This window comes from Streptococcus sp. 27098_8_12 (genome assembly GCF_041432115.1).
Taxonomy (GTDB): Bacteria; Bacillota; Bacilli; order Lactobacillales; family Streptococcaceae; genus Streptococcus; species Streptococcus parasanguinis_V.
Map to the genome: position 1 here is coordinate 1 of NZ_JAPVZA010000012.1, position 57,671 is coordinate 57,671.

Annotated in this window: 48 protein-coding genes (1 of these 48 running past the window's edge); 39 read left to right on the top strand and 9 right to left on the bottom strand. The window is 43.7% G+C overall.

The annotated features are described in order from the left end of the window. The first annotated feature begins 63 nt into the window (after window positions 1-63). Together O3629_RS06100 and O3629_RS06105 are read left to right on the top strand one after the other, a co-directional pair. Window positions 64-1,455, top strand: a complete 1,392-nt coding sequence (locus tag O3629_RS06100; RefSeq protein ID WP_371608888.1) for a hypothetical protein — start codon at window positions 64-66, stop codon at window positions 1,453-1,455. Between the two features lie 112 nt (window positions 1,456-1,567). Beyond that, a complete protein-coding gene (locus tag O3629_RS06105; protein ID WP_371608889.1) occupies window positions 1,568-2,254 on the top strand; it encodes a hypothetical protein in 687 nt (228 codons plus the stop codon). 55 nt (window positions 2,255-2,309) lie between these two features. On the opposite strand, the gene O3629_RS06110 is transcribed toward O3629_RS06105, so the two are convergent. Continuing rightward, entirely contained in the window at window positions 2,310-6,119 is a 3,810-nt protein-coding gene (locus O3629_RS06110) for a Spy0128 family protein (protein ID WP_371608890.1), read from the bottom strand. Window positions 6,120-6,632: 513 nt separating this feature from the next. Between O3629_RS06110 and recJ the strand changes: the two genes are divergently transcribed. From recJ to O3629_RS06135, 5 genes are all read left to right on the top strand, one after another. Continuing rightward, window positions 6,633-8,858 carry a single-stranded-DNA-specific exonuclease RecJ gene (recJ, locus tag O3629_RS06115; RefSeq protein ID WP_371608891.1) on the top strand — a complete coding sequence of 742 codons (2,226 nt, stop codon included), beginning with the start codon at window positions 6,633-6,635 and terminating at the stop codon, window positions 8,856-8,858. Next, a complete protein-coding gene (locus tag O3629_RS06120) occupies window positions 8,855-9,448 on the top strand; it encodes a TipC family immunity protein (protein ID WP_371608892.1) in 594 nt (197 codons plus the stop codon). Before recJ ends, O3629_RS06120 begins: the two co-directional genes overlap by 4 nt. Before the next feature lie 152 nt (window positions 9,449-9,600). After that, on the top strand, window positions 9,601-10,113 hold the full coding sequence (locus O3629_RS06125) for an adenine phosphoribosyltransferase (RefSeq protein WP_254726918.1): 513 nt from the start codon (window positions 9,601-9,603) through the stop codon (window positions 10,111-10,113). Window positions 10,114-10,214: 101 nt separating this feature from the next. After that, entirely contained in the window at window positions 10,215-11,159 is a 945-nt protein-coding gene (gene metA / locus O3629_RS06130; protein ID WP_021153511.1) for a homoserine O-succinyltransferase, read from the top strand. A gap of 9 nt (window positions 11,160-11,168) precedes the next feature. Then, on the top strand, window positions 11,169-11,852 hold the full coding sequence (locus tag O3629_RS06135) for a DnaD domain-containing protein (RefSeq protein ID WP_257739071.1): 684 nt from the start codon (window positions 11,169-11,171) through the stop codon (window positions 11,850-11,852). A gap of 320 nt (window positions 11,853-12,172) precedes the next feature. Here the strand turns inward: O3629_RS06135 and add are convergent, their stop codons facing one another. Further along, on the bottom strand, window positions 12,173-13,192 hold the full coding sequence (gene add, locus O3629_RS06140; protein WP_257739072.1) for an adenosine deaminase: 1,020 nt from the start codon (window positions 13,190-13,192) through the stop codon (window positions 12,173-12,175). A gap of 136 nt (window positions 13,193-13,328) precedes the next feature. Between add and yghU the strand changes: the two genes are divergently transcribed. The 14 genes from yghU to O3629_RS06210 all read left to right on the top strand — a co-directional run bounded on the left by yghU (window position 13,329) and on the right by O3629_RS06210 (window position 26,073). After that, window positions 13,329-14,117, top strand: a complete 789-nt coding sequence (gene yghU / locus O3629_RS06145) for a glutathione-dependent disulfide-bond oxidoreductase (protein ID WP_371608893.1) — start codon at window positions 13,329-13,331, stop codon at window positions 14,115-14,117. A gap of 322 nt (window positions 14,118-14,439) precedes the next feature. Continuing rightward, window positions 14,440-15,129, top strand: coding sequence for a tRNA (adenine(22)-N(1))-methyltransferase TrmK (locus tag O3629_RS06150; RefSeq protein WP_371608894.1), 690 nt, complete (start codon window positions 14,440-14,442; stop codon window positions 15,127-15,129). Then, a complete protein-coding gene (locus O3629_RS06155; protein WP_371608895.1) occupies window positions 15,116-15,913 on the top strand; it encodes a Nif3-like dinuclear metal center hexameric protein in 798 nt (265 codons plus the stop codon). Before O3629_RS06150 ends, O3629_RS06155 begins: the two co-directional genes overlap by 14 nt. A 9-nt stretch (window positions 15,914-15,922) precedes the next feature. Next, window positions 15,923-17,011 (top strand): NAD(P)/FAD-dependent oxidoreductase, encoded by a 1,089-nt coding sequence (locus tag O3629_RS06160; protein ID WP_371608896.1) that lies wholly within the window; start codon window positions 15,923-15,925, stop codon window positions 17,009-17,011. Between the two features lie 255 nt (window positions 17,012-17,266). Beyond that, window positions 17,267-17,698 (top strand): hypothetical protein, encoded by a 432-nt coding sequence (locus O3629_RS06165; RefSeq protein ID WP_371608897.1) that lies wholly within the window; start codon window positions 17,267-17,269, stop codon window positions 17,696-17,698. 134 nt (window positions 17,699-17,832) lie between these two features. Then, entirely contained in the window at window positions 17,833-18,702 is an 870-nt protein-coding gene (rfbA, locus tag O3629_RS06170; protein ID WP_371608898.1) for a glucose-1-phosphate thymidylyltransferase RfbA, read from the top strand. Then, complete coding sequence (locus O3629_RS06175) at window positions 18,702-19,295, top strand: dTDP-4-dehydrorhamnose 3,5-epimerase family protein (RefSeq protein ID WP_003007862.1); 594 nt, start codon at window positions 18,702-18,704, stop codon at window positions 19,293-19,295. The genes rfbA and O3629_RS06175 overlap by 1 nt, the downstream gene beginning before the upstream one ends. A gap of 69 nt (window positions 19,296-19,364) precedes the next feature. Continuing rightward, window positions 19,365-20,411 carry a dTDP-glucose 4,6-dehydratase gene (rfbB, locus tag O3629_RS06180; RefSeq protein WP_049515463.1) on the top strand — a complete coding sequence of 349 codons (1,047 nt, stop codon included), beginning with the start codon at window positions 19,365-19,367 and terminating at the stop codon, window positions 20,409-20,411. Between the two features lie 124 nt (window positions 20,412-20,535). After that, the gene (locus O3629_RS06185; protein WP_371608899.1) at window positions 20,536-21,639 is read left to right on the top strand and encodes a hypothetical protein; all 1,104 of its coding nucleotides are present in this window, start codon (window positions 20,536-20,538) and stop codon (window positions 21,637-21,639) included. A 141-nt stretch (window positions 21,640-21,780) separates the two neighbouring features. Continuing rightward, window positions 21,781-22,419, top strand: coding sequence for a uridine kinase (udk, locus tag O3629_RS06190; protein WP_003002524.1), 639 nt, complete (start codon window positions 21,781-21,783; stop codon window positions 22,417-22,419). A gap of 193 nt (window positions 22,420-22,612) precedes the next feature. After that, window positions 22,613-23,293, top strand: a complete 681-nt coding sequence (locus O3629_RS06195; RefSeq protein WP_371608900.1) for a YoaK family protein — start codon at window positions 22,613-22,615, stop codon at window positions 23,291-23,293. A gap of 370 nt (window positions 23,294-23,663) precedes the next feature. Beyond that, window positions 23,664-24,161: a GAF domain-containing protein gene (locus O3629_RS06200; RefSeq protein WP_371608901.1), complete on the top strand. Its 498-nt coding sequence runs from the start codon at window positions 23,664-23,666 to the stop codon at window positions 24,159-24,161. Continuing rightward, the gene (gene dnaX / locus O3629_RS06205) at window positions 24,161-25,837 is read left to right on the top strand and encodes a DNA polymerase III subunit gamma/tau (RefSeq protein WP_371608902.1); all 1,677 of its coding nucleotides are present in this window, start codon (window positions 24,161-24,163) and stop codon (window positions 25,835-25,837) included. The genes O3629_RS06200 and dnaX overlap by 1 nt, the downstream gene beginning before the upstream one ends. Before the next feature lie 38 nt (window positions 25,838-25,875). Then, a complete protein-coding gene (locus tag O3629_RS06210; protein ID WP_024055805.1) occupies window positions 25,876-26,073 on the top strand; it encodes a DUF3272 family protein in 198 nt (65 codons plus the stop codon). Between the two features lie 42 nt (window positions 26,074-26,115). On the opposite strand, the gene O3629_RS06215 is transcribed toward O3629_RS06210, so the two are convergent. After that, window positions 26,116-27,660: a helix-turn-helix domain-containing protein gene (locus O3629_RS06215; protein WP_371608903.1), complete on the bottom strand. Its 1,545-nt coding sequence runs from the start codon at window positions 27,658-27,660 to the stop codon at window positions 26,116-26,118. Beyond that, complete coding sequence (locus tag O3629_RS06220) at window positions 27,641-29,308, bottom strand: sensor histidine kinase (RefSeq protein ID WP_371608904.1); 1,668 nt, start codon at window positions 29,306-29,308, stop codon at window positions 27,641-27,643. The genes O3629_RS06215 and O3629_RS06220 overlap by 20 nt, the downstream gene beginning before the upstream one ends. Before the next feature lie 195 nt (window positions 29,309-29,503). Between O3629_RS06220 and O3629_RS06225 the strand changes: the two genes are divergently transcribed. The 9 genes from O3629_RS06225 to O3629_RS06265 all read left to right on the top strand — a co-directional run bounded on the left by O3629_RS06225 (window position 29,504) and on the right by O3629_RS06265 (window position 39,454). Further along, window positions 29,504-30,421: a sugar ABC transporter permease gene (locus tag O3629_RS06225; protein WP_021153492.1), complete on the top strand. Its 918-nt coding sequence runs from the start codon at window positions 29,504-29,506 to the stop codon at window positions 30,419-30,421. Between the two features lie 15 nt (window positions 30,422-30,436). Then, entirely contained in the window at window positions 30,437-31,333 is an 897-nt protein-coding gene (locus O3629_RS06230) for a carbohydrate ABC transporter permease (protein ID WP_195189524.1), read from the top strand. 9 nt (window positions 31,334-31,342) lie between these two features. Next, window positions 31,343-32,905: an extracellular solute-binding protein gene (locus O3629_RS06235; protein WP_024055800.1), complete on the top strand. Its 1,563-nt coding sequence runs from the start codon at window positions 31,343-31,345 to the stop codon at window positions 32,903-32,905. 105 nt (window positions 32,906-33,010) lie between these two features. Then, complete coding sequence (locus O3629_RS06240; protein WP_371608905.1) at window positions 33,011-33,649, top strand: YesL family protein; 639 nt, start codon at window positions 33,011-33,013, stop codon at window positions 33,647-33,649. Between the two features lie 459 nt (window positions 33,650-34,108). After that, entirely contained in the window at window positions 34,109-35,371 is a 1,263-nt protein-coding gene (locus O3629_RS06245) for an ABC transporter permease (protein ID WP_371608906.1), read from the top strand. 6 nt (window positions 35,372-35,377) lie between these two features. Then, window positions 35,378-36,019, top strand: coding sequence for an ABC transporter ATP-binding protein (locus O3629_RS06250; RefSeq protein ID WP_080674687.1), 642 nt, complete (start codon window positions 35,378-35,380; stop codon window positions 36,017-36,019). 12 nt (window positions 36,020-36,031) lie between these two features. Next, window positions 36,032-37,408 (top strand): ABC transporter permease, encoded by a 1,377-nt coding sequence (locus O3629_RS06255; protein WP_371608907.1) that lies wholly within the window; start codon window positions 36,032-36,034, stop codon window positions 37,406-37,408. A gap of 70 nt (window positions 37,409-37,478) precedes the next feature. Next, complete coding sequence (locus O3629_RS06260) at window positions 37,479-38,132, top strand: response regulator transcription factor (RefSeq protein ID WP_048790036.1); 654 nt, start codon at window positions 37,479-37,481, stop codon at window positions 38,130-38,132. Further along, the gene (locus O3629_RS06265) at window positions 38,129-39,454 is read left to right on the top strand and encodes an ATP-binding protein (RefSeq protein ID WP_371608908.1); all 1,326 of its coding nucleotides are present in this window, start codon (window positions 38,129-38,131) and stop codon (window positions 39,452-39,454) included. Before O3629_RS06260 ends, O3629_RS06265 begins: the two co-directional genes overlap by 4 nt. Before the next feature lie 184 nt (window positions 39,455-39,638). Here O3629_RS06265 and O3629_RS06270 read toward each other — a convergent pair whose 3' ends face one another. From O3629_RS06270 to O3629_RS06290, 5 genes are all read right to left on the bottom strand, one after another. After that, the gene (locus tag O3629_RS06270) at window positions 39,639-40,328 is read right to left on the bottom strand and encodes an ABC transporter ATP-binding protein (protein ID WP_037607957.1); all 690 of its coding nucleotides are present in this window, start codon (window positions 40,326-40,328) and stop codon (window positions 39,639-39,641) included. A gap of 1 nt (window position 40,329) precedes the next feature. After that, window positions 40,330-41,433 carry an ABC transporter permease gene (locus O3629_RS06275; protein WP_371608909.1) on the bottom strand — a complete coding sequence of 368 codons (1,104 nt, stop codon included), beginning with the start codon at window positions 41,431-41,433 and terminating at the stop codon, window positions 40,330-40,332. Between the two features lie 962 nt (window positions 41,434-42,395). Further along, entirely contained in the window at window positions 42,396-43,337 is a 942-nt protein-coding gene (gene birA / locus O3629_RS06280) for a bifunctional biotin--[acetyl-CoA-carboxylase] ligase/biotin operon repressor BirA (protein ID WP_371608910.1), read from the bottom strand. A gap of 8 nt (window positions 43,338-43,345) precedes the next feature. After that, on the bottom strand, window positions 43,346-44,353 hold the full coding sequence (locus O3629_RS06285) for a LacI family DNA-binding transcriptional regulator (RefSeq protein ID WP_371608911.1): 1,008 nt from the start codon (window positions 44,351-44,353) through the stop codon (window positions 43,346-43,348). Between the two features lie 67 nt (window positions 44,354-44,420). Then, complete coding sequence (locus O3629_RS06290) at window positions 44,421-45,254, bottom strand: AraC family ligand binding domain-containing protein (RefSeq protein WP_257738429.1); 834 nt, start codon at window positions 45,252-45,254, stop codon at window positions 44,421-44,423. Window positions 45,255-45,414: 160 nt separating this feature from the next. Between O3629_RS06290 and O3629_RS06295 the strand changes: the two genes are divergently transcribed. From O3629_RS06295 to galE, 9 genes are all read left to right on the top strand, one after another. Beyond that, the gene (locus O3629_RS06295) at window positions 45,415-47,577 is read left to right on the top strand and encodes an alpha-galactosidase (protein ID WP_371608912.1); all 2,163 of its coding nucleotides are present in this window, start codon (window positions 45,415-45,417) and stop codon (window positions 47,575-47,577) included. A gap of 14 nt (window positions 47,578-47,591) precedes the next feature. Next, a complete protein-coding gene (locus tag O3629_RS06300) occupies window positions 47,592-48,851 on the top strand; it encodes an extracellular solute-binding protein (protein WP_125826425.1) in 1,260 nt (419 codons plus the stop codon). A 13-nt stretch (window positions 48,852-48,864) separates the two neighbouring features. Continuing rightward, entirely contained in the window at window positions 48,865-49,731 is an 867-nt protein-coding gene (locus O3629_RS06305) for a carbohydrate ABC transporter permease (RefSeq protein WP_024055928.1), read from the top strand. A gap of 13 nt (window positions 49,732-49,744) precedes the next feature. Continuing rightward, window positions 49,745-50,578 carry a carbohydrate ABC transporter permease gene (locus O3629_RS06310; RefSeq protein WP_023918448.1) on the top strand — a complete coding sequence of 278 codons (834 nt, stop codon included), beginning with the start codon at window positions 49,745-49,747 and terminating at the stop codon, window positions 50,576-50,578. 126 nt (window positions 50,579-50,704) lie between these two features. Continuing rightward, window positions 50,705-52,147: a sucrose phosphorylase gene (gene gtfA, locus O3629_RS06315; RefSeq protein WP_371608913.1), complete on the top strand. Its 1,443-nt coding sequence runs from the start codon at window positions 50,705-50,707 to the stop codon at window positions 52,145-52,147. A gap of 124 nt (window positions 52,148-52,271) precedes the next feature. Beyond that, a complete protein-coding gene (locus O3629_RS06320) occupies window positions 52,272-54,683 on the top strand; it encodes a glycoside hydrolase family 3 N-terminal domain-containing protein (RefSeq protein ID WP_371608914.1) in 2,412 nt (803 codons plus the stop codon). Between the two features lie 239 nt (window positions 54,684-54,922). Then, window positions 54,923-56,101, top strand: a complete 1,179-nt coding sequence (locus O3629_RS06325; RefSeq protein ID WP_371608915.1) for a galactokinase — start codon at window positions 54,923-54,925, stop codon at window positions 56,099-56,101. A gap of 12 nt (window positions 56,102-56,113) precedes the next feature. Beyond that, a complete protein-coding gene (gene galT, locus O3629_RS06330) occupies window positions 56,114-57,586 on the top strand; it encodes a UDP-glucose--hexose-1-phosphate uridylyltransferase (protein WP_287311791.1) in 1,473 nt (490 codons plus the stop codon). Between the two features lie 63 nt (window positions 57,587-57,649). Beyond that, window positions 57,650-57,671, top strand: partial view of a UDP-glucose 4-epimerase GalE gene (galE, locus tag O3629_RS06335; protein WP_371608916.1) — the 5' portion only. It continues 977 nt past the right edge of the window; only the first 22 of its 999 coding nucleotides appear in the window; the start codon lies at window positions 57,650-57,652; the stop codon falls past the right edge of the window.

Sequence of the window (57,671 nt, forward strand, 5' to 3'; positions counted from 1 at the left end):
TCTATTTGACTGACAAAAGGGGGGATTGATGGTAAAATGAGGATGAGATTAGGAGGAGATGGAATGAAGAAGGTTTTTAAATCAATTAAGTTTTGGATATTTGTATTACTTGTTACTTTAGCAGGTGGATGGTTTATCCAATATGAAATTCATAAGCGTGATATCTCACAATTTGTAACTTGGAAACCTCGTCCACACATAGTTGATTCCCAATTTATTGCAGGTGGGAAAGCAGTAGCTATTCAATGGGATAATAAAAAAGAAGTGGATGAGGCGCTGGAAGCAAATTCGTACAATCCAAAAGTTAAAGTAGAATGGTTTATAAATGGTGGAAATAGTGAACGGTACATTGCACAAGAAAGTTACAAATTAAAATCTGACCCACGTCTCTATTTTCAATATTATATTCGTGGTAATCAAGTTCCTTACCTAACTACAAATAAAGCACAAAAGGGAGAGTACTGGCTCATTGATGTCTATGATACCAAGGACAAGCGCTTAGTGAAGAAAACATATGATGTTTTTAAGATAGTACGAGATATGGATAAGAATTATATCCCCTTATCTGTTAAAGTTTCTTCTATGTTGTTGGATACATATGATGGAGAAACATACATTCCGATTGATATTCTTGTCGATAAGAAAGACAAATATATTGTAGAACCTGGAAATATCTATGTACAAACAGAGTATCAATCTCGTATAGGGTTAATGAATGTTAAGGATGGAAAGTTCGCTTGGAAAACCTCATCAGGCAAAGGTTATGAACAAGTTCAAAAAGAAAATCGAGAAAGCGACAAAGACTTGCATCCATTTGAATACAATTTTGAAAGAGGACAATTGCAGCTCCAACATTCACGTTTGTTATTTACAGATCGTAGTGATGAGACTAAGGACATCCCATTGAAAACACTCTATCCGAAAGTATATTCGATTTTAAGCAAAGGGAATAATCCAACTACTTTAAAATGGGATGAAAAACCGACAAAAGGGGAGAATGCCTACCTATACTTTCTCGGACCAGAAGATCTCAACTTTGATATTTCATTTTTGGAACTGCTTTATAAAGTTCCAGAGCAGCGTTCAGGTGGATGGGATGATGTCTTACGGTATCATAAGATACCAGCAGAGCTTTCAAAAGATGGGCAAGAACATCTTGCAAATAACAAAAAGGAGTTTTTCCAATATTTTAAAAAGGAATTAAATCAAAGTAACGATGCTACAGAGTTCTCATTATTGCGACGCTTATATGAAGTACAGAACTACGTGGTCTCTAGAGATTTTGGCCAGTCCTTCGGTAACCTTACCATACCAGCTGAGTATACTAAAGATGGGAAGGTTCATGTCGTTCAAAATGATGAAGAATTCTTCAAATATATGGATTTAGAGAAAATTCCTAATAAAAAGATGAAAGAAGATATTAAAAAAATGTTCTCATACGATATAAAAAATTAATGGATTAGATTAAATTTCGCAAGGAGGTTAGTCTATGAAGCCCAACTATTTCAAACTATTCGCAGGAATCATACTTATTCTATGTTGCCTGTTTCTTTCCAGTTGTAAGATCATGAAACCGAGTGATTATAAAAAGGCGAAGGAAGTAGTCAGCAGTGAGCTTGCTCAAGTTGGTCTGCATGGAACTGTTACCATAAACAAACTGGATTGGACTGCTTTGGAATTCCCAACTTATCATGTAAGCTACACCTACTCTGAAAAAACCTACGATGATCAAACGGTTTCATTAGAACAGAAAACAACTTTTGCGGGTGACTGGTCAGATTCATATAATGACCATCTTCCAGAATATAAGAAAGCTTTTTTGGAGCAGAAATCGATTAAAAAACTGGAAGATAAAATTGAGAAACAATTAAAGAAGCAAAAGATCGGTCTCCCTATTAATTTCATTAGTTTCTTTGGGGACTTTTTTAAAGAAGAGAAAGAGGCAAGGTTGGATGCCATTGCTACCCAAAATCTCAAAGAAGGGAAAAAGGACTTTGCTGGTTACTATCAAATCCCTTTTCAGACCTTAATCGATCAAGAGTTAATCCGTATGACTATTTATATAGAGGATGGTGTATCCGTTAAGGAACAAGACTTAAAAGCAGCAGCTAAAAAATTAGACGCTAGCAAACTACCGGATGGTGCCTATGATTTTTACTATTCCAAAGGTAGTTACGCCGATTCCATCAGTTACTCCTTCAAAGTGAAAGATGGGAAAGTTGTTTTTTATGAAGATCAAAACAAACCAGAATAAGAGAAGCAGATACAAAAAAAGATCTAGTCGTGTTTGACTAGATCTTTCATGTTTCTTAGAAGTCTTCCTTCTTCTTAAGTTTCAGAGAAGCAATAGCTGTAGCGATTAATGTCATACCAGTTACAAGAAGTCCTAAATGATCTTCCGTTCCTGTTGAAGGAAGAGATCGTTTACCTTCTTTAGGCTTGTCACTAGATTTAGGAGTTTCACTAGATTTTGGCTTGTCACCAGGCTTCGGCTTATCTCCGTTGGATGATGGAGTTTTTGGTTTGCTTGTGCTTGTTGTTGGAATATATGGTTTATCTGTTGATGGTGGAGGTGGAAGAAGTTTATTCACCACGTTTCCTTTATCAACTTCAAGATTGCTAGCTGAAGCAAAGTCACTTGCAGAAACCTTGATGGCTGTATCTGAAAGTTGGTAACCACTAGGAGCAGAGAGCTCTTTGATCACGTAATCTTTTGCTTCAAATCCAACAAAGCTTGCAAGTCCATCTTGACCAGAAATTGCTTGCGCTTGGCCTTGTCCATAAGGATTTGCAACAGGTGTCACACCATCTGCTTCAAAGAGTCCAAATACTGCACCAGCTAGGTAATCACCCTTTTCATCCACTTTACGAACCCTAAGGGTATAAAGTTTCAATTCAGGAATATCAATTGTTGGTGGAGTTGGTGGGATCACCTTATTGATAAAGGTTTTCTTTTCACCGTATGAAACAACTGCTTGGATAGCGTTTGATGCTTCATCTTTTGTGACAGTAACTGTGACATCCACTTGACCTTCATCATATTGGATGTTTGCCTTATCAGCTGGAACGACTTCTTTAATGGTATATTTATGGGTACCAATCATCGCTTCCGTGTAGGCGATCGCATCAAATGTCACTGAACCATCTGCAGTATTTTGTTTTGTTTGAAGAACAGTTCCATTTTCGTCCAGGAGGTTAAAGCTAAATTCACCACCTTGAAGGTCACGACCTTCTAAAATCTTGCTTGTGGTAATTTGTTTTTCACTTGGAGTTGGAGGTGTCGGAGGTGTATACGTGTTGGTAAAAGTAAGAGTATCCATCTTACCATCGTATTGCACTTCCGCATTCAATTGTCCAGTTGCATCTTTTGTGACAGTCACTGTTACAGTATGAACAGTTTCATCATAAGTAATAGCGGATTCCAGTGTAGCTGGTTTTTGTTCAGCAATTGTGTAGGTGAAAGTACCAGCTTCATTAAAGCTTACTGGATTAAAGAGAATATCCCCATTCTCACCATTTGTCTTGGTATCAAGGACTGTACCAGCTTGATCCTTGAGAAGGAAAGTAAATTCATTTGCTTTCAATGTACGATCGCTCGTACCATTGATCGCCAATACTTTTTTAGCCTTGAATTGAGCGGTCGTTGGTTTCACTGTTGGAGGAACAGGCGTTGGAGGTGTCGGAGGTGTTTTCGTATTTGTGAAGGCATTACCTTTTTCAGTATCTCCACCTGAGTAAGTCACAGTAGCGACGAGTTTGTCGTTTACTTTCTTCACAGCAACAGTAGCCGTGATGGTTTGTGTGCTATAGTTGATAGAAGGATCCGTACCTTTGTTTTCGGTAATGGTGTAAGTGTGTGTTCCTTCTGCAGTATAAGAAAGTTCCTTAAAGGTGACAGTACCATTTGCCTTGTTCTTGGCAGTTTCAAGGGTAGTGTTTCCTTCTTTCAAGACAAATTCAAATTGATTGTCTGTCATCGGTAAGGTTGTTTCACCTTCTTTAAAGAGCTTTTTCACTTTAAGAGTAGCTTTTGTACTTTCTGTTTTAGGAGCTTCTTTTTTGTTGATGAACGTATCTGTGTTAGTTTGACCATCAGAGTAGTTGATTTGTTCGACAACCAAGGCATTGTCTTTTTCAACCACTACAACTGCAGCCGTGATGGTTTTATCACTGTAGGTAATGGTCTTGTCACTACCTTTTGTTTCAGTGATGGTATAGTTGAATGTCCCTGCGTGGTCTACAGCGATGGTATCGAAAGTAATCGAACCATCTTCTTTGTTCTTAGCTGTACCAACAACTTTATCGTTTGCATCTTTTGCAACAAACTCAAAGTCATCGCCCTTCAGTTCCCCACCTTCAAATGCTTTTTTAAGTTTTAAGGTTACCTTAGCATTTGAAACTTTTGGTTTATTTTGAGTATTGGTGATCGTATTTTTTTGTTCACCATCTCCACCGGAGTATGTGACAGTAGCAACGAGTTTGTCGTTATCTTTCTTCACATCGACAGTAGCCTTGATACTTTGTGTGCTATAGTTGACACTAGCATCCGTACCTTTGTTTTCAGTGATGGTATAAGTATGAGTACCTTCTTTATTGAAAGTCAGAGACTTAAAGTTAACAGAGCCATCTGCTTTGTTCTTGGCAGTTTCGACTACTTTGTTGTTTTCGTCTTTCAAGGCAAATTCGAATTGACCTTCTGTGATCGGAAGTTGTGTATGTTTCTGATCGCCGGCTACTTCGAAAGCTTTTTTAATAACAAGATTTGCAGTGGTTTCAGTAACTTTTGGTTTATTTGAAGTGTTTACAACTTTGATAACATTCGACTCATTGATAGGTTCAACTTTTGAAGTATAACCATCAGGTGTATTCGTTTCTACTACAGAATAAACAATTGGGTTTCCGTCTTTAATACCTGGCAATTTAGAAAATTCTGTAGACCAACCAGAAGCCTTTGTCAAGGTCTTAGTCATACCTTCCAATTTTTGACCATTGGCCATCAATTGAACAGTAATGTCTTTACGATCTGCTTCGCTATCGCCAACCCATTCTTTTTGAACTGTAACAGTCTTGTCACCAGTTACCCAGAAGTTCAATTCTGTGTTATTCCAGAATGCAGGATCTGTTTGTGGTGTTTTGATTTCATCAGCTGTTAACGTAGCGTTGTTATCTACGCGAATAGTTGTCTTAGGAATTAATGTTTGGTATTCAACGATCAATTCATCGCTAGACGCTGTTTTAAATACATCACTGACGTCTGATAAATTCACAGTAAATCCATTGCCGTCTGCATCGAATTTCACATGCTTCCAGAAGTCCCAACCTGAAGCAACTACTTGTCCACCTTTTCTTAATGTGAATGATGGTTTCAAGTAAGTTCCCACGAAGAATTCACTTGCAGCGTGATTTGCAGCAGGAGCAAAAGTGATTTTTGAGTAATCTACAGCTGGAGCTTGGATTTTATCTGATACAACAGGGTTTGTGATGGCTTGTTTCTTACCATCTCCGTTGATACGGATGAACCAAGTTGTTAGATAGTAGTCATCTCCAACATTCATCCAAGCATAGTTTTCAGATGCGTCTAATTTGAATTGTTTAGAAACAAAATCACCAGTCTTATTATACTTATTTAAGACAGATTCAAATACGCCAGGACCGTCAGGACGTGTGATGACAACTGATTCAGAACCTACTTTTGAAGTAGCTGTTTTGTTACCAGGATTTCCTGGTGTGTTATCCCATTCTGCTTTGTATGAGAATCCACCTTTTACGTTTTGGTTCATGGATTCGATGGCTTTTTTAAAGGTAAAAGTAATCTTTTTGTTTGTCATCGAAATGGTCGCGACTTCAGCTCCATTTGCTTGGAGGGATTGAGTTGCGACTTCAGTGATATTGACACCTTCAGGAGCATCGATGGTGAACGTGTCCCCTTCTTTAACAGATTTACCAGTCAAATCCCAGTCAAATGAAAAGACAATTTTTTGTCCAGTTGCCTGAGCTTTTAGATTGGATACTGTTGGCGTTACAGTGGCTGCACTGACAGGTTTGATCACAGACAATCCTAAGGCTACCACAGCGATGATAGCTACAAATGCAACTACCTTTTTATATAGAAATTTCAATTGGCCTCATTTCCTTTCTTTTGCATAAATTTCGTACAGTTTTTCTATATAGTGATATATCCTAAAACCGAAAAACTTCTGATCTTTGCTCCATACAATCAGTCGCTTTATTTTAACATGTAGTTAGAGAAGAAGGACCTTACCTCTATTGAGAAAGTATGGGGACATACCTCAATATCCTATCTTTATTCTGTCCATAATAGAGGATTAGTTGGACCTGAAACAAACTTTCTAAAAACAATGATTAAATAGAAAAACGGAAGAAATTAATGCTTCATAATATAAAATGATAATAAACAGTGCAAATTTAACAGAATAATCATCCCATTACATATTTAAAAGATTATTATCATCATTATTATATTCTTTTAGTGTAATAAGTCAAGCTAAATGCAACAAATATGGTGGAAATTGTTCATTTTGTTCCAACTACTACCTGACCCTTTATTTCCCGCCATTTTCGGCTTTCATGATATAATATTCAGATAAGAAAAAGAGGAGACCAAAAGCTAGATGATCACTTCAAAATACGATTGGCAGTTAGCTTCGCCAAGTGCAGATGAGGCCTTTTTAGCCCTTGCTAAAAAAGCAGGCCTGGAAGCATCCGTAGCAACCTTGTTGTATGAGCGTGGCATTCAGACCAAAGAGGATTTAGAAGACTTTTTAGAACCCAAGCTGGGGAAGCTACACGATCCTTATTTGCTCCATGATATGGACAAGGCAGTGGAGCGCATCCGACGGGCCATCGAAGATTATGAGCAGATCCTGATCTACGGAGACTATGATGCGGATGGGATGACCTCGGCCTCTATTATGAAGGAAACCTTGGAGCAGATGGGTGCAGAGGTGCAAGTCTACCTACCTAACCGCTTCACAGACGGCTATGGTCCCAATGAGAGTGTCTACAAATACTTTATTGAGCAGCAGGGCATTTCCCTGATTGTCACGGTGGACAATGGGGTAGCGGGCAATCAAGCCATTGCCATGGCCCAAGCGATGGGAGTCGATGTCATCGTGACGGACCACCACTCTATGCCAGAGGTTTTACCGGATGCATATGTGATCATTCATCCGGAGCATCCTGATGCGGATTATCCCTTCCATTATCTAGCAGGATGTGGTGTGGCCTTTAAGTTGGCCTGTGCCCTCCTAGAGGAAGTACCAGTCGATCTCTTAGACCTGGTAGCAATTGGGACCATTGCTGACATGGTCAGCCTAACAGATGAGAATCGGATCCTGGTCAAATACGGTCTGGGTGTTCTCCAACATACCCAGCGCATGGGCTTGCAGGAACTCTTGGAGATAGCAGGGATTCGTCCGGAGGATGTCAATGAAGAAACGGTTGGTTTTCAGATTGCTCCTCGTCTCAATGCTCTTGGCCGCCTCGATGATCCCAATCCAGCCATTGAACTCCTGACTGGATTTGACGATGAAGAGGCGCATGAGATTGCCCTCATGATTCATCAGAAGAATGAAGAACGTAAAGAAATTGTCCAAAGCATCTATGACGAAGCTAAAACCATGGTCGATCCGAGCTTGTCCGCCCAGGTCTTGGCCAAAGAAGGCTGGAATCCAGGGGTCCTTGGTATTGTCGCTGGTCGTTTGTTGGAAGAGCTTCATCAGCCGGTCGTTGTTTTAAGTATCGAAGATGGACGGGCTAAAGGAAGCGCTCGGAGTCCTGAGTCGGTCAATATCTTTGACGCCCTCGATCCCCACCGGTCGCTCTTTGTCGCCTTTGGAGGGCATGCCGGTGCAGCAGGGATGACCTTAGATGTGGACCAACTTCCTGCCTTGTCACAGGCTCTTACGGATTACATTGCAGAACAAGATATTGATCTCAGCAGCAAGTCTAGCTTAGCCATCGACGAGGAACTGCATCTAACAGAACTAACGCTTGAAACCTTGAAAAGCTTTGATCGCTTGAGTCCTTTTGGCATGGACAATAAAAAACCAGTCTTTCTGATCCGTAATTTCAAGGTAGAAGGGGCACGCTCGATGGGAGCTGGCAATACCCACTTGAAACTCAAAATTTCTCAAGAAGATGCGACCTTTGAGGTGGTGGCCTTTGGCTTGGGAAGCTTAGAGGCAGAGTTTGCGCAGGCGCAAGACCTGGAGTTAGCTGTGCAGTTGTCGGTCAACCAATGGAATGGTCAAACGACTCTCCAGCTCATGCTGGTTGATGCGCGTGTGGACGGTGTGCAGCTCTTCAATATCCGCTCTAAAAATGCCAGCCTCCCTGCAGGTGTTCCCGTTCTGGATTTTACCCAAGAACTGCCAGATCTGACAGGCGCACCCGCGGTTGTAGTTGGAAATATCCCTGAGGATATAGAGCAACTACGGCAAATCTTCCAAGAGCATGATTTCCAGGCTGTCTATTTCAAAAATGAGATCGCCAAAGCCTACTATCTAACAGGATACGGTAGCAGGGACCAGTATGCCAAACTCTATAAAACCATCTACCAGTACCCAGAGTTCGATGTCCGCTACAAACTCAAAGACCTAGCAGCCTATCTCAAGATCCAGCAAATCCTCTTGGTCAAAATGATTCAGATCTTCCAAGAGCTGGGCTTTGTGACCATTGAAAATGGCATCATGAAGGTCAATAAAGAAGCAGAAAAACGCGAAATCGCAGAAAGCAGCATCTACCAAAACCTCAAACAAACGGTGAAAGAGCAGGAGTTGATGGCCCTTGGAACGGTTCGTGAAATCTACGACTATCTGACAGGTCAGGCCTCATGAAAAGACAGCTAAAATATTTTCTATGGCTCAGCCCCTTCCTGCTTTTAGCTCTTTATTGGTTGGGAATCTACCTGAGCCTAAAAAACCCCATGGAGGAGATCAACTACTCCGAAAATGGTGGGTGGATGCGCTATGTGATGTTTAAGCCTTATACGCAGATCATTGGAAGTGATGATACTTTTAAAGAGGGTGAAGGACATAAAACTTTCTCTTTTTCCAAAAATATTGTCGATGATAAGCAACATCTTTCTGTAACAGTATTTAAGGGAACTTCTGATTGGTTATATTTGTATGATCATGAGTTGAATAGTAAAACCATTATTGGATTTGGATTTGTTTATGACTCTCATAAAAAAGCTATAGTGCAAGAAAAAGTATATCTAGAAACAGATAACAAAATCTATAAAGGCCAACAACTCCTTGATCAACTTGCTGCCTATGGCAAAGATCGTACTTGGTTGAAAAAGCAAAGTAAGAAAGTTGCCGAGCAGTATATTCTTGGTACCTGGTTCAAAAATGGAAGTTCCCGTTATTCCCTGAAAAACTTGGGGGATATGAAAATCGAGTACAATAAATTGATAGAAGAATAGTAAGCATGTTTCCAATCCCACATCATTTTTCGGATGTGGGATTTTTGCATTTGACGCGGAGACTTGGGAAAATGATTTGGCAAAAATGATGCAAGTTAGTAGAATTCATGGTATAATGGAATGTAAAAATTTTTTATGAAAGAAAGTTAACCATGAATTTAAAAGATTACATTGCAAGCATTGAAAACTATCCACAAGAAGGGATTACCTTCCGTGATATCAGCCCTTTGATGGCAGATGGCAATGCTTATAGTTATGCGGTTCGTGAGATCGTTCAATACGCAACCGATAAGAAGATCGATATGATCGTCGGTCCTGAAGCGCGTGGTTTCATCGTTGGATGTCCAGTCGCTTTTGAATTGGGAATTGGTTTTGCACCTGTTCGTAAGCCTGGTAAGTTGCCACGTGAAGTCATCTCTGCTGACTACGAAAAAGAATACGGTGTCGATACCCTCTGCATGCACGCGGATGCCATTAAACCTGGCCAACGTGTTCTCATTGTTGATGACCTTTTGGCGACTGGTGGTACGGTGAAAGCAACCATCGAAATGATCGAAAAACTCGGTGGGGTCGTTGCAGGGTGTGCCTTCTTGATCGAGTTGGACGACTTGAAAGGCCGCGAAGCGATCGGCGATTACGACTACAAAGTCTTGATGCATTACTAATATAGTCTAATACTATAACTGGCTACAGAAAAACCATAATTGAAAACTATAAGCTCCTATCATATAATGTTAGTTAAGAACTTGTAAGATGGGAGCTTTTTATGCCAATTACTCTAGATAAAAAATTACCAGCAGTCGATATCCTTCGTTCAGAAAATATTTTTGTCATGGATGATGTTCGGGCGACTCACCAGGATATTCGGCCGATGAATGTTCTCATTCTTAATCTGATGCCGACCAAGGTTGCAACAGAAACCCAACTCTTACGGCTCCTTGCCAACACGCCCTTGCAGATCAATGTAGATTTCCTCTATATGGCGAGCCATGAATCCAAGAATACAGCGGCAGAGCATTTGGAGAGCTTTTACAAGACCTTTGAGGATATCAAGGATAATTACTATGACGGCTTGATTGTGACAGGGGCGCCTGTCGAAAAGATGGACTTTGAGGAAGTAGACTACTGGGAAGAATTGACCCAGGTCTTTGAATGGTCTAAACGGCATGTCTTTTCTACCTTGCACCTTTGTTGGGGAGCGCAGGCTGGACTGTACCACCGTTACGGGATTCAAAAAGTAGAGCTCTGTGACAAGCTATCTGGTATCTATGATCAAGCAGTGGTGCGTCCCGAAAGTCTGCTCATGAGAGGCTTTGACGATCGCTTCCTTGCCCCTCATTCTCGCTATACAGATATTCCTTTGAAGGAAGTCCTTGAAAAGAGCAATCTTCAAGTGATCGCTCAAGGGAATGAAGTTGGCCTTTCCATCATTGCCAGTCCAGACATGCGTGAGGTCTATAGCTTTGGCCATCTGGAGTATGATCGCGATACGCTGGCAAAAGAATACCACCGAGATGTCAAGGCAGGCTTGGATCCAGACGTCCCTAAGAATTATTTTGATGGGGATGACGCTAATACAGAGCCTCGCATTCGTTGGAATCTAGCTGCGACGACCTTCTTTAGTAATTGGATCAACTATGCGGTTTATCAAGAAACACCTTACCGCTTGGAAGAATTAGAAAAAGATATTTCATTTTATGGTTACCTATAAAGGGGAATTATGACATATTCACAAGCATTTAAGTATGGCAACTTGGTTCTTCCAAGTGCCTTGCTTTTTCATTATCATGAATTGTTTGACCAAGCAGATGACTACTTGGTTTGGCAGTTTTTCTTCCTTCAAAATACGACTGGCCAAGAGGCTTTGACACCTAATCAGATTGCTAGTCATCTAGGAAAAACAGTGACAGAGGTCAATCGGATTATGTCCAATTTGACCACCAAGGGACTTCTTCAATACCGGACTATTGAGCTCAATGGCGAGATTGAAGCCATCTTTGATGCGACCATTGCCCTGGAGCGCTTGGATGAGATTTTAGAAGCACAATCACAAGGGAAGGCACAAAGCGCGCCTGCTAAGGGAAATGTCATCAAGGACTTGGTGGAAACCTTCCAACAAGAACTGGGACGACTCTTGACGCCTTTTGAGATTGAAGACCTGACCAAGACCGTGCGCGAAGATCAGACAGATCCAGATGTGATCAAGGCAGCCTTACGAGAAGCTGTCTTTAACGGCAAGCCTCACTGGAAATATATCCAAGCCATTTTACGCAACTGGCGCAGTGAAGGCATCAACAGCCTGGCCCAAGTAGAGGCGAAACTACAAGAACGTGAGCAAACCAACCCACGCAATGTAACGGTTTCAGACGATTTCTTGAAGGCCATGGATTTGTGGAAGGATTAAAAAAAGCTAGCACTTTATAAAAGTGCTAGCTGCAGATGGAAGGTAAAGTCTTCCTAGAAACTTTCCTTATGTGAGTACGGACGTCAGCGAACTTCGAAGAAGTTCCATGACTTAGTTTTGAACCTAAGGTTTCAAAACTCCCGAGTGCCTGAAACAATAGTGTTTCAGGCACTTTTCTCACGGCGGAAAGTTTTTAGTTTATACTTGAATAGTTTTAAAAATAAGACATTATTTTTACTGAAACAAATAGGTTCTTAATTGAAAAAATAATTTTTAACCATACAAAAAGCTAGCAGTCATATATTGCTAGCATTTTTCGTTTATAGATAGTCTGCATAGGCTTTTTCTAGTTTGCTAAGGAGTTCTTGTTTTTCCTCCTCACTAGCAAAGGAAGCCTGGATGGCATCGACATTGTGTTGGTAAAAGTCAGCTTCCTTAGTTTGGAAATGCTGATGATAGAGAGCGTATTCCTTGGTGAGGTCGGTATCAGATACAGTCCGGTTATCGGTATTGATACTGATCCGAGCACCGGCTGATTTCATCTTCAGATAAGGGAAATCTTCTATAGTCGGCGCTGCTTTTGTTTGGAGGTTGCTGGTCAAGCAGAGTTCACCAGTGACCCCATTTTCAATAAAGGATTGAAGTAAGGCTGGTTCATGAGATAGAGCCGTTACGTGGCCATTGCGTTTGATGCCAAATGCAATCGATTGGGCAACAAAGTGTGGGCAATGACACTCACCTGCATGAAGCGTCATAGGACGATGGTAACTCTTGACTTGCTCGATTAAAGGTCGAATATCTTCTGGAGAGTAGTTGTGCTCATCTCCGGCAAAGTCAAAACCAACAAAATCCTGATCACTAACTTGGTTGGCTTCTGCAAGAATGCGAGAGGTGACTTCTTGCTCTGACTGGCGCATACCACAGACCAAGGCTTTTGCAACAATGCCAAATTCCTCCTGGGCTTGACGCAGTCCTTCACAGACTGCATCGATAGTTTCTGGGACGGTGAGCCCTTGGTCCATGGACAATTCTGGTGCAAAACGAACTTCGATGTAGACGACGTTTTCGAGAGCAGCTTGCTTGGCCACATCGTAAGCAGCAAGCGTCAAGGCTTCCTTAGTTTGAAGGAGGGGCCGAATGTAGTCAAATGCCTCCAAATAGTCCAAAAGATTCTCACAGTGGGCAGGCGCAGTGACATGGTGCTTGAGCTCCTCATCGCTAGCAGGTAGGTCAATATTGGCCATAGCTGCCAACTGGCGAATGATTGGAAGCGATAAGGAACCGTCTAAGTGACAGTGAAGTTCTGTCTTTGCCAAACTATGAAAATCGATCGTGGACATGGTTTTCTCCTTAAAATTGTATTTTTTCTATACTATCATTTTGGCAAAAAAAGTCAAGTAGCCTTCGCGTAGCAGATCTTTGAAAGGGAGGCCGATATTTGATATGCTAGGAGTAGCGAAATAAAGGAGAAAAAAGATGTCAGACTATCAATTACCAGAAGTATGGAAAGCACCGAGCCAAATGGGAGGAGCTTGGGGTGGCTTGAACCAACCCACAGCAGGTGCCCGCTTTGAACAAACCCTTCCAAAAGGGGATCAACCTTTCCAACTCTATACCCTTCCAACACCCAATGGGATCAAGGCTACCATTATGCTGGAAGAACTCAAAGAGCTGGGAGTGGATGCAGGCTATGACGCTTATCGTATCAAGATTGGTGAGGGAGATCAGTTTGGTAGTGACTTTGTAGCCATCAATCCAAACTCGAAAATTCCAGCCATGTTGGATCAATCAGGCGATCAAGCCATTCGTGTCTTTGAATCGGCCAATATCCTCCTGTATCTAGCGGAGAAATTTGGCAAATTAATCCCGACTGATCTGGCTAAACGGACAGAAGTGCTCAACTGGCTCTTCTGGCAGACAGGAGCTGCACCTTTCCTAGGAGGAGGCTTTGGTCATTTCTTCCACTATGCACCAGAGAAAATCGAGTATGCCATCAACCGCTTTGCCATGGAAGCCAAACGTCAATTGGACCTACTGGACAAGGAATTGGCGACCAAACCTTATATTGCAGGAGATGACTACACCATAGCGGATATTGCCATCTGGTCTTGGTATGGCCGTCTAGCCCAAGACAAGGTCTGGGATCGTGCTGGAATTTTCCTAGATGTGAAGGAATACAAACATTTGCAAGCTTGGACAGAGAAAATTGCTAATCGCCCAGCAGTGCAACGTGGCTTGGAAGTGGACTATAAGGAAATTGACTAAAGTCTAAGCATAGATAATTCTATTGTATTGAGATTTTCCTTAGGTGAGTCCGGACGTCAGCGAACTTCGTAGAAGTTCCATGACTTAGTTTTGAACCTAAGGTTTCAAAACTCCCGGGTGCATGAAACAAAATAGTTCCATGCACTTTTCTCACTGCGGAAACTCAATACGTATTTTATTGGCTCCAAAAATAAGAGATTTCTCAACTTATCTATCTAGCTAGAACAATATAGAAGCAATTTGACAAGGCGCCGTCGCGCCTTTTTTTAATGGTGCAAACATGGTATACTAAAGGGTGGAATAAAAGTATAGAAAGAAGCACATGGAATTTACAAAATTATCGAATCGATTGGACTTGGTGGCCAGTTTCGTCCCAGCTGGAGCGCGTCTGTTGGATGTGGGAAGTGACCATGCTTATCTCCCAATCGCCCTATTACAAGAAGGCAAGATTGAGGCTGCTATTGCAGGAGAAGTGGTTGAGGGACCTTATCAGTCTGCTCTCCAAAATGTTGCCGATAATGGTTTAGAAGATAAGATAGAGGTCCGTCTGGCCAATGGCTTGGCTGCCTTTGAACCAACAGACGGCATTTCTTGTATCACTATTGCGGGCATGGGAGGACGCTTGATTGCAGATATCCTAGCAGCAGGGCTTGAGAAATTAGCCGGTGTCTCTCGCTTGGTCCTGCAACCCAATAATCGAGAGGATGAACTGCGGGCTTGGTTAGTAGATCATGATTTTCGCATTGTCGATGAAGCTATCTTGGAAGAAAATGAGAAGTTCTATGAGATCCTCGTGGTGGAACACGGTTCTCAAGAGTTGACAGCCAAGGAACTGCGTTTTGGTCCCTATTTGATGCTGGAACAGGCCCCAGCCTTTGTCCAAAAGTGGTCCAAGGAAGTGGAGAAATTAGCCTTTGCTTTGGAGCAGGTCCCAGTTGAGAATCAATCCGCCAGAGCATCGTTAGAAGAGCGTATCGCCCAAATCAAGGAGGTCCTAAATGCTAGCAAGTGAAGTCATCAAACGCTATGAAGCTTACTGTCCTCAAGAACTTTCCATGGAGGGAGATGTCTGTGGCTTACAGGTCGGCACCCTGCAAAAAGACATCAAGAAGGTCATGGTAGCCTTGGATATCCGGGAGCAGACGGTGGCGGAAGCCATCGCCCATGGAGTGGACTTGATCATTGTCAAGCATGCGCCCATTTTCCGTCCTATTAAGGATTTGGTAGCCGATCGGGCTCAGAATCAGATCTACATTGACTTGATCAAGCATGATATTGCGGTCTATGTCAGCCATACCAATATTGATATCGTCCCAGATGGGCTCAACGATTGGTTCTGCCAGCTCTTAGAAATTGAAAATACAGAGCCCCTCAGTATGACAGGAGAAGGACTCGGAATCGGCCGTATCGGTCAAATACCAGCTCAAACCTTTGGGCAGTTGGCTCATAAGGTAAAAGGAACTTTTGGATTAGATGCTTTGCGCTTGGTTCATTATGACCAGGCGGATTTGGAACGAGTGATTGAGCGCGTCGCCATCTGTGGCGGAAGTGGCCAGTCCTTTTACAAGGATGCTCTCGCCAAGGGAGCAGAGGTCTATATCACAGGAGATATCTACTACCACACTGCTCAGGACATGCTGAGCGATGGTCTCCTGGCCTTGGATCCAGGTCACCATATCGAAGTTCTCTTTGTGTCGAAACTAGTCGAAAAACTCAATCAGTGGAAGGCGGAGGAAGCGTGGGAGATCGAAGTGCTGGGCAGTCAAGTCAGTACCAATCCTTTTTACCATATCTAAGGGGTTATCATGAAAGTTGCCATTATCGGTGCAGGGATCGTGGGATCCACTGCAGCCTATTATTTATCCAAGGAAGCACAGATAGATGTCACCGTCTATGATCACGGAGTAGGCCAAGCAACCAAGGCAGCGGCTGGGATCATTAGCCCTTGGTTTTCTAAGCGGCGAAACAAGGCCTGGTATCGCCTGGCTCGGCTAGGAGCTGATTTCTACCAAGAATTAGTAGAGGACCTAGCCAAAGACGGAATCAAAACAGACTTTTACCAGCAGACAGGGGTCTATCTTCTTAAGAAAAAGGAAGAGAAATTAGATGAACTCTATCAGTTGGCGCTGAGTCGACGGGAAGAATCTCCCTTAATCGGAGACTTATCGATTTTTACTACAGAAGAAGTGGCCCAACAATTCCCAGGTCTGCAAGGCTTTGAACAGCTCCTTTATGCCTCGGGTGGGGCCCATGTAGAGGGAGCCCTTCTAACGGAAACTCTCCTTAAAGCAAGTGGGGCAAGAGTCATCAAGGAAGAGGTTGCTCTCTCCGTCACGGATCATGGCTATCAGATAGCAGGAGAGAGCTATGACCAAGTCATCCTAGCGACAGGAGCCTGGTTGGGGCAAATCCTTGAGCCACTCGGCTACCAAGTAGATGTCCGTCCGCAAAAAGGACAGTTGAGGGATTATCAGCTAGACCTAGATACGGATAATTATCCTGTGGTTATGCCAGAAGGAGAGCTAGATATCATTCCCTTCCAGCAAGGCAAGATCAGTATGGGAGCTACTCATGAGAATGAGATGGGCTTTGACCTGTCGATGGATCAAGCTTTGCTCAATCAAATGGAAGAAGAAGCCTTGACCTACTATCCAAAACTAGCTCAAGCGACAGTTGTCGGTGAGCGCGTGGGTACCCGGGCCTACACCAGCGACTTCTCGCCCTTTTGGGGAGCACTTCCCGATCAAGCTGGTATTTATGTCGCCAGTGGCCTAGGTTCGTCTGGCCTCACAACTGGTCCCCTTATTGGGTGGCACCTGGCCCAACTAGTGGCAGGAGGAAAGGTGCGCCTAGATCCAGCAGATTATCCAGTTGAACAATATGTAACGAAGTAGGCTGGGACAAAAGTCCTAGCCTCTCATTTGTCTTTGGATTGTCGAGCAAGACGCAGTGGTTGAGTGGGCTCTACTACGCTGATTTCATCAGCTTTTACAGCCCTACTCAACTGTGCGGAGGTGGGACGATGAAATCGAATTCTAACGAATTACCGATTTCTGTCCCACTCTCTTTTTGATTGCTGTTATTGTCTTTGAGAAAAAGATAGTCAGATACAGCTCAAAGGGACCTTCATTAGTAAGGAGTATCATCTTATGGTAAAAATCAAGTTTAAAAAGAAAAGCAAAAGGATGTTGGTCATCGCCTTGGCTCTCCTTATGGTAGCTGGGATTTCTTTGTTTCATATGAACAAACAATTGGAGGAAAAGCAACGGAACCGAGAGTACGAAGTCAGCCTTGTAAAGACCTTGAAGAGGTCTTACGAGGGTATTGAGGAGATTGAGATTCTAAATCCATCCTACAGCTCTATTCCTTCAGACGCATGGGGAGCTGAGGTGAAACTCACATTTGTTGACGGGACTTGCAAGAAACATGAATTGGCCTATGATAAAAAGGCGAATAAGATTAGGAGTGGGATCTATCATAATGAGGACGAAGAATTTCAAAGGTTTATGGATTCTAGGAAAGGCACGACCAAATCGGGAGTAAAGGTAAGGTTTTCAGACGGCTCAGTCAAGGAGCAGTAATCTATTTGAATCATGAGTAAGACCAATGCCAACAATTCTACAACTCTCATTTCCTTGTAACACAAATGCAAGGTGACTTTTTTATATAAACATGATAAAATAAGGGTAATGACTACGTAGAAAGGCCTAACATTATGAAAGGTATTATTTTAGCTGGTGGCTCAGGTACTCGTTTGTATCCTTTGACTCGTGCCGCTTCCAAACAGTTGATGCCCATTTACGACAAGCCAATGATTTACTACCCATTGTCAACTCTTATGTTGGCAGGGATCAAAGAAATCTTGATCATCTCAACTCCGCAGGATCTTCCTCGTTTTGAAGAGCTTCTTGGAGATGGTTCTGAACTTGGTATTTCTCTCTCTTATGCTGAGCAACCAAGCCCAGATGGATTGGCACAAGCTTTCATCATTGGAGAAGAATTTATTGGTGATGATCATGTTGCCCTCGTTCTTGGAGATAATATCTTCCACGGAAATGGCTTAACCAAGATGTTGCAACGGGCGGAAGCGAAAGAAAAAGGCGCGACTGTCTTTGGTTACCAAGTCAAAGATCCAGAACGTTTTGGTGTGGTAGAGTTTGATGCGGATATGAATGCCATCTCTATCGAAGAAAAACCAGAACATCCGAAATCAAACTTTGCGGTGACTGGTCTTTACTTCTATGACAATGATGTAGTAGAGATTGCCAAAAACATCAAACCAAGTCCTCGTGGAGAGCTTGAAATCACCGATGTCAACAAGGCCTATTTGGAGCGTGGAGATCTCTCTGTTGAGCTCATGGGCCGTGGCTTTGCTTGGTTGGATACAGGAACTCATGAAAGTCTCTTGCAGGCTTCTCAATATATCGAGACGGTTCAACGCTTGCAAAACGTTCAAGTAGCCAACCTTGAGGAAATTGCCTATCGTATGGGCTATATTACTAAAGAGCAAGTCTATGAATTGGCTCAACCTCTGAAGAAAAACGAATACGGACAATATTTGCTCCGTTTGATTGGAGAAGCATAATGACAGAACAATTTTTCGAGAAAGAATTAGCAGCCCGCAAGATTGAAGCGATCCCAGGTTTGATGGAGTTTGATATTCCAGTTCGTGGAGACAACCGTGGTTGGTTCAAGGAAAACTTCCAAAAAGAGAAGATGCTTCCTCTTGGTTTTCCAGAAAGCTTCTTTGCGGAAGGCAAGTTGCAAAATAACATTTCATTCTCTCGTAAGAATGTCTTGCGTGGCTTGCATGCAGAACCTTGGGACAAGTACATCTCTGTAGCAGATGAAGGAAAGGTTCTCGGTACTTGGGTAGACCTTCGTGAAGGTGAGACCTTTGGGAACACCTACCAAACTGTGATTGATGCTTCTAAAGGAATCTTTGTCCCTCGTGGCGTTGCCAATGGATTCCAAGTTTTGACGGATAAGGTGGCTTATACTTACTTAGTCAATGATTACTGGGCATTGGAGCTCAAGCCAAAATATGCATTTGTTAATTACGCAGACCCAAGCCTAGACATCCAATGGGAAAACTTGGAAGAAGCAGAAGTCTCAGAAGCAGACAAGAATCACCCATTGCTCAAAGACGTTAAACCCCTAAAAGCAGAAGATTTGTAAAAATGAACCTTGCATAGCAGTATCGCGACTGCAAGGAACAATCAAAACTAAAAACTATTTGGAGAAAAAATGACTGAATACAAAAACATCATCGTAACTGGTGGCGCAGGTTTCATCGGTTCAAACTTCGTACACTATGTCTACAACAACCATCCAGATGTACATGTAACTGTCCTTGACAAACTCACTTACGCTGGTAACCGTGCTAATATCGAAGAAATCCTTGGAGATCGTGTCGAGTTGGTTGTGGGAGATATTGCTGACGCTGAATTGGTTGATAAATTGGCTGCTAAGGCTGATGCCATTGTTCACTATGCGGCTGAAAGTCACAATGACAACTCCTTGAACGACCCATCACCATTTATCCACACAAACTTTATTGGTACCTACACACTTTTGGAAGCTGCTCGTAAATATGATATTCGTTTCCACCACGTGTCAACAGACGAGGTCTATGGGGACCTTCCCTTGCGTGAAGATCTTCCTGGACATGGGGAAGGTCCTGGAGAAAAATTCACAGCAGAGACCAAATACAACCCATCATCCCCTTATTCATCAACTAAGGCTGCTTCAGACTTGATCGTGAAGGCTTGGGTACGTTCTTTTGGTGTCAAAGCAACCATTTCTAACTGTTCAAACAACTACGGGCCATACCAACACATCGAGAAGTTCATCCCACGTCAAATCACCAATATCTTGTCGGGTATCAAGCCAAAACTTTATGGTGAAGGGAAAAACGTCCGTGACTGGATCCACACTAACGACCACTCAACTGGTGTTTGGGCTATCCTCACTAAGGGCCGTATCGGTGAAACTTACTTGATCGGTGCTGACGGTGAAAAGAACAACAAGGAAGTGCTTGAACTCATCCTTGAAAAAATGGGTCAACCAAAAGATGCCTACGACCGTGTAACAGACCGTGCTGGTCACGATTTGCGTTACGCGATTGATTCAACCAAATTGCGTGAAGAATTGGGTTGGGAACCACAATTCACAAACTTCGAAGCAGGTTTGGAAGACACTATCAAGTGGTATACAGACCACCAAGACTGGTGGAAGGCTGAAAAAGAAGCTGTCGAAGCCAATTACGCGAAAACACAAAAAGTTTTGAAATAAGGAAGAAAGTCCAAGTGGAAAACTACTTGGATTTTTTCTTTTATTTTCTGAAAATCACAAAATATACCATGGATTTGTGGTATAATATGATTAGTTTTTATGATGAATCAATAAGGGGGATATGATGAATCAAAAAGATTGGGTTGAATACTTTGAAGCGATCAATGGTCGTAAGCCAAGTATGCAAGAATTTCAAGAAGCGCGTGAAAAAGGGGAGTTTGTCGTAGAGCGAAAAGAAGCGCCGACTCCAACAACTGAGGCACTAGCTCCAGCAACTGAAGCGCAGGCTCCTGCTCAAGAAGAACCTGTTGCACCTAGCGCACCTCTTTCACAAGAGCAGCCAGCATTTGTCCAACCACAACCATCTGCGAAAACCTTGCAACCTGTTCCAAGACCGAAATTGACTTTTAATAAACCAACGAAGTTAGGTGTTGCAGTCGTCGCTGCCGTTACAGTCATTGCATTGGTTTGGATCTTTTTCTTTACAGGAGGACCAAGTGTAGATGGCGTTTGGTTGCGAGATACGGATTCAAGTCCGGTTACTTATGAACTAAGCGGAAAGAAACAAAGAGTCAATGGCGATGAGACCATCAAAAAGGTTCTCAAGGGCAATGAAGCGAAAAAAGAATTTAATACAGCACTTTCTTTGTTGAATGCAACTGACTTGCATTCACTTGCGGATGTCGATAAGAAATTTAACCTGAAGACGACAGAAATAGTTGTTATTAAGTCTGGTGGGAACACACGCTATAACTTGCTCCAAAAAGACGGAAGCAATATTATTTTAAGAAATGATTTATTTGACTTGAAAACTTATAAGTCATACAAAGGAAACTTTGAAGATAATTTGGTCTATCACAAGGTTGAAACACCAAAGGCCATGGTTGGAAAATGGAAGAATGTGACAGAAGGAGATAATACAACTGTTCAGATTTCAGATCACGGAATTATTAGTGATAAGTATTTCGATAGCAAGGCTTACGCATTCTATTCTCTAGCTGATTCAGAAAAGTATGATGGAGACACGACTTCTAAAGAAGAGATCGAACACACATTTGAAGTAATTCAAGAAGAGGTGAAATCACAAGGTTATCAAGTGAAGAGCGCTAAGGAAGTCTATATACAAGCTAATTCAAATTATTGTTTCGTACCTGTAAACGGTGGAAAGAATATACTCGTCTTACGTGGTGGTAATGAATTTGCTGCTAAATTAGAAAAAGTGAAATAATGAAAGGACCGCAAGGTCCTTTTTGTTTCCAAATTTCTGACTGAAAAACTATTCATGTCTAGGCAAAAATATGGTAAAATGGATAAGATGTATCTGAGATGTCTATTTCTTCTCAGACGACTAGAGGTAATGGAGTAGAAAATGCAAAATAGACCTATTATTATTGGTGTTACTGGTGGCTCTGGTGGTGGAAAGACCAGTGTGTCTCGTGCCATTTTGGCCAATTTCCCGAATGAAAAGATTGCCATGATTGAGCATGATTCTTATTACAAGGACCAAAGTCATTTGACCTTTGAGGAGCGGATTAAGACTAACTATGACCATCCTTTTGCCTTTGATACGGACTTGATGATTGCGCAGATCAATGAACTCTTGGAGGGTCGTCCGGTAGATATTCCAACTTATGACTATGCAGAGCATACGCGCAGTAGCAAGACCTATCGTCAGGAACCACAAGATGTCTTCATCGTGGAAGGAATCTTAGTCCTTGAAGACAAGCGCCTTCGGGACTTGATGGATATCAAGATTTTCGTTGATACCGATGATGATGTGCGGATCATTCGCCGGATCAAGCGCGATATGGAGGAGCGTGGCCGGAGTCTTGATAGTGTCATTGAGCAATACCTTGGTGTGGTAAAACCGATGTACCACCAGTTCATCGAGCCAACCAAGCGCTATGCGGACGTGATCATTCCTGAGGGTGTGACCAATACGGTTGCGATTGACTTGATCACAACCAAGATTGAAAAAATCCTCAACGAAGCGCGTGAAGGAAAATAAAAATAGGGAGAAAGAGGGAAATCGATCTCCAATCCAATAACAATAGTTGGAATTACGGAATGTCGCAGTAGTTGGTGAGGCTCTTCATTCGCTAAAAGACTCGGAAGAGTTCTCCATCAATGTTGCGGGGGTGGTACGAAAAACGTTATGTAACGTTTTGTACCGCTCCCTCTTTTTCATAGGGAGAGTGGAAATGAAAAGGGAGTTTCATTCGCGGACCAAGGCGTTCGCTTGTTTATTAACCATGTGTGCAGGTTTTTCAGATGCTTATACCTTTATTTGTCGAGGTGGGACCTTGGTGGCCGGCCAGACCGGAAACGTAGTCTTTCTATCGGTCGGCTTGATTGGGCAGCAGATCTCAGATGTAGAAGTAAAGTTAGCGACCATGCTGGCCTTTATGCTGGGAATCTTTTTGATGACGGTCTTGCGTCGCTTGATTGACAACTCAGTTTGGCGCCTCAGTACCTTGGTGCCCTTTATCCTCACAACCTTGGTGACGGGATTTTTGCCAGCATCGGTAAAAAATGTCTTCATCGTGCCTTTTTTTGGCTTGAGTTTGGGAATCGTAGCGACCTCTTTTGGAGAAGTGGATGGCTACGCCTATAATCATTCCTTCATGACAGGAAATCTCAAGAAAACCATGGTGGCTTATGGGAATTTTGTCAGAGAAAAGGAGAAGAAATTCCTTTGGGAAGCCATTTTTATGACCTGCTTGATCGGGAGTTTCGTCTTTGGGGCCATTTTTTCGACCTACTTGATCCAGTTTTATGGGTTAGCGACCATCTGGCTGGTGTCCATCATCTTGACTATCTTTTTAATCTATCGTGCCATTCAGTATTTTGAGGTCTTTCACTTCAATCGGCGACATGAATAGATAAAATAATTTTTAGAAGAATGAGTTAAATGATTCTGCAAAGAAATAAAACTGAGATTTCATTTTTAAAATGAATCAAGAATATATTGAAACTTTCCGCCGTGAGAAAAGTTTTAAGATAACTTTATCTATATTCCAGAGGCTGGGACAAAAGTCCTAGCCTCTCAATTATTTTTGGATTGTCGAGCAAGACGCAGTGGTTGAGTGGGCTCTACTACGCTGATTTCATCAGCTTTTACAGCCCTACTCAACTGTGCGGAGGTGGGACGACGAAATCGAATTCTAACGAATGACCGATTTCTGTCCCACTCTCTTTTCTTTCGTTGTTTGAAGCTTAATTTTTGGGCAAAGATTTGGTATAATGGAAGGTATGAAACATTCGGAAAAAGAATCACAATACCAGCTCTTGCTGGCTCAATTAGATGCTCTCTTAATGGGAGAAACCAATGCCTTGGCTAATCTGTCCAACGCCAGTGCTCTTTTAAATCAAGCCCTGACTCGTTCGGTCTTTGCAGGTTTTTATTTGTATGATCAAACGGAATTGATCTTGGGACCTTTTCAGGGAGGTGTTTCTTGTGTCCATATCGCTCTTGGAAAGGGTGTCTGTGGAGAAGCAGCTCAAAAGCGGGAAACCATGATTGTCGATGATGTGCGCCAACATGCCAACTATATTTCCTGTGATAGCCGAGCTATGAGTGAGATTGTGGTGCCTATGGTCAAGAACGGTCAGCTCCTTGGGGTTTTGGACCTGGATTCGGAGTGTGTCTCTGACTACGATCAGCTGGACCAAGAATATTTAGAAGAGTTTGTCGCTCTCTTGATCGAAAAGACATACTGGGACTTTAAGATGTTTGGAGTTAAGAACTAATGTATCAAGCTTTATATCGGAAATACCGTAGCCAGACCTTTGGCCAATTGGTCGGCCAGCAAGTAGTGGCACGGACATTGAGACAGGCCGTCGAGCAGGAGAAGATCAGCCATGCCTATCTCTTTTCGGGTCCTCGTGGTACTGGGAAAACCAGTGTAGCCAAGATCTTTGCTAAGGCTATGAACTGTCCTAATCAAGTCAATGGGGAGCCTTGTAACGACTGCTATATCTGTGAATCCATTACCAATGGGAGCCTAGAAGATGTCATTGAGATCGACGCGGCGTCCAACAATGGGGTCGATGAAATTCGGGATATTCGCGACAAATCCACTTATGCTCCGAGTCTAGCCAAGCACAAGGTCTACATTATCGATGAGGTCCATATGCTTTCAACAGGGGCCTTTAATGCCTTGTTGAAGACGCTGGAAGAGCCAACAGAAAATGTGGTCTTTATCCTTGCAACAACGGAGTTACACAAGATTCCAGCCACCATCCTTTCACGGGTGCAACGCTTTGAATTCAAATCCATCAAACTGCCGGATATCGTTCATCATTTGGAAAGTATCTTAGCTACAGAAGGCATTGCCTATGAAGCAGATGCTGTGCATATCATCGCTCGACGCGCTGAAGGTGGGATGCGGGATGCCTTGTCCATTTTGGACCAAGCCCTGAGTCTAACTGCAGGTAGTGAGTTGACGACAGCAATCGCTGAAGAGATTACGGGCTCCATCAGTCTAGCTGCGCTCGATCAGTACGTAGCTGCCATCATGGCTCATGATGCGACAGCGGCGCTGGATCAGCTTACGATTATCTTTGATAATGGCAAGAATATGGCCCGTTTTGTTACGGACTTACTTCAATACCTGAGAGATCTCTTGATTGTCCAGACAGGTGGCGAAAACACTCACGCTAGTGACTTGTTTGCGGCGAATCTGGAAGCTGATCAAGCCCGTCTTTTTGCCCTGATTGACCAGGCGACGACCAGTCTTGCGGACATCAAAAATAGTCTGCAACCGCGTATCTATACTGAAATGATGACCATTAAATTGGCTGAAAGCACAGGCCAAGTTTCTAACTCAGCTGCTGTGGAAGTTCCTTCCAATGTGCTAGCCCAGCTGGAGGACTTGAAGAAGGAAGTCGCTCAACTTAAGCAACAATTAGCGCAATCAGGTAGCAGTCTTCCTGCTTCAAAACCAGCAGTAGCGCGTCCAACCAAGTCGAACAAGGGCTACCGTGCAGATCGAAACAAGGTCAACGCCATTTTACAAGAGGCGGTTGAAAACCCAGAGTTGGCACGGACCAACTTGATCCGTCTTCAGAACGCTTGGGGGGAAATTATCGAGAGCTTGGCAGGTGCGGATAAGGCCCTCTTAATCGGATCCCAGCCGGTTGCTGCCAATGAAAATCACGCTATTTTAGCCTTTGAGTCTGCCTTTAATGCTGAACAGACCATGAAGCGGGACAACCTCAATACCATGTTTGGCAATATTCTCAGCAATGCTGCCGGCTTCTCGCCAGAGATTTTAGCGGTTTCGATGGAAGAATGGACCCAAATTCGGGCAGAGTTTTCGGCTAAGGCACGTGGGCAAAAAGCGGAAGTGGTAGAAGAAGAGGAAAGTGTCATCCCTGAGGAATTTCACTTTTTATCCGATAAAATCACCCTGCAAGACGATTAAGACATGAATTTTTTACTGAATCATGGTAAAATAATTTTATGAATAGAAAACAATTTGCAGTGATAGCAGTCTTTACTGCTATGGAGACATACTTTTTCAATGAAGCGACCATGGCGGGTCAAATGCTCTTTACATGTTTTTGGGCCCTCTTGATCTTACGCAATCTCCAGACGGCCTATATGGTGGAGAAAATTGCTAGTGCCATTGAAAAAGAAATCAGAAAGAAAAGAAAATAAAACCTTTGAAAAGGAATCCTTTTTCAAAGGTTTTTTTCTTGTTTAAAAGGCTTCGTGGCATTGCTTGCGGTAATCTCCTGGGGAGAGGCCGACTTTTTGTTTAAAGGCCTTTGTAAAGTAGGAGTAGTTGTCATAGCCTACTTGGATGGCGACTTGATAAATGGGGGTATCGCTTTGTGATAGCATTTCTTTTGCGGCGGCCATCCGTTTATCGGTGATGTATTTCACCAGGGTTTCGCCGGTGTCGCGCTTAAACATCCGCGCTAGATGATCTGGACTGAGAAAAACCATTTCGGCCAGCTTGGTGCGACTGATATCCTCCTTGTAATGGTGATCGATGTAGTCAGTGATCCGCTGGATGAGATTTGATTGGTGCTCTAGATCGATCACATAATGGCGAGCAGAGCTCCAGTAATCCCCGATATAGGTTTCAAAAGCTTCGATGGCATGAAAACGCCGTTCGAAGAGAAATTGATGGTGTTTGTTTTGAAATAACTTGTGGGCGAGAATGCCGTTCTTGTCCAGATAAATCCCAATTTGCTGGCTCCAGTCTAGCTGGAGTTCACTCAGAGCTGAGAGCGGGATGCGATCCTGACTCTCTAAGCTACGGATGATTTGGAGGAGCTGTTCTGTCTCTAGCTGATTTGTAAACGTGAGCGATGTCCGATGAGTAGGCTTTTGAGGTTTGGGACCAAAACAAGCATAGGAGTGGATACTGTTCCAATGAAAGACTTGTTCGTCACTGTATTGGCAGAGTTGAAGAGCCTTCATTAAGAGGGTTTCAAGGGAAATCGTATCTGAGTAAAGAAGGATAGAGGATCGGTCTAAGTCTTGCTGGATCTTCTGCTGAATGGCCTTTAGGAAGTCTGCACACTCTGCGGTTTGATTTTTTTTGAAGAGGCAGAGGTAGCGATCGGTCTGGTTTTCGATTTTACTGAGAGCGCAGTAGTGGACAGGGAAATCCAGGGAGAGATCCTTGATACAATGGCGGAGCTGCAAACGCCAAGAAGGGACACTGGGCTGAAAGTCTTCTTCAACTAAGTGGAGGGTGATGAGGACCAAAAGGTAGTCTTCATGTGGGTTGGGACTATAGCCGAGCTTCATGACTTCTTGAAGGAGCTGTTCCACTTGAGATGGACGCGGTTTTCGTAGGTAGTCATGCCAAAATTCAGCTTCTCTTTGTCCTTGCTGGGCTAATTGGGCCACACTCTTGTGGCGCTTGATCTTATTGAGGGCTTTTTGAATGATAAATTCTAAGCGGTCGGGGTCAATCGGTTTGAGGTAGTATTCAAAACTTTGGAGTTCAATGGCTTTTTGGGCATAATTGAAATCAGCATAATTGGTGAGGAAGATCGTTTGAATGTCATATTTTTCTGACCGGACCCAGGCTAGGAGATCTAGCCCACTGCCTTGTGGCATCTCGATATCACTGATCATGAGGGCAATCGGGTGGCTTTGAATGATGGCTTGGGCTTGGCTCAGACTGGAGGCGGTATATACCTGCTCAATGCCCAAGGCTTCCCAATGGATGGTTTCCTGTAGGGCTTTAATGATAAAACGATCATCGTCAACGAGTAGGATATTCATGTGTGTCTCCTTTGTAGGGTTCATAAGGAAGGCTTAGCTGGATGCGGGCACCTCCTTGGGATCCATTTGAAAATTGAAGCGTGTAGTGATCTGGATAGAGGAGATCTAGTCGCTCCCGTGCATTGGTCAAACCAATGTGGTGACCATCTTCTGTGACTAAGGATTTTTTCTCTGCTAGATCTTGTAAGATAGCGGAGCTAAAACCGGGTCCATTATCCTGAAGGGAAATGGCAAGGTGTTGGTTTGCTTCTTCATGAATGGAAAGCTGAATGTGGAAGGAATCTTGGAAAGAAAAGCCGTGTTTGATGGCATTTTCCACAAAGGTTTGTAGAAGCAGAGGGGGAATAGCCGCATCTTTCAGACCAGGGTCCCAGTCCAGGTCAAAGTGGATGTTGTCCCCATAGCGGATTTTCTGGATCTCTAGGTAATTTCGGATATGTTGGATTTCATCTGCTAAGCGATTAAAATCTTGGTTGGCTTGAAAGAGGTGGCGCAAGTAGTTGGAAGTCACCTTGGTCAATTCCTCGATTTCCTTATAGTCCTTGGTTTGGAGCATGCTGTGAATCATGGAAAGCATGTTGAGGTAAAAATGGGGTCGGACTTGATTTTTGAGGTAATTGAGTTCGACTTTTTTGAGATTGAGTTGCGCGTGGTAGGCTCGAATTTGGAGATCTTTCATATGGATCAGGACCTGATTGAGCTTGTGATTGGCCTGATCGATCTCTAAGATCCCTTGGTCTTCGATCACATCTAGCTTGGTAGAAGCGGCATCTAGCTGAGAAAGACGCTGGGTGAGTCGTTTCATCGGTTGGATCATCCGTTGACGAATATAAAGGATCAGAATGGTGGAGAGAACGGCGATGATCAAAGGGACCAAGGAGAGAAGGGTTTCCAGTACGATATTTGTACGGAAAACATCCCCGTAATCGACCGTCACATACAGATCAAAAGGCAGGTGGGTTTGATTGCTATCGGCTTGAATGACTGAATCTGTAGCATGAATCTGGTTGGGTCGATCGATGGATAAGCGCCCTTTTTTCCCAATATTGAGCTTTTGCAAGGGTTTTAAAATATCCTGGGTAGAAATGATGGCATAGATAGCCTTGCCCTTGTAATGGAGGGATTTTAAGAGATAATCATGCTGGTTCAGGCTGATTCGTTGCCATTTTTGATTGGTCTTGTCTGTTTCTTTGTCATAGGTTTTAAGATGATCTTTCAATTGTACATAGTCCAGGTAGGGCAGTTGAAGACTGGAGGCATTGAAAAAATGGGGGATATCTCTTGTCTCTATGAAAAAGGTAATGGGGCTATCCATCTGGTACTGAAACTCCGTAAAATCGATCCGCAATTTTTTTAGATTTTCATGAAAATCCGTGAAATCAAGCGGGGTATTGAGCTCTGTCAAATAGTCATTGTGGCTAATGGTACTGTACATAAAACGCTCAACGGAGTGAAGCTCTGTATTTAAGGAATCCGCATAGATATGAATCGAGTCCTCTAAATGGAGCATATTTTGGTGTTTAATAAAATTTCGGCTAATCCCGCCAATCAGAAGGTTGATCAAGGTATTGACGACTAAGAGGAGAAAGAGTAGGCGCGAAAAAAATTGAATCGAGTGATCTCGTGTACTTCTGTGAATAGCTTTCATAATGAGCACCTCACATATATTATAGCACTATTTGAAAACGGATTCATGAACAAAACCGATATTAAAGTAAAAAAAATCGGGAAAGTACATGTTTTTGTGTGGAGAAAACGGAAAAGTGAATGAAGATGCACGAAAAAGTTCTATAAAGATGGAAAGGATTCCTATAAAATAGAGGAGAAAGAAAAGGAGGGCCTTATGAAAAGTGAAGTAAATGCGAAGCAGAGCAAATTTAAGAAAAATATTCCTTTATATGTGCTGCTCCTACCATCGATTATTTTATTGATTTTATTTGCCTATATCCCTATGGCGGGTCTAGTCATCGCTTTTAAAGATTACTCTCCCGCTACTGGGATATTTGGAAGTCCTTGGGCTGGTCTCAAGTATTTTAACCAGTTCTTCTCATCCTTCCAATTTGCAACAACCATGAAGAATACCTTGAAAATTTCTATTTACAGTATTCTGGTTGGTTTTCCCTTGCCGATTGTTCTAGCTATTATTTGCAACCAGATTCGTGTGGGCAAGTTCAAAAAAATCTTTCAAGTAACAACTTATTTGCCTCATTTTATCTCGACCATGGTCATGTGTGGGATGATTATTCTTTTTCTCTCTCCAAGTAGTGGACTGTTAGCCAATGTCCTCAAATTGGTCGGCTTAAAGATGCCTGCCCTCTTATCCAAACCGGGTAGCTTTGCAGGTGTCTATGTCTGGAGTGATGTCTGGCAACATATCGGTTGGGATAGTATCATCTATCTAGCCGCTTTATCAGCCATTGATCCGACCTTTTATGAAGCTGCGACCATGGACGGGGCGAGTCGATTGCAAAAAATCCGTCATATTGACTTACCCTTACTGTTACCAACGGCGATGATTCTCTTGATTCTCAGAGCAGGAAGCCTACTCAGTGTTGGTTTTGAAAAGGTCTTGCTCTTACAAAATCCACTCAATCTGGCAGGAAGTGAAATCATTTCGACCTATGTCTACAAAGTGGGGATGATTAATTTTCAATATAGTTACTCGACAGCGATCGGTCTCTTTAATACCTTGGTTAACTTGATCATCTTACTGTCGGTCAACTGGTTTGCGAAACGCTATACCAAGACAGGATTGTTCTAGGAAGGAGGAGAAATTGTGAAATTGTTTCAACATGCGAGAAAGACCAAGTCAGAAATCCTCTTTGATATTTTTATCTATGGTCTAGCGATTTGCTTGATTCTTTTGATTGTCTACCCTTTGTGGTTTGTCATTATTGCCTCCTTCAGTAATCCGTCTGATGTGGCAACTGGTAAGGTTTGGTTTATCCCGAGGGAATGGCGACTAGATGGCTATCAACGCTTGATTGAGCAACCTTTGTTTCTAAAGAGCTATCTCAACACCATCCTCTACACAGTTGTAGGGACCATCGTTGCCCTGGTCATTAATATCCCAGCTGGTTACGCCTTGTCGCGAAAGGACCTCTTTGCTAAGAAATGGGTCAGTGTCTTCTTTATCGTTCCCATGTTTGTCTCTGGGGGCTTGATTCCCATTTATTTGACAGTGAAACAAATGGGATTGGTCGACACCTTCTGGGTAATGGTTGTACCGTTTGCAGTATCTCCTTACAATATCGTTGTAGCTCGGACTTTCTTTAACAATAGTATTCCAGAAGGGATGTGGGAAGCCGCCCAGATCGATGGGTGCGGAACCATTTATTACTTTAGAAAGATCGTGCTCCCCTTGTCCAAGGCTATTATTGCCGTTATTGGACTTTGGACAGCAGTAGGGATCTGGAATTCTTGGTTCAATGCCTTGATTTATTTGACCAATGAAAATCTTCAACCCCTGCAATTGATCCTGCGCCGTCTCTTAATTAGTAATCAAATGTTGCAATCGCAAGCAACAGGGGAGGTAGCTTCTGACCTCCGTATTAAGGCTGATATGATGAAATATGCAGCCATCGTTATCTCAACAGCACCGATTATGATGCTGTATCCATTCGTCCAAAAATACTTTAATCAAGGTGTCATGATAGGGGCCTTGAAAGAATAGGAGAAGATCATGAAAAACAGGAAATTTGCCTATTTGCTCCTTGGAGCAGCTGCTTTAGCTGGCTTGACGGCTTGTGGAGCTTCCACAAATAAATCAAGCACTGACAAGAATGATGGAAATACCTTCAAGATCACGACCGTCCGTTGGTCGGATTGGGGGGAAGACTATCACAAAGGTTTTCTAGATGATTCAGCCAAGGAATCGGGTATCAAGATCAAATGGGATACCATGGTGGCTGCAGACTGGTCTGATAAGAAATCTGTTCTTGTTGCCAGTGGAGATTTACCAGACGCTTTCTTGGGATCCAATGCCTTCACGGATTCTGAAATTGCTCAGAACCAAAACATGTTCATTCCATTGGAAGACTTGATCAAGGATAATATGCCAAACTTGAACAAGGCCTTTGAAAAAGAACCGAAATTAAAAGCCATGGTGACCAACCCTGATGGTCATATTTACAGTCTGCCTAAGAAATTGCCAATGCGGCCAATCGTCGGTAACCAACTCTTTATTAATAAGAAATGGTTGGACAACCTTGGCTTGAAGATGCCGGAAACCTATGATGAATTGGTGACTGTTTTACAAGCCTTCAAGGACAAGGATGCCAATGGTAATGGCGATGTCAATGATGAAATTCCATTTGGCTCTGGTAACTTTGATCCGACCTTCTCTTATATCTTGCCATTCAACAACCGTCTTGGTGGAGATAATACCTATGAAATGTCCGTCAAAGATGGCAAACCGGTCTACCTCCGGACGGAAGAAAGTTATAAACAAGGGATAGCGGCGATGCATGAAGCCTACAAGAAAGGCTTGATCGACCCTGAACTCTTTACAGAAGATACCTCCATGTCTGTTGCCAAACGGATGGACAAGGGTGTGGCGCGTGTCGGTGTATCAAGTGGTTGGACAGCAGATGCAACCTTTGGCCAACATGCCAGCGAATATGCTCCTCTCCCAGCATTAAAAGGCCCTGATGGCAAACAATATGTCATTTCTGACCCAGATCATTTGAACTATGGACGCAATGAAATCCTGATCACGAATAAGTGCAAGGACCCTGCAAAATTGCTCAAATGGTTGGATAAATTCTACACGGATGATGCCAGCATCCAAAACTTCTATGGCTCCTTTGGTATTGCGACTGAAAAAGATGGCGACAAGTACAAGGTTTTGGCTCCAAAAGATGGTAAATCAGCCGATGAATGGGCTTGGATCAATTCCCTTCGTGACTTTGGACCAAAATATGTGTCTGATGATATCAATAGTCATGTCGACATCGACCAAACACAAGGTGATGGCCTCAAATTGAAGATGGACAAAGAATTGAAACAATACGCTTTGCCAGCCTATCCAAATGTTATCTACTCTCAAGAAGAATTGAACAAATTGTCCTCTATTTATGTCGATATCAACTCCTATGTTACCCAACAAGCTTCTAAATGGGTTGTCGAAGGGGGCGTCGAAAAGGATTGGGATGATTACAAAGCAACCTTGAAGAAGATGGGCATTGATGACTTTATGAAGATTCAACAGGATGCCTATGATCGTTACCAAAAAGAAGTGAAGTAACAGGGGTCTAAAGTGATTCAAGTAAGTAACTCAGGGGCCTAAAGCCCCTGAGTGCTTCCTTGGAGGAAGTGGAAGAAAATAGAGATGAAGAACAAGGAGAAGAAGATGCAAAAATTATTTTCATTGGATGGACGCTTGGTCAAGACCTTGACCCGGTTGACAGACATCATTATCTTGAACACCTTGTTTATCGTTTGCTGCCTTCCGATTTTCACGATCGGTGCATCGCTTACCGCTTTAGCAACCATGTGGCACCGCTTGTTGAAAGGGGTAGATACGGATCTCGTCTTTCATTTTTTCCGAATCTTTCGAGCTAATTTCAAGCAAGCGACGGTGATTTGGTTGACTTGCCTAGGACTATCAGCCCTTCTTTATTTGGATTACTGTCTTTTTTCAAATACGGCGCTCTTAAGTGAGTATGGGATTTGGATTTTGCTTCCCTTTATCGTCCTTCTATGTGGAGGGATGACCTTGATCTTCCCTTATATCGGCCTCTTTGAAGACCCTACAAGAAAGGTCTGTCTGAATAGTTTCCTCATTGCTCTCTTAAATCCTATTCAAACCATCTTTCTTATCTTCTTCAATCTGGCAGTGGTTTATATCAGTCTCAGTAGTCCTGAACGGTTACTGACAGCTATTTATCTCTTTACCTTTGGTGGTTTCGCTCTTTGGAGCTTCTTGAATGTCCGACTGACCGATCAGATCTTTTCAAGGATCCAAAAAGGAGAAGTCTTTGAAAAATAAGGTCAAGCAAGTGGGAAGTATATTTTCCTAATATTATTTAAATCGAATAAAGTTTCCTAGATTTTTAGGAAACGATAGATAGTAGCACAACTTTTTTTGCTAAAAAACTAAATGATGCTGAAAAGAATAAATGATATAGACTTTTAGCCTTATTCAAACATATGCTGAAACTTTCCGCTGTGAGAAAAGTGCTAGAAACAATTATGTTTCTAGCACTCGGGAGTTTTGGAACTTTAAGTCCAAAACTAAGTCATGGAACTTCAAAGAAGTTCGCTGACGTCCGACCTCACCTAAGGAAAGTTTCTCTGGTGACTTTTTCTCAATCCGAAGTTTCCTAGAAAATCTAGGAAACTTTTTTTATTTCATAAACATTTCACATTTCTTTTCTATAATAACTATAACAAATGATGAAAGCGTCCACATTGCATTGCTATGGACCTTGAAATGGAGGGTAAGATCATGCTCTTACAACAGGCAATCGCCTATATTTCTCGAAAAAGAACGAGGAATCTGGTTCTCTTTCTGATTCTCCTTTTGATCCTCTCTTGCTTGTATTTTTGTTGTTCACTGATGCAAGTGGGAGAAAGGTTGGAGGACCACATCAAGCAGTCGGCTGGGACTAGCTTTGCCCTGACCAGTAAGCAAGGGGATACTCCCTTTCCTCTAAAGGAAGCTGAAAAGGTGCAGCAGCTAGCTGGGGTGGGAGCCATGGTTCCTCAATATGAAAGTCCCGTTCGCATTCTTGGTAAAGAAGCAGTGACGGGACAGCAGTCGGTAGAGCGGGATGATTTGGGGCAGGAAGCCAAGCAAGCGCTAGGCGCTGTCTTTACCCAGAAGACAGACCAGCACCTAGATTTCCGCAGTGGCAGTTTCCAACTGGTGCAAGGCAAGCACTTATCCGACAAGGCTCGCGGGCAGATCTTGATCCACCAAGAGTTGGCTAAAAAGAACAAGCTAAAGGTCGGAGATTCCTTGACCTTATCCAGCTTTCAGATGGGAGAGACTCCTGCCAAAGAGCAAACCTTTAAAATCGTAGGGATCTTTTCAGGTAAGAAACAGGAAAAATTCACAGGAATGACCTCTGATCTGAGTGAAAATCAAGTCTACCTCCCTTATGAGGATGCGACCAAGCTTCTTGGTCTCAGTCAGCAAGAAGTGACCCAGGTCACCTTTGGCGTCAAAGATCCTGAGAAAATCGATGCCCTCTTGAAGCAAGTCAAAAGCTTGGATCTGGATTGGCAGTCTCTGCGCGTGGTCGAAGATCGCAAGGCCTTTGACCAGATGAAGGAATCCTCTCAGACCCTAGAAGGCCTGGTGCGGATCATGATGATCGTCCTCCTGGTGACGGGAGCCGGTGCCCTATCGCTCTTACTGAGTCTCTGGACACGGGAGCGGATCCATGAAATCGGCGTTCTCTTAGCCATTGGGAAGAGCAAGGGGCGGATCTTTAGACAGTTCCTCTTGGAAGTGGTGTTGGTATCCCTACTGGCAGTGATTCCAGCCTTTCTGATCGGGCGGATGATCAGCCATCGTTTCTTGGAGCAATTTGTCGGACAGACCGGTCAACAGCAGACCCTAGAATTACTCAACCAAATCCCTCAAGGCCTTTCCTTAGGAATTGCCTATGCTAGCCTCTTGTGCTTGATCCTTCTGTCGCTCGGTGCAACAACCAGCTTGATCTGGCGCAAGACCCCAAAAGAAATATTAACAAAAATGAGTTAAGGAGAAATGACACCTATGTTAGAACTCAAACATGTATCCTATAGTTACCAAAGCTACCAAGAAGAGATCTTCTCAGACGTGAACTATCAGTTCAAAAATGGGACATTTTACAGCATTATCGGTCAGTCTGGAGCAGGGAAATCGACCCTCCTCTCCCTCTTGGCTGGTCTGGACAATCCCAAGAAGGGGCAGGTTCTCTTTGATGGGGAGGACATCCAGACCAAAGGGTCTAGCTACCACCGCAAGCACCATGTCTCCCTGGTCTTTCAGAATTACAATCTGATTGACTATTTGACGCCACTGGAAAATGTCCGCCTGGTTAACAAACAAGCAGGGAAAGACATTCTCTTGGAATTGGGATTGGATGAAACGCAAATCAAACGCAATGTTCTTCAATTGTCTGGAGGGCAACAGCAACGGGTGGCTATTGCGCGTGCGCTCGTTTCAGAAGCACCAGTCATCTTGGCAGATGAGCCGACAGGAAACTTAGATGAACAGACAGCGGGTGACATCATTGCCATTTTGAAGAAGTTGGCCAAGGAACGCCAAAAATGTGTTATCGTCGTCACCCACAGTAAGGAAGTGGCAGAGGCCTCCGATGTGGTCTTGGAATTGAGTCGCCGTAGCCTCGTTGAGAAGAGCAAGTAAGGAGGGAATGCTATGTTGCGAAATGCTTTTGCTTATATCACACGTAAATGGCCCAAGTCTCTCTTGCTCTTTGCCATCATTCTCCTCATGGGGACCTTGAGCTTGATCGGACTCTCGATGAAGGGTGCAACCCAAAAAGCTTCATCGGAAAGCTTGGGATCCATCACCAATAGCTTCTCGATGCAGATCAACCGCCGGACCAATCCAGGAACCCCTCGGGGAGCTGGGAATCTCAGAGGAGAAGATATCGAAAAAATCAGCCAGGTAGAGGGGATCACCTCCTCCATCAAGCGGATCAATGCTATCGCGGATATCCTAGACCACGAGATTATTGAGACCGAAGAAACCTTACAAAACCAATCTCCAGAGCGGGCTAAACACTTCAAGAATACCTTGATGGTGACAGGGGTCAATGACTCTTCAAAAGAAGATAAGTTTGTCTCTGGAGCCTACAAGCTGGTCCAAGGGGAGCACCTGACGGATAAGGACAAAAACCAAATCCTCATGCACGAAGATTTGGCGAAAAAGAATGGTCTCAAGGTAGGCGATAAGGTGCGCCTCAAGTCCAATCTCTACGATGCTGACAATGAAAAAGGGGCTAATGAAACCGTCGAAGTGACCATTAAAGGCTTGTTCTCAGGAAAGAACCAAGCTCCTCTAACTTACGCCCAAGAGTTGTATGAAGATACCCTCATTTCTGACTTGGATACAGCTGCCAAACTCTATGGCAATACTGTTCAAACAGCTACCTATGAGGACGCTACCTTCTTTGCCAAAGGGGATCAGGATCTAGATGCCTTGATCGAAAAAATCAAAGCCTTGGATATCCCATGGAATTACTTTGACTTGGTTAAGAGCTCTTCCAACTACCCAGCCTTGCAAAAATCCATCAGCAGCATGTTCCAAGTGGCGGACTACTTGTTTATCGGTAGCCTTATCTTTGCTAGCTTGCTTCTCACTCTTCTCCTCGTCTTGTGGCTCAATGCCCGTCGCAGAGAAGTGGGTATCTTGCTGGCTCTAGGGCTTTCTAAGGTACAGATTGCAGGGCAATTTGTGGCAGAATTGGTCATGATTTCCATTCCAGCCTTCCTCCTCTCCTATGGAGTCGCAGGTCTTCTTGCCAAAGCAGTGGGAGATACGGTGCTCAAAAACGTCACCAGTGGCATTGCCAAACAAATGGCTCAAGAATCCTCTGCAGCCAACCTTGGTGGAGGAGCTGAGGCGGAAAGCTTCAGTAAGACCCTGACAGATATCTATATGGACATCCAACCGAGCCAATTGCTGGTGATTGTTTTGGTCGGTGGCCTTCTCTTGATTCTTGTATCCATCCTTTCTTCACAATGGCTCTTGCATAAGAAACCAAAGGAACTTTTGGTGGATGTCGAATAAGAGATTGTTTCCTAAAATAGAAATAGGGTATAATAGGAGGTAGAAGTTTCTTAGATAAAAAGGAAAGTGTATGAAGATACTAATCGTAGAAGATGAAGTCCTGATTCGAGAAGGGATGAGCGACTATCTCATGGAATGTGGCTATGAAGTCTTTGAAGCAGGCGATGGGCAGGAGGCCCTGGACCTCTTTCACAGAGAGACGCCGGATCTAGTCTTGCTGGACATCCAGCTTCCTATCCTCAATGGCTTGGAAGTCCTCAAGACTATTCGCAAGACTAGCTCAGTCCCTGTCCTCATGCTAACGGCCTTCCATGACGAGGACTATAAGTTGACAGCCTTTGGAGAGTTGGCAGATGGCTATCTGGAAAAACCCTTCTCCTTGTCCCTCTTGAAGGTCCGTATCGAAGCTATTTTTAAAAAGCTTCAACCTTCACGGGTCTTCACCTATGGAGAGGCACGGGTGGATTTTGAGAGCTACACAGCCAGCCTAGCAGGCCAAGCCATTTCCATGAATGCTAAGGAGTTGGAAATCTTGGAATACTTGCTCCAGCATGAGGGCAAGGCCCGGACCCGCTCTCAGATCCTCGATGCCGTCTGGAAGGAGACAGAAGAGATTCCTTTTGACCGGGTGATCGATGTCTATATCAAGGAACTACGAAAAAAACTGGAGTTGGACTGTATCGTTACGGTACGCAATGTCGGCTATAAATTGGAGAGACCATGACCAAACGGAGTATCTTTGCAAAAATCTTTCTGATTACCTTTGCCCTTTTTAGTAGCTTAGTCATCCTTCTCCATGCTTCGGTTTACTTTATTTTCCCATCGACCTATATCGAGTCCCAGCGCCAGACGATTTTGAAGAAATCACAGGCCCTGGCCAAGAGTTTCCAAGGCCAGGAAGAAGGGACTATTGAGTCGGTCATCGACCTTTATTCCAAGACCAATGATATCAAGGTCTCGATCAAGGGCAAGGAAAAACAAAATGCCCTAGAGGTCAAGGATGACTTGCTCCTGAACCCGGATAGCCAGAACAATTCCCTGGTCATTGAGGAGCGAAAGATCCAGACTAAAGAGGGAAAGGACTTGACCTTGCAATTCTTAGCAACTGTCGATTCCCAAAAGGAAGCGCGGGACATCAGTCTGGGCTTTCTTCCCTATAGTCTTCTGGCTTCCTTTGTTCTGTCGCTGATTGCCTCCTATCTCTATGCCCGCCTGATTTCTGCTCCAATCCTTGAGATCAAGCAGATGACCAAGCGGATGAAGCGTTTGGATCGGACAGCTAGTCTTCCCATTCACTCGCAGGATGAGATCGGCGTTATTAAGCAACAGATCAATGATCTCTATCACCATCTCCTAGAAGTGATCGACAATCTAGAGCAGCAGAAACAGGAAAATCTGAAGTTGGAGCAGATGAAGGTGGAATTCCTACGGGGAGCCTCGCATGAACTCAAGACGCCTCTAGCCAGCTTGAAGATTATCCTAGAAAATATGCGGGATAAGATCGGCCGCTACAAGGATCGGGACCGCTACCTGTCGGTCTCCCTCGATATCGTCGATGAGATGAACCAGATCGTCTTAGAAATCCTGTCTCTCTCTTCTGTCCAAGAATTAGCCGGTGACAAGGAGTGGATCCAGCTTGATCAGGCCTTAGAGCAGATCCTCGACCAGTACAAGGTCTTGGCTCAATCTCGCTCGCTCACGATTGACAATCAGATCCCAGCCAAACCAATCTATATGGACCCAGCGATTCTGAAATTGGTCCTCTCAAATGTCATCAGCAATGCAGTCAAGCATTCGGATGCCGGTGGAGAGATCCAGCTCCGTCTCGAAGAAGAAGGGACGCACTTGGCAGTTGAAAATACCAGTCAAGAAATGGTAGAGACTGCTGAAATGCCAATGACCGCTAGCCGTCAGAAGAAGGAAGGCGGCTTGGGACTCTTCGTGGTCCAACACTTGCTAGACCATGAGGAACTGGCCTACCAATTTGACAAAACGGCTATGGGCTTGCGCTTCCGTATGGAACTGCCCAAGGAGCCACAAGAATAAAAAGAGGCTGGGACAAAAGTCCTAGCCTTTCAATTATTTTTGGATTGTTTAGCAAGACGCAGTGGTTGAGTGGGCTCTACTACGCTGATTTCATCAGCTTTTACAGCCCTACTCAACTGTGCGGAGGTGGGACGACGAAATCGAATTCTAACGAATTACCGATTTCTGTTCCACTCTCTTGTATTTAATCAACCTTTTCTACCTTTAGTAACTGGCCGTGTTTTAATTCATAAATGGTATCCACATAGGTCAGGATAGAGCGGTCATGGGTCACCATGATGGCGCTCTTGTTTTTGGATTTGACTTCTTTTCGGATTAATTGGGCGATTTCTTGCCCTCGATCTGGGTCTAGGCTAGCCGTTGGTTCATCGGCTAAGATGACCTGTGGATTTCCGATGAAGGCGCGAGCAATGGCTGCCCGTTGCTTTTGTCCACCGGACATCTGATTTGGGTATTGGTGGTAACAAGCTTCGATACCCAGATCTGCCAACAAGGCTTTGACTTCCTCTTGGCGTTTTTTCTTGTCCTTTTCCCCTTTTAATTTGGCCACCAGTTCTAACTGGTCACCGATTTTCATATAGGAGAGGAGCTGGTGATCTTGAAAGATGAAACCGAGCAATTCCAGCCGTTTTTGCGTCCATTGGCCTTGGTTGAGGCCGGTCAAGTCTTGGCCAGCGATACGAATCTGCCCCTCATCTGCTGACAAAAGCAAGCCAGCGATGGCTAAAAGCGTGGATTTACCAGATCCTGAAGGGCCCAAGATGGCGACGAATTCGTTGGGTTCGACGCTTAAATTAAGCTGGTTGAGGACATGGTGCATCTGGTTGCCATCGGCGTAAGATTTTCTGATATTTTCTAATTCGATAATGGCCATCTTATTCTCCATTTCCACCAATGACTTCGATTGGATCTACTTTTTTGATTTTAACAAGGGACAAGGCACCACACAAAATAGAAGTTAGGATAAAGCTAACCGAGATGGTGAGATTGTCCTTCAGGGTCATAAAGGAAGGGACGCTATTAGGTAAAAATGGCGCCATTATGGTTGCCAAGCCAAGCCCCAGCAGCACTCCAATGAGGGAGATGATGGTGAGCTGGGATAGTTGGACATAGGTAATCTGGCTCATGGACATGCCAATAGCCTTCAAGACACCGTACTGTTTCAACTTCTGCAGGGTGAGGATATAGAAGAAGACCCCAAGGATAGCAGAAGAAGCGAGTAAGAGAACCCACGTGATCATCCGTAGCGTCAGGTTTTGAGCCTTGTAGCCAGGGATTTTATCGATCACCTGCTTCTTATCCGCCACCATCAAGTTGCTGGCTAGATCACTAGAAGGGATGCTTTTCTTGGTCACGAGGGTTTGGGCTTGCCATTGATAGCTTGGATCTGTTTTTTGTCGCATGCCTGTGTAGGTATCCGAGCTGATAAAGCCAATCTCGCTGTAGCCGTATTTGGCATTTTTCGCGAAGGCCACGACCTTGAGTTTTTGCTTAGAGGTTTTATCGATCACTTGATCACCGACTTGGATCCCCTCATCCTCTTTGAAAGAACTGTCCAAAATGACCTCGTTTTTCTTTAAGTCGGAGATCTTGAGGTCTGTATCTTCCATGATTGGATTGAGGATCTCTTCTTCGTTGTGATCGGTCGCGAAGTAGGTGATATCCAGAGTGTTGGAATCCTCTGATTTTGAGACGGTTGCCCGCTGGATGGACAAGCCAGAATAGTCCACCCCCTCTATCTTTTGGACCTCATCTACATCTTTCGCCGTAATAGTTGAAAAGGGGATAATCCCTTCTGAATCTGTTGAAAGGATGTAATGTAGCGACCCATAGTTATCGATTTGGGCCGATACCGACCGGCCCAGTCCATTTGTCAGACCGGACAAGAATACCACCATAAACATGAGGATGGTAATGAGGAGTTCAATCAGGATAAACTTCTTGGGTTGGTATTTAATTTCATTCCATGCGATTTTCATATTCGTTCTCCTTTTAGCACGGAGGTGCTCGAGTAGCTCGGCACCTAAACATACTCTACCATCATACCACAAGTGGGGGGGATAATAGGAGGCTGGTGTTTGGTAGAGTATGAAGGAATCGGATTTGTTTACTGTGTTCAATTTGATTCTCAATTATTAATTGTTAATGAATACAAAAATAAATCTGCTATAGACAAGAAAAAGCCTTGATTTCAAGGCTTTTCCTGTTGATTTAGATGCCCTCTGCATGGATTTGGAAAGAACTTTCATATTGAGAGTAATTAAAAATGTTGAAATATAATTGAATTTCGGAAGGCGCTTTTAGGTATTTTCAATATCATGATTTAAAAGTAGGGCAAAAAAACATACTGAATTGAACTGTTTAGTAGCTTAAATATATCATGGCGCTATCTAAAAAGTTAATTTTATAGAGTTTGTTGGAATAGTTACTGAGTTTTTTGTTTAATATTCAAACTTTATTATTATATCGTGAAAATAATTAGAAAAACAGACTTGTATTATTTTGAAATTTTTATATGATGAAGGTGTAAGAACTATAAAATAGCCTGTTAGAAAGGGGAATGGAAGAATTAATCAGGTTATATAAAATTGGTGATTGGTATTTAATGTTGTAAAACAAGAAAGGAAAAGGTAAAAAATGCAAATACATAAAAAAATTTTTATAGTAGCGCTGGTTTTATCCATTTGTATCTCACTTTATTTTCTTATCAATCCGTCTAATATTCTCACCTTTCCGATTTTTGTGAGTGAATTTGATGACACCACATTAAAATATTACATGTTTGTGAAGATTGGAATTGTATTATTATTTATCAAATTCCTACTAGATATATGCTTAGAATTTATCAAGAATTGGTTTAAAAATTTTTGATATTTCTTCACACAAAAGAGTCTGAGACAGCGTTTTGTCCCAGACTCTTTTGTGAGTTGTGAGCTCTGTTTTATAGATTCCACTGCTTGAGGGAGATTTCGCCGCTATTGAGCCAGATTTCTTCTTGATTGTCTAATTGGACCAAGAGTTGGCCGGTATCAGAGATGTCTTTGGCAAGGCCTTGATAGGTCTGTTGGTTCTGCTCAAAAGTGACAGTTCGTCCTAAGACCAGAGAGCGCTCTTTGTAGAGGTAGACCAGTTCATCGACATCTGTTTGGAAGAATTCCTTCCAGATCTCACTGATGAGGTCATCGCGGGTGATGGGACAAGGGCCTTCAAATAAGGAACCTGCCTTACTTTCTAGCTCTTCTGGGAAAGTAGGGATGGCTAAATTAAGACCGACTCCGATAATGACATCCGTGACGAGACCAGTCTCGATGGACGTGATAGCTTCGGTAAGGATTCCCCCAATTTTTTTATGGCGGTAGTAAATATCATTGACCCACTTGATATCGATATCGATCAGGGTCAGGTTTTTAATAGCCTTGTAGATGGCTCCAGCGACCATCAAGGTATAAGGGGGGAGCTCCGCAGGGGGCAGTTGTGGCTTGAGATGAAGGGACATGTAGATGCCCCCTTGATCGGGGCAGTAGTAGTCACGACCAAAGCGGCCCTTTCCAGCGGATTGCGAATTGGCTAGGTAGAGCGCCTTGCCATCTTGATGGGTTTCTATGCCTAATTTTGCATCCAATTGGGTGGAGCTACATTGTTCGTTTAAGGAAACGGTCAATTGGGTATTTTTTGCGATCACTTCAGGAAGCAGAATATCGCCTGAGACCAGTTTGTAGCCCTTCTTTTTGAGGGATTCGATGACGACCCCATCTTTTTCTAGACGTTGGATGGCCTTCCAGATAGAGGTGCGGGAAACACCTAGTTCTTTTGCCAGCTGCTCCCCGTTGACATAATCATCTGCCTGAGAAAGGGTTTGAAAGAGGATTTCGTGTGTTTTCATAGGACCTCCTAGCGACTGCTATCTCGAATCGTCAGTTTGGTAGCTAATTTGACCATATAGGGAACACTTGGTTGAGCCCCTTGAAAGGTTTGCCGCAACATTTGAATGGCTTGCTTGCCCATTTCTTCTGTGTAGACGGTCACTGTAGAGAGGGCAGGAAAGACATACTTGGCGATGGAAGTATCATTGAAGGAAATGAGACTGACGCGATCAGGAACTGCGATTTGGTGCTCCTGAAGAGAGCGAAGGGCTCCGACAGCCAAGGCATCACTGGCCATGAAAAAGGCAGTTGGCAAGTCGTCGCCTAATGCTTGAATCAGTTGCTCCATCATCTGATAACCCGACTCGGTCGAGAATTGCCCAACAGAGACAAAGCGCTCCTCATAAAGTCCTTTTTCCGTGAGAAACTGTTGAAAGGTCCGTTGACGGGGATCCATCTGTAGCGGTGTCGCATCTGCGGTTTCTTCCTGACCAACCAAGAGCCCGATCTCCTTGTGGCCCTGCTCAAGGAAATGCTCGAGAGCGGTGATGACAGAATCTTCTAGATCGGTCGTCACACAGGAATGTCCTAAATAGAGGGTATTGCTATCGACAAAGATCAGGGGTTTGCCGTAGCTTTCTAGATCTCGAATGGTCTTAGGACTGAATTTCCCAAGAGCGATGATGCCGTCTGCCTCTTGAATCAAGGACCAATCGTCATTATTGAAGATACGAAAGATCTCATAGCCTAATTCCTGGGCTTGTTTTTCTAACCCCATCCGAATGGCATAGTAGTAGAGGTCATCTAATTCTTCTTCGCGCGTGTACCATTCAAAGATGACGATTTTATGAAAATCCTCAACTGGTTGAGGCGCTGTTTTGCGGCTCTTCTTTTGGTAATGGAGGTCCTCGGCGATGCGAAGAATCCGACTGCGCGTGTCTTCCCCAACCGATAAGGTTGCATCCTGGTTGAGGACGCGAGAGACCGTTGCCTGAGAAACGCCTGCTTTTTCCGCAATGTCTTTAATCGTTGCCATAGTTCATCCTTTATTGATTTCTACTTCCAGTATACTCTAAAAACTAGTAAAAAGAAATAAAATTTTACTAAATTTTATGTTTGCTGCGATATTGGCTAGGAGTCAGTTGGCTATAGGCCTTAAAAGCCTTTGAAAAATAAAGGGGGTCTGAAAAGCCAACCGAGTAAGCTACAATCTTAATGCTTTCGTCCGTATTGGTCAGTAACTGTTGGGCACGCTGCATGCGGACCGAGTGCAAGAATTCCTTGGGAGAGATCTGGTGAAACTCCTTAAAGACAGTTGTCAGATAGGAGCGATGGACATTGAGGTGATCGGCGATTTCTTGAATACTCAAGTGTTCTTTATTGTAATGTGTCTCAATCACATGCTTGCAGGTCAGGTAGAGTTGATAGGTCGGAGATGGATGGCTCCGATGGATATCGGGAGCCACTTCGCTGATAAGAAATAGCAGTTCATAGATCTGAGAGAGAAGGTGGAGTTGGTAGTGCGAGGTCATTTTTGAAGCCTCTGCCTTGTGGACGAGTTGTTCCATAAACTGGCCGATCCGTTCGGTTTCCACCTCTGTTTTCTTTAGAAAGCCTTTTTCATGCAAGGTAGAAAAACGCATGAAATCACTCACCTTGGTGCCACTGATGCCAATCCAGTAGTAGGACCAAGGTTCTTCGGCATCGGCCTTGTAGTAGGTCACTTTATTTTTGGGGAGAAGAAAGAGATCCCCGGCCTCTAGGTGGATTTCTTTTTTATTGAAGTGGAAGACTCCCTTTCCCTTGGTAATAAAATGCAGAACAAAATTGTCCCGAACGCTGGGGCCAAATTCATAGTTCTTCGGGCAATCTTCGTAGCCATAAAAATCAAGGGCTAGGTCAATGGTATCAGTTTGGTATTCAGAAAAGACTAACATAGGTAAACCTCCTACCTAACATTTTACCATATATGTCCAACAAAATTCTATTTTAGTAAACGTTTACATTATGTAAAATAAAGACATGTTAAAAAAGAAAGTTATTGGAACTGAATTTAAAAATACATAGTGATATTTTTCGGGTCCAATGGAGGAAGATATGGCAATTCGTATTGAACAGAATTTGTTCTATGTAGAAAGTAAGGGACTGAGCCTGATCCTTGAAAATCGAGATGGCTACCTGATGCTTAAGCATCTGGGACGTCCGATCCCGTCTTATCATTTTTTCAATACGGTGCATGAGAAGGATCATGCTTTCTCTGGAAATCCAACACCTGACAATCGAACCTTCAGCTTGGATACCCAGCGTCAGATCCTAGGACAGCACGGGCTTGGAGATTTCCGAAAGCCGTCTATTCAAATCCAGCACGGCGCCACAGAGGTGACGGATTTCCTCTATGTCGGAGCCAATATCTACTCTGGCAGTGTCGAGGCAACTGGTCTTCCCAATCCACATACAGTAGATAGTACTGAAACCTTGGCCTTGGTCTTTGAAGATGATCAAGCGGCCCTGCGTTTGACCCTCTATTACACGGCTTACGAGGATCGGGCAACCATCACCAGCTTTTTAAAGATTGAAAACTGGAGTGATGAAACCGTCGTGATCCACAAGGCCCTCAGTGTGTTGGCCGATGTCCCAGCAGGTGACTATGATGTCATCACCCTTCAAGGGGCCTATGCGAGAGAAAAAACAGTCCGCCGTCAGCAAGTGGAGCAAGGAATCTTCTCCATCAGCTCTAACCGTGGTGCTTCTGGACACGCCCAGACTCCTGCTCTTATCCTAGCAGATCATGAAGTGACAGAAGATGCCGGTTCTGCCCTTGCCTTCCAACTGCTCTACAGTGGAAATTTTGAAGGATTTGTTCAAAAGAATCAACTCAATGAAGTTCGGGTTGGATTGGGAATCAATCCAGAAAACTTCTCCTGGGAGTTGGCACCGAATCAGAGCTTTGATACGCCGGTAGCAATGATCAGCTACTCACATGAGGGATTGACCGGTATCAGTCAAGAGAGTCAAGCATTTGTCCAAGACCATATCATTCCTAGTCCCTTTGCTCATAAAGAACGTCCAATTCTTATCAACAATTGGGAAGCGACCTACTTTGATTTCAAGAAAGACAAATTATTGGAGCTAGCAGACGAAGCTCAAAAAGTGGGGATCGAACTCTTTGTTCTAGATGATGGCTGGTTTGGCAATCGTTATGATGACAATCGGGCTCTAGGTGATTGGACCGTCAATGAAGAAAAATTAGGTGGAAGTCTAGCAGAATTGATCCAAGGCATCCACGACAAGGGACTTCAATTTGGCCTTTGGGTGGAGCCCGAAATGATTTCTGTTGATAGCGACCTCTATCGGGCTCATCCGGACTGGGCTATTCAAGTCCCAGGTTACGAACACACCTATTCACGGAATCAACTGGTGCTCGATTTCGCAAATAGAGAAGTGGTAGCTTATATCAAGCAGGTCTTGGATGACTTGCTTGGAAACCATGAGATCGACTATATTAAATGGGATATGAATCGCAATATCACCAAGCTTGGAAATGGGAAAACCTACCTGGAAACCAAGATGCAATCCCATGCTTATATCTTGGGTCTCTATGAAGTGGTTTCGTACTTGACGAAGAAATACGAGCACATCCTCTTTGAGTCTTGCTCCGGTGGTGGTGGCCGTAATGACCTAGGGATGATGCGTTACTTCCCACAGGTCTGGGCGAGTGACAATACGGATGCCATTGCCAGACTTCCGATCCAGTATGGATCTAGTTATCTCTATCCAACTATTTCTATTGGCGCTCACGTATCAGCGGTGCCAAATCATCAGATGGGACGGATCACACCACTAGAAACGCGTGGACATGTAGCCATGATGGGAAATCTGGGCTATGAATTGGATCTGACCAGCCTTTCTCAAGAAGAGTTGGATAGGATTGCAGATCAAGTTGCTCATTACAAAACGATTAGACCCCTTGTTCAGTTCGGAAAACACTACCGCTTGATCAATCCAGGTCATGGTAGCAATCAAGCAGCCGTCCAGTTCACTTATCAAGACCGTACGGTTGTGACCTATGTAAGAGTCTTATCAACGGTTGAGGAGATCGAGCCGACTCTGAAGCTCAAAGGTTTGGAAGAAGATGAGCTCTATAGCTTAGAAGGGACCAACCAAGTCTATTCAGGAGCTGAGCTCATGTATGCCGGCTTAACCGTCGTTCTTCCTCAGGGAGATTTCCTCACTAAACAATATGTTTTTGTCAAAAAATAAAAGGAGACAGCCAAATGAAATGGTATAAAAAAATCGGACTTCTTGCGACAACAGGCTTAGCCTTGTTTGGGCTCGGTGCTTGCTCCAACGATGGAAAATCGGCGGATGGCACAGTGACCATCGAGTATTTCAACCAGAAAAAAGAAATGACCAAAACCTTGGAAGAAATCGCGCGTGATTTTGAAAAGGAAAACCCAAAGGTCAAGGTCAAAGTTGTCAATGTACCGAACGGTGGTGAAGTATTGAAGACACGTGTCCTCGCAGGAGATGTGCCAGATGTAGTTAATATTTACCCACAGTCCATCGAATTGCAAGAATGGGCGAAAGCGGGTGTCTTCGAAGATTTAAGCAATAAAGACTACCTCAAACGCGTAAAAAACGGCTACGCTGAAAAATATGCCGTGAACGGAAAAGTCTACAACGTTCCTTTTACAGCCAATGCTTACGGAATCTACTACAACAAAGATAAATTCGAAGAGTTGGGCTTGAAGGTTCCTGAAACTTGGGACGAATTTGAACAGTTAGTCAAAGACATCGTTGCCAAAGGACAAACTCCATTTGGGATTGCAGGTGCAGATGCTTGGACGCTCAATGGGTATAATCAATTAGCCTTTGCGACAGCAGCCGGTGGAGGAAAAGAAGCCAACCAATATCTTCGTTATTCTCAACCAAATGCCATTAAATTGTCTGATCCGATTATGAAGGATGACATCAAGGTCATGGATATTCTTCGCATTAAAGGTTCTAAGCAAAAGAACTGGGAAGGTGCAGGTTATACAGACGTTATCGGAGCCTTCGCGCGTGGAGATGTCCTCATGACACCTAATGGATCTTGGGCTATCACAGCGATCAATGAACAAAAACCGAAATTTAAGATTGGGACCTTCATGATTCCAGGGAAAGAAAAAGGACAAAGCTTAACCGTTGGTGCGGGAGACTTAGCATGGTCTATCTCAGCTACTACCAAACATCCAAAAGAAGCCAATGCCTTTGTGGAATACATGACCCGTCCAGAAGTCATGCAAAAATACTATGATGTGGACGGATCTCCAACAGCGATCGAAGGGGTCAAACAAGCAGGAGAGGATTCACCGCTTGCTGGGATGACCAAATATGCCTTTACGGATCGTCACTTGGTGTGGTTGCAACAATACTGGACCAGTGAAGCAGACTTCCATACCTTGACGATGAACTATGTCTTGACAGGTGATAAACAAGGAATGGTCAATGATTTGAATGCCTTCTTTAACCCGATGAAAGCGGATGTGGATTAGGAGTAGAGAGACGATGAAAAAAGTATTACAAAAATATTGGGCATGGGCTTTTGTGGTCATTCCCCTCTTATTACAAGCAATTTTCTTCTATGTGCCAATGTTCCAAGGAGCCTTTTACAGTTTTACCAACTGGACAGGTTTGACCTATAACTACAAGTTTGTCGGCTTGAACAACTTTAAGCTCCTCTTCATGGATCCAAAATTCATGAATGCCATTGGCTTTACTGCAATCATCACGATTGCCATGGTGGTTGGTGAGATTGCCCTTGGGATCTTCATTGCGCGTGTCTTGAACTCTAAGATCAAAGGCCAAACCTTCTTCCGTGCTTGGTTCTTCTTCCCAGCTGTGTTGTCTGGTTTGACAGTGGCGTTGATCTTCAAACAAGTCTTCAACTACGGTCTACCAGCGATTGGGAATGCCCTTCATATTGAGTTTCTTCAAACTAGTCTTTTAGGGACTAAGTGGGGAGCTATCTTTGCGGCTGTCTTTGTCCTTCTTTGGCAAGGGGTGGCTATGCCTATCATTATCTTCCTAGCTGGTCTGCAATCTATCCCATCTGAAATTACAGAAGCAGCCAGAATCGATGGTGCGACGAGCAAGCAAGTCTTCTGGAATATTGAATTGCCTTACTTGTTGCCAAGTGTCTCTATGGTCTTTATCCTAGCCCTAAAAGGTGGGCTTACTGCCTTTGACCAAGTCTTTGCCATGACTGGTGGGGGTCCAAACAATGCCACAACCTCACTTGGACTCTTGGTTTATAACTACGCCTTTAAAAACAACCAATTCGGTTATGCCAATGCCATTGCCGTAATCCTGTTCTTCTTGATTGTAGTGATTTCGATCATCCAATTGAGAGTATCTAAGAAATTTGAAATTTAAGAGGAGAAGCACGATGAAACAAGATGAAAGAAAAGCCTTGATTGGCAAATACATTCTATTGATTCTAGGATCGGTTCTGATTTTAGTGCCACTCCTTGCCACCCTCTTTAGTTCCTTCAAACCCACCAAAGATATTGTAGATAATTTCTTTGGATTCCCGACGAATTTCACATGGGACAACTTTAGCCGTCTCTTGTCAGATGGAATCGGAGGCTATTATTGGAACTCTGTCGTCATCACTGTCTTGTCTTTACTTGCAGTAATGATCTTTATCCCCATGGCAGCATACTCCATCGCACGTAATATGAGTAAGAGAAAAGCCTTTACCATCATGTACACCCTCTTGATCCTTGGGATTTTCGTACCTTTCCAAGTCATCATGATTCCAATTACGGTTATGATGAGTAAACTCGGTTTGGCTAACACCTTTGGTTTGATCTTGCTCTACTTGACCTATGCGATTCCACAGACCCTCTTTCTCTATGTGGGGTATATCAAAATCTCTATCCCAGAAAGTTTGGATGAAGCAGCTGAGATCGATGGGGCTAATAAATTTACAACCTATTTCCGCATTATCTTCCCAATGATGAAACCGATGCATGCGACAACCATGATCATCAATGCCCTTTGGTTCTGGAATGACTTTATGTTGCCACTCCTTGTCTTGAACCGGGATTCCAAAATGTGGACTCTGCCTTTGTTCCAATACAACTACGCAGGCCAATATTTCAACGACTACGGACCAAGCTTTGCCTCTTACGTGGTCGGCATTATCAGTATCACCATTGTCTATCTCTTCTTCCAACGCCATATCATCGCAGGAATGAGCAACGGCGCAGTGAAATAACAAGATACAAAGGGACGATTTAGCTTGCTGATTTCAATCGTACCCTAGGAAACAATTCTAAAATAGAAAAACTCAAGAAAGCCAGGTCTCCTAAGACTTGGCTTTCAAAAAAGAAAGGGAACCATTATGCCAATTCAAAACAAAACCATGTTAATTACTTACTCAGATAGCTTAGGAAATAACCTGAAGGATCTCTATGAAAATCTGGAGAAGCACTTTGGGGATGCAGTAGGTGGGGTTCACCTCTTGCCATTTTTCCCATCAACTGGTGACCGTGGCTTTGCGCCTGTCGACTATGACCAAGTGGATCCAGCCTTTGGAGATTGGGAAGATGTCAAACGCTTGGGCGACAAGTACTATCTTATGTTTGACTTTATGATCAATCACATTTCTCGTCAGTCTAAATACTACAAGGACTACCAAGAAAAGCACGACCAAAGTGCCTACAAGGACCTCTTTCTCAACTGGGACAAGTTCTGGCCGGAGAATCGTCCAAATCAAGCGGATGTGGACTTGATTTATAAGCGCAAAGATCGAGCTCCCAAGCAAGAAATTACCTTTGCGGATGGAACAACTGAGCATCTCTGGAATACTTTCGGGGAAGAGCAGATTGACCTAGACGTGACCAAGGACGTGACCATGGACTTTATTCGCAAGACCATCGAACACCTGGCGAGCAATGGCTGTGACCTCATTCGTTTGGACGCCTTTGCCTATGCAGTCAAGAAATTGGACACCAATGATTTCTTCGTGGAGCCAGACATTTGGGATTTGTTGGATAAGGTGCGCGATATGGCGGCAGGCTACGGTGCTGAGCTTCTTCCAGAGATTCATGAGCACTATTCCATCCAGTTTAAGATTGCCGATCACGACTATTATGTCTATGACTTCGCACTTCCAATGGTAACCCTCTATACCCTCTATAGTTCAAAAGTGGATCGCCTTGCCAAGTGGTTGAAGATGAGTCCGATGAAGCAATTCACGACGCTCGATACCCATGATGGGATTGGGGTGGTCGATGTCAAGGATATCTTGACAGATGAAGAGATTGACTATGCTTCAAATGAGCTCTATAAGGTAGGGGCAAATGTTAAACGCAAATATTCCACAGCAGAATACAACAACTTGGACATCTACCAAATCAATTCGACCTACTATTCAGCGCTTGGTGATGACGATCGTAAGTACTTCCTAGCCCGTTTAATTCAAGCCTTTGCACCAGGTATTCCACAAGTTTATTATGTTGGATTCCTAGCTGGGAAGAATGATTTGGAACTCTTAGAAAACACCAAAGAAGGCCGCAATATCAACCGTCATTACTACAGCAATGAAGAAATCGCTCAAGAAGTAGAGCGTCCAGTCGTGCAATCCCTTCTCAAACTCTTTAGTTTCCGGAACAACTCGCAAGCTTTTGACCTAGAAGGAAGCATTGAAGTGGAAACACCAGATGATCATACCATTGTCATCACGCGCCAAAACAAAGACCAGACTGTCACAGCAGTAGCTCGAATCGATCTTGCTGAGGGCACTTACCAAGTGACAGAAAACGGTCAAGAAATGGTGTTTTAAAAAAATATGAACGAACTAAGGGATAAGTAAAAAAGCTTATCCTTTTTCTGTTTTAGATATTGCAACCGTTTACAAAACTATAAAACAATGGTACAATATCTATTGAAAGAAAGGAGGTCGCTTTATGAAAAAAATCATTTATCCATCTGCGGCCCTATTAGCTGCTTTTGCTCTATTATCCGTTCAAACAGCAAAAGCAGACACAGCTCAAGCGTCGGATCAAGTCAATGAACCGGCAGCAACAGTAGAAGAGGTGGTAGCTTCTCCAACGCCAGAAACCACCACAGAAAATCAGGGAGAAGTGGCCGAAACGCCGACTTCAACAGACCGTGCAGCTGTCCCTGCTGCCTCCCCAACGGTAACATCGACAGAGACGGCATCTCCTGAAGTGGAAAAACTGATTGAAAACATGCCACTTAAACAAAAGGTGACTCAAATGATCATGCCGGACTTCCGTAAGTGGCAGGAGGCTAATCAGGAGTCGCCACAGGATCTTACCAAGGTCAATGGTGAAGTGGCAGATGCGATTGATAAATATGATTTTGGGGGCGTCATTCTTTTTGCTGAAAACGTCAAAGAAACCAAGCAAACTCTGGCTCTGACGCAAGATATGCAAAAAGCAGCGATCGAAAACAAGGCCAATAACGGGAAGATTCCGCTATTGTTAGCCATCGACCAAGAAGGGGGAATCGTCTACCGCTTGGGTACGGGTACTGCCCTTCCTGGCAATATGGCTATTGGGGCTACCAATGATCCTAAACTTGCGAAAGAAGCCGGTCAAATCATCGGTCGGGAGCTTTCTGCACTAGGCTTGAATGTGGATTTTGCTCCGGTGCTAGATACCAATAACAATCCTCAAAATCCTGTGATTGGGCTTCGTTCCTTCTCATCTGATCCAAACCGGGTTGCCTACTTGGGTATTCCGATGATGAAAGGCATTCAGGACTACAATGTAGCCGTAGCAGCCAAGCATTTCCCAGGTCATGGAGATACAGCAGTCGATTCCCATACGGGTCTGCCATTGGTGGATAAATCTCTTGCCGAACTTGAAAAATTGGAACTCCTTCCATTCAAAAAAGCCATGGATGAAGGGGTAGACCTCTTAATGACGGCTCATATCCAATACCCACAGATTGAAAAAGATCAGGTTGTGTCAAAAGAAACGGGTGAGAAAATTTATGTTCCAGCGACACTCTCTGATGATATTTTAACGGGCTTGGTACGGAAGAAATACGGCTATAAGGGCGTGATTGTTTCTGATGCCATGGGAATGGATGCTATCGCTAAGAATTTTGGTGAAGTGGAAGCTGTGAAAATGGCCATCAAGGCAGGAGTTGATTTGGTCTTGATGCCAACGACCCTTCGCAGTAAAGCCGATCTGACTAAGATTGATACCATTGTCAATGCGGTGGTAGATGCGGTCCAAACCGGTGACATTTCAGAAGAACGCTTAAATGAGTCGGTTCGCCGGATTCTGACCCTCAAAGAAAAACGTGGGGTCTTGAATTTTAATCCAAGTGCTCGGACAGCTGAAAAAGCAGAAGAAGCAGTCGGATCTAGCCTCAACCGTGACTTGGAACGTAAGATTGCAGCAGCAGCGGTGACGGTTGTAAAAAATGAAGACAATACCTTGCCATTTAAGGTGCAAACAGGGGACCATGTCTTACTCTTAGGAGCTTTTGAAAATGAAGTCCCTGGACTCGATTTAGGCATGCGTCGCTTAATTGCTGACGGAGTGCTTCCAAAAGATACCTCCTTTGTGGCCAAGAACTTCACTAAAGAATCTACCCTTGATAGTCTAAAAGAAGACCTAGAGAAAGCAACTCACATCGTAGTGATTTCAGAGATCGGTTATGAAGGGCAACTGGATAAAGATTTCTGGCGGACCAAGATCCCAACAGAAATTGTCAATTATGCCAATACCAACCATAAGAAAGCAGCTGTCCTTTCTATCTCTAAACCTTATGATGTAGCAAACTATCCAGCAGCCAAAGCCATTTTGGCAGTCTATGGAAATAAGGGAATGGATCCAACGGAATCCCTCAAACCAGACAATGCATTTGGTCCTAATATTCCTGCAGGAGTGGAAGTCATCTTCAATGGCAAGGAACATCTAGGTACCTTACCGGTTGATATTCCAAAAATTGTAGACGGAAAAATGTCGGAAACAGAGTACGCCTACCGCATTGGTCATGGTCTCTTCTATCCAGCACCTGCACCATTGCCAACACCAGAAACCCAAGATCCAACTTCACCAGTCCAAGATCCAACCCATCAGACACAACCAGTAGAGGTTGGTCACACTGGAACACAGGTCCTTGTTAGCAAGCAAGAAAAAGCTAGCCCTCTTGATGGTCCACAAGTTACTCCGATCGCTGTGAAACAAGCCACTGATCAGGCTCCTGTCAGCATGTCAGCCAGTCCTGCCTCATCGGTATTGCCAAAAACCGGTCAAACAGGGAACCTCCTCTCCCTCATGGGCATCAGCCTCTTAACCTTCCTTGGATCTTTTGTCTATCCAAGAAAGAAACACTAAGAAATGAAGAATCTCAATTGGGTAATCTCCCAATTGAGATTTTTTGGTAAAAATTTACTAAAATGAACTCAAAAGATACCAAGTTAGTTAAAAATAGAATATGGTTAAAAGCCTATATTATAGGCTTTTTAAAGATAAAATAAAAAATTAATAAAATTTTACTAAAAATACTTGAAGTTTTACTTCTGATCAGATATAATACAAGTATAAAAACGTTTACAAAACTAAAGGAGTTTCTCATGACGACAACAATCACATCTCAAGATTTACAAGAAAAGTTCCAGGCTGTCTTTGGGGAAAAGGCTGACCATACCTTCTTTTCACCAGGACGGATTAATCTGATTGGTGAACACACGGACTATAACGGAGGCCATGTTTTCCCAGCGGCTATCACACTCGGTACCTACGGAGCGGCAAGAAAGCGTGAGGATAAGGTCTTGCGTTTCTTCTCAGGAAACTTTGAAGACAAGGGGATCATTGAAGTTCCACTTGAAAATCTCCACTTTGAAAAAGAGCACAACTGGACCAACTATCCAAAAGGCGTGCTCCACTTCTTGCAAGAAGCTGGTCATGTCATTGATAGCGGTATGGACGTCTATGTCTACGGCAATATTCCAAATGGATCCGGTCTTTCTTCTTCAGCTTCTCTTGAGCTCTTAATTGGCGTCATCGCTGAGAAACTATATGATCTTCACTTAGATCGTCTAGATCTGGTCAAGATCGGGAAACAAACCGAAAATTACTTCATCGGAGTTAACTCTGGGATCATGGACCAATTTGCCATCGGTATGGGAGCTGATCAACGGGCTATTTACCTCGATACCAACACCCTAGAGTATGATTTGGTACCGCTGGACCTCAAAGACAATGTCGTAGTCATCATGAATACCAACAAACGCCGGGAATTAGCGGATTCAAAATACAATGAACGTCGTTCAGAATGCGAAACCGCCGTTTCTGAACTCCAAGAAAAATTGGATATCCAAACCTTAGGAGAATTGGATCTCTGGTCTTTTGATGCCTACAGCTACTTGATCAAGGATGAAAATCGCATCAAACGGGCTCGTCATGCTGTACTTGAAAACCAACGGACCCTCCAAGCTCGTAAGGCCCTTGAAGCAGGGGATTTGGAAGGCTTTGGCCGTCTCATGAATGCTTCCCACGTATCCTTGGAACATGACTACGAAGTGACAGGTCTAGAATTGGATACCTTGGTGCATACAGCCTGGGAACAAGAAGGAGTGCTTGGTGCTCGTATGACGGGAGCAGGCTTTGGTGGTTGCGCCATCGCCCTTGTAAACAAAGATAAGGTTGAAGCATTTAAAGAAGTTGTCGGCAAACGCTATGAGGAAGTCGTTGGCTATGCGCCAAGCTTCTACATTGCAGAGGTTGCGGCGGGGACACGGGTACTTGATTAAAAAGGAGATAGGATGACAGAACTGGTATTAGATGCATTTGTCACAGCCGTCATTGCGGCGAGTGACTACGAAGAGATGGATCGGATTTATCTAAAAAATCGCATCATGAGTCGCATTGGAGAAGAAGGGCTAGACGCCCCAGCTCAAAAAGAAGACTTGATCGCACTCAAAGATCAGCTGGTAGAGATCGCTGTTGCAAATAGCAAGATCCAGGATAGTATGGCCGCAAAAGACAGTTTGGGTGCGGAGTTGATGGATTGGATCACCCCTAGTCCTAGTCAAGTCAACCATCGCTTTTGGGAGACCTACCGTCAGTCCAAGGAAGACGCGATTGCGGATTTCTATGCCCTCTCTAAGCGCAATGATTACATCAAGGTCAAAGCCATTGCGCAAAATATTGCCTTTGAGACACAAACTCCCTACGGTTCTCTTGAAATCACCATCAATCTGTCAAAACCTGAAAAAGATCCTAAAGACATTGCAGCGGCCAAGCTTGCCAAAGCCAGTCATTATCCAGCCTGCCAATTGTGCTTTGAAAATGAAGGCTATCAAGGTCGCCTAGACCATCCAGCCCGGGCCAATCATCGGATTATCCGTTTTGACATGGACGGTCATGACTGGGGCTTTCAGTATTCCCCTTATGCCTACTTCAATGAACACTGCATTTTCCTCGATAGCCAGCATGTTCCTATGGCCATTAGCCGCAAGACCTTTGAGCGACTCTTGACCATTGTCGAGACTTTCCCAGGCTATTTTGCAGGGTCCAATGCAGACCTGCCCATTGTAGGGGGATCCATCCTGACTCATGACCATTACCAAGGCGGACGCCATACCTTCCCTATGGAGCTAGCTCCTGTTGAGGAAAGCTTTAGCGTTGAGGGATTTGAGGCTGTATCGGTAGGAATTGTCAATTGGCCCATGTCGGTTCTCCGCTTGCAATCGGACAACAAGGCGCAATTGATTGACCTGGCAGACCATATCCTAAAGGTCTGGCGAGGCTACTCGGATCCAGCCGTTCAAGTTTTAGCGGTATCCGATGGTCAGCCCCACCATACCATTACCCCCATTGCACGGATTCGTGATGGGCATTATGAATTGGACTTAGTGCTCCGTGATAACCAAACCTCACCAGAGCATCCCGATGGCATTTATCACCCACATGCGGATGTGCAACACATCAAAAAAGAAAATATTGGCTTGATCGAAGTCATGGGCTTGGCCATATTGCCACCTCGACTCAAGGAAGAGCTCAAGCAGGTTCAAGACTATCTGCTTGGACGTGAAAGCACTGTGGCGACCTACCACCAGCCTTGGGCGGATGACTTGAAAGCCACTCACCCATCCATCACAGACGAAGCAGAGGCAGAAGTCCTTGTCCGTGAATCAGTTGGCCAGATCTTTGCGCGTGTGCTGGAAGATGCTGGAGTTTACAAGCGAACAGCAGAAGGACAAGCTGCCTTTAGACGCTTTGTTGCGACACTTTAAGTGTGGAGAAGTGGCAGAAATTTGGTACAATAAGAGAGAAGACAAGAAGCGAAAGGAAAACAAATGGCAATACTCGTACTCGGAG

Coding starts and splice junctions, on each gene's coding strand:
- O3629_RS06100 (WP_371608888.1), top strand. CDS start 64: ATGAAGAAGGTTTTTAAATCAATTAAGTTTTGGATATTTGTATTACTT.
- O3629_RS06105 (WP_371608889.1), top strand. CDS start 1,568: ATGAAACCGAGTGATTATAAAAAGGCGAAGGAAGTAGTCAGCAGTGAG.
- recJ (WP_371608891.1), top strand. CDS start 6,633: ATGATCACTTCAAAATACGATTGGCAGTTAGCTTCGCCAAGTGCAGAT.
- O3629_RS06120 (WP_371608892.1), top strand. CDS start 8,855: ATGAAAAGACAGCTAAAATATTTTCTATGGCTCAGCCCCTTCCTGCTT.
- O3629_RS06125 (WP_254726918.1), top strand. CDS start 9,601: ATGAATTTAAAAGATTACATTGCAAGCATTGAAAACTATCCACAAGAA.
- metA (WP_021153511.1), top strand. CDS start 10,215: ATGCCAATTACTCTAGATAAAAAATTACCAGCAGTCGATATCCTTCGT.
- O3629_RS06135 (WP_257739071.1), top strand. CDS start 11,169: ATGACATATTCACAAGCATTTAAGTATGGCAACTTGGTTCTTCCAAGT.
- add (WP_257739072.1), bottom strand. CDS start 13,192: ATGTCCACGATCGATTTTCATAGTTTGGCAAAGACAGAACTTCACTGT.
- yghU (WP_371608893.1), top strand. CDS start 13,329: ATGTCAGACTATCAATTACCAGAAGTATGGAAAGCACCGAGCCAAATG.
- O3629_RS06150 (WP_371608894.1), top strand. CDS start 14,440: ATGGAATTTACAAAATTATCGAATCGATTGGACTTGGTGGCCAGTTTC.
- O3629_RS06155 (WP_371608895.1), top strand. CDS start 15,116: ATGCTAGCAAGTGAAGTCATCAAACGCTATGAAGCTTACTGTCCTCAA.
- O3629_RS06160 (WP_371608896.1), top strand. CDS start 15,923: ATGAAAGTTGCCATTATCGGTGCAGGGATCGTGGGATCCACTGCAGCC.
- O3629_RS06165 (WP_371608897.1), top strand. CDS start 17,267: ATGGTAAAAATCAAGTTTAAAAAGAAAAGCAAAAGGATGTTGGTCATC.
- rfbA (WP_371608898.1), top strand. CDS start 17,833: ATGAAAGGTATTATTTTAGCTGGTGGCTCAGGTACTCGTTTGTATCCT.
- O3629_RS06175 (WP_003007862.1), top strand. CDS start 18,702: ATGACAGAACAATTTTTCGAGAAAGAATTAGCAGCCCGCAAGATTGAA.
- rfbB (WP_049515463.1), top strand. CDS start 19,365: ATGACTGAATACAAAAACATCATCGTAACTGGTGGCGCAGGTTTCATC.
- O3629_RS06185 (WP_371608899.1), top strand. CDS start 20,536: ATGAATCAAAAAGATTGGGTTGAATACTTTGAAGCGATCAATGGTCGT.
- udk (WP_003002524.1), top strand. CDS start 21,781: ATGCAAAATAGACCTATTATTATTGGTGTTACTGGTGGCTCTGGTGGT.
- O3629_RS06195 (WP_371608900.1), top strand. CDS start 22,613: ATGAAAAGGGAGTTTCATTCGCGGACCAAGGCGTTCGCTTGTTTATTA.
- O3629_RS06200 (WP_371608901.1), top strand. CDS start 23,664: ATGAAACATTCGGAAAAAGAATCACAATACCAGCTCTTGCTGGCTCAA.
- dnaX (WP_371608902.1), top strand. CDS start 24,161: ATGTATCAAGCTTTATATCGGAAATACCGTAGCCAGACCTTTGGCCAA.
- O3629_RS06210 (WP_024055805.1), top strand. CDS start 25,876: ATGAATAGAAAACAATTTGCAGTGATAGCAGTCTTTACTGCTATGGAG.
- O3629_RS06215 (WP_371608903.1), bottom strand. CDS start 27,660: ATGAATATCCTACTCGTTGACGATGATCGTTTTATCATTAAAGCCCTA.
- O3629_RS06220 (WP_371608904.1), bottom strand. CDS start 29,308: ATGAAAGCTATTCACAGAAGTACACGAGATCACTCGATTCAATTTTTT.
- O3629_RS06225 (WP_021153492.1), top strand. CDS start 29,504: ATGAAAAGTGAAGTAAATGCGAAGCAGAGCAAATTTAAGAAAAATATT.
- O3629_RS06235 (WP_024055800.1), top strand. CDS start 31,343: ATGAAAAACAGGAAATTTGCCTATTTGCTCCTTGGAGCAGCTGCTTTA.
- O3629_RS06240 (WP_371608905.1), top strand. CDS start 33,011: ATGCAAAAATTATTTTCATTGGATGGACGCTTGGTCAAGACCTTGACC.
- O3629_RS06245 (WP_371608906.1), top strand. CDS start 34,109: ATGCTCTTACAACAGGCAATCGCCTATATTTCTCGAAAAAGAACGAGG.
- O3629_RS06250 (WP_080674687.1), top strand. CDS start 35,378: ATGACACCTATGTTAGAACTCAAACATGTATCCTATAGTTACCAAAGC.
- O3629_RS06255 (WP_371608907.1), top strand. CDS start 36,032: ATGTTGCGAAATGCTTTTGCTTATATCACACGTAAATGGCCCAAGTCT.
- O3629_RS06260 (WP_048790036.1), top strand. CDS start 37,479: ATGAAGATACTAATCGTAGAAGATGAAGTCCTGATTCGAGAAGGGATG.
- O3629_RS06265 (WP_371608908.1), top strand. CDS start 38,129: ATGACCAAACGGAGTATCTTTGCAAAAATCTTTCTGATTACCTTTGCC.
- O3629_RS06270 (WP_037607957.1), bottom strand. CDS start 40,328: ATGGCCATTATCGAATTAGAAAATATCAGAAAATCTTACGCCGATGGC.
- O3629_RS06275 (WP_371608909.1), bottom strand. CDS start 41,433: ATGAAAATCGCATGGAATGAAATTAAATACCAACCCAAGAAGTTTATC.
- birA (WP_371608910.1), bottom strand. CDS start 43,337: ATGAAAACACACGAAATCCTCTTTCAAACCCTTTCTCAGGCAGATGAT.
- O3629_RS06285 (WP_371608911.1), bottom strand. CDS start 44,353: ATGGCAACGATTAAAGACATTGCGGAAAAAGCAGGCGTTTCTCAGGCA.
- O3629_RS06290 (WP_257738429.1), bottom strand. CDS start 45,254: ATGTTAGTCTTTTCTGAATACCAAACTGATACCATTGACCTAGCCCTT.
- O3629_RS06295 (WP_371608912.1), top strand. CDS start 45,415: ATGGCAATTCGTATTGAACAGAATTTGTTCTATGTAGAAAGTAAGGGA.
- O3629_RS06300 (WP_125826425.1), top strand. CDS start 47,592: ATGAAATGGTATAAAAAAATCGGACTTCTTGCGACAACAGGCTTAGCC.
- O3629_RS06305 (WP_024055928.1), top strand. CDS start 48,865: ATGAAAAAAGTATTACAAAAATATTGGGCATGGGCTTTTGTGGTCATT.
- O3629_RS06310 (WP_023918448.1), top strand. CDS start 49,745: ATGAAACAAGATGAAAGAAAAGCCTTGATTGGCAAATACATTCTATTG.
- gtfA (WP_371608913.1), top strand. CDS start 50,705: ATGCCAATTCAAAACAAAACCATGTTAATTACTTACTCAGATAGCTTA.
- O3629_RS06320 (WP_371608914.1), top strand. CDS start 52,272: ATGAAAAAAATCATTTATCCATCTGCGGCCCTATTAGCTGCTTTTGCT.
- O3629_RS06325 (WP_371608915.1), top strand. CDS start 54,923: ATGACGACAACAATCACATCTCAAGATTTACAAGAAAAGTTCCAGGCT.
- galT (WP_287311791.1), top strand. CDS start 56,114: ATGACAGAACTGGTATTAGATGCATTTGTCACAGCCGTCATTGCGGCG.